Genomic DNA, 57,671 nt, shown 5'->3' on the forward strand with positions numbered 1-57,671 from the left:
CGCTAATGCCCGGGCGTGATATCGTCAACATCGGAGGGCCCAATGACCCAGCACCGACGCGCATCCATGGCCGATGTCGCAGAACTGGCAGGCGTGTCGACGCAGACCGTGTCACGGGTTGCCAACGGGAGCCCCCGCGTGGACCCAGCAACGCGTGCTCGTGTCGAGGCCGCGATGGCCCAGGCCGGCTATCGAGTCCACCGGGCGGCCCGGGCCCTGCGCACGGGTCGCACGGGCGTCGTTGGGGCTGTTGTTTCGACCCTTGCCACGGTCGGTAACTCGATGCTGCTCGAGGCCGTCGTCGACGAGGCATCCGCGCGCGGCTATGCCGTCGCGGTCGCCCGCATCGGCGAGGGCGGCCCGGCCGAGGCGTTCGAGCGGCTGCGCGATCAGGGCGTGGACGGTGCGATCGTTGTCAACGAGGCGTCAGCGCTACTGCGTCACACCGAGCTGCCCACCGACCTGCGTCTTGCTGTGGTCGACTCACCGCCCGACGACCGATACGCGGGTGTCGAGACCGCGCACGCCACCGGCTCGGCTGCCGCGACGGCACACCTCCGCGAACTCGGGCACCGCGTCATCGCCCACATCGCAGGTCCGGAATCGTCGTACGCCGCCGCCGAACGTGAGCGCGGATGGCGCGAGACTCTCGCGGAAGCGGGCTTCCGGTACGGTGTGCTGTTGCGTGGTGCATGGGATTCGGCGTCCGGCTATCGAGCGGGCCTGGAGCTTCTGACGAACATCGACGCCAGTGATCCCGTGACGGCTGTCGTCGTCGCGAACGATCAGATGGCGCTCGGCGTCCTGCGAGCAGCATCCGAGCTCGGCATCCTCGTCCCCGAACAGCTGAGTGTGGTCGGGTTCGACGACGTCGCGGATGCCGCGAACTTCACTCCCGCGCTCACGACGGTGCGTCAGCGATTCGATCTGCTCGGACAGCGCGCGGTAGCCGCCGTACTCGACGGCGCAGAGGCGGGATCGCGAGAGGTGATCGATGCGCCGCTGGTTGTTCGCGGCAGCAGCGCAGCGCCCTTCGTGCAGCCTGCCTGATCGTTTCGCGACCGCGACCGCGACCGCTCAGAGCGCGTTCTGGCGCGCTTCCCACCCGGTGCGCACCATCTCGTCGATCGAGTAGCGCATCTGCCAGTCGAGGTCGCGGGCAGCGAGTTCTCCCGTCGCGACGATTCGGTCGGGGTCGCCAGGGCGACGCGGCCCGACCTCGGGAGTGAACGCGATCCCGGTGACCCGAGCCATGGCATCCATGATCTCGCGCACCGACAGCCCGTTCTGCGACCCGAGGTTGTAGGCGGCCTCGATCGGTTCGCCCGCGATCAGGCGTTGCGCGGCGGCGACGTGAGCGGCGGCGATGTCACCGACGTGCACGTAATCGCGCACGTTGGTGCCGTCGGGGGTGTCGTAGTCGTCGCCGTTGATGCGTGGTGTCTCGCCCGCAATCAGCTTCTCGAAAACGATCGGGAAGAGGTTGTGCGGGCTCGTGTCGTAGACGCTCGGGTCAGCCGACCCGACGACGTTGAAGTAGCGCAGCGACGTGTGACGAAGGGGCGCCTCGGTGTCCGCGGTGGCCCGGGCCTGGTCGGCGATGAGCCACTCCCCGATGAGCTTGGACTCGCCATAGGGGGAGGCTGGGCGCTTGGGAAGGTCCTCGACCACGAGCGGCACATCCGGGGTCCCGTACACCGCGGCGCTGGACGAGAACACGATCTTGGTCACTCCCGCCGCCGCCATCGCCTCGAGCACGATCCGGGTGCCCTCGACGTTCTGGTGGTACGTGTGCAGGGGCCGGGTGACCGAGACGCCGGCGTACTTGTAGCCGGCGACATGGATGACGCCCTCGACCTCATGCTCGCGCAGCGTTTCTTCGACGAGCTCGCGGTTGAGGATGGAGCCGCGCACGAACGGCACTCCCGCCGGCACGAAGCCGTCGTGTCCGCTGGACAGGTCATCGATGACGACCGGGGCGATCCCCGCGGCGGACAGCGCGCGGACGACGTGGGCACCGATGTATCCGGCACCGCCGGTGACAAGCCAGCTCATGGCTTCCATCCTGTCAGGTCGGGGATCACTCTTCGGTCGGGCCGAGGAGTGCGGAGGGGACGAAGCGTGCGGTCGCCGAGCTCGCGGCATCCAGAGTCAGCACGACGATCTCATTGGTCCCGGCGCGCGTCACCGGCGCTGGGACGTAGAGCGTGCGCTGGGGGCCTGCGCTCCAGAAGCGGCCCAGGAGGAACCCGTTGATCAGGGCGAAGTTCGGAATCGAGCTTGTCGTCGCTCGCAACTATGCGCTCGCGCTCGTGCTGATCACGCCCCTGGTCCTCGTCCTGACAGGCGCGGCAGCCGGAGAGTTCGGCTCGGTGGCGATCGCCGGCGAGCGTGTCGTCGACACGATCGTCGGGTCAGCGCTGGCGGTTGCCGTCAGCTTCGTTCCGCTTCGGGCGTACCGCAGGCCGGCCTAGGAACCGAGAGCCGCGGAAACGACGGCGCGCGCCTGCTCCTGCACCTCGCGCAGGTGCTCTTCGCCCTTGAGTGATTCGGCGTAGAGCTTGTAGACGTCTTCCGTGCCCGACGGCCGTGCAGCAAACCACGCGCTCTCGGTCTGCACCTTGAGGCCGCCGATCGCTGCGCCGTTGCCGGGCGCGTGCGAGAGCTTCGCGGTGATCGGTTCGCCGGCAAGCTCGGTAGCTGTCACCGACTCGGGCGAGAGCTTCGAGAGCGTCGCCTTCTGCGCGGGAGTGGCCGGCGCATCAACCCGCTGGTAGGCGGATGACCCGAACTGTTCCTCGAGCTCGGCATAGCGCTGCGAGGGTGTTTTGCCGGTGACGGCGAGGATTTCAGCGGCGAGCAGGCACAGCAGGATGCCGTCCTTGTCGGTTGTCCACACCGACCCGTCCTTGCGGAGGAAGGACGCGCCGGCCGACTCTTCACCGCCGAACGCGACAGATCCATCGAGCAGACCTGGCACGAACCATTTGAATCCAACCGGCACCTCGTAGAGGTCCCTGCCCAGGGCCGCGACGACGCGGTCGATGATCATCGACGAGACCAGGGTCTTGCCGACCGCGGCATCCGATTCCCATCCGTCGCGGTGCGAGAAGAGGTAGTCGATCGCGACGGCGAGGTAGTGGTTGGGGTTCATGAGTCCGGCATCCGGGGTGACGATGCCGTGGCGGTCGGCGTCGGCGTCGTTGCCGGTGAGGATGTCGAACTCGTGGCGGCGGGCGACCAGCGATGCCATCGCGGAGGGGGAGGAGGGATCCATGCGGATCTTCTCGTCCCAGTCCAGCGTCATGAATCGCCAGGTCGGGTCGACGTCGGGGTTCACGACGGTAAGGTCCAAGCCGTAGACCTCGGCGATGTAGGCCCAGTACTCGACTGACGCACCGCCGAGCGGGTCGGCGCCGATCCGGATGCCGGCGCGGGCGATCGCGTTGACGTCGATGATGTTCTCGAGGTCGCGCACGTAGGCGTCACGGAAGTCGTAGGAACCGATGCGCTCGCCGTCCATATCGGCGAAGCGCACCCGCTTCACACCCTCGAGACCTGCCGCGATGAGCTCGTTGGCCCGGTTCGCAATCCAGCCCGTCGCGTCGGTGTCGGCGGGACCACCGTGGGGCGGGTTGTACTTGAAGCCGCCGTCCCGGGGCGGGTTGTGCGATGGGGTGACGACGATGCCGTCGGCACGCGTCGGGTCGTCGCCGGCCTTGCCGCGGTTGAAGGTCAGGATCGCGTGGCTGAGCGCCGGGGTCGGTACCCAGGAGTCACGCGAGTCGACGCGCACGCCGACGCCGTTGGCCACCAGCACTTCGATGGCGCTGCGCTCGGCCGGTCGGGAGAGCCCGTGGGTGTCGCGGCCCAGGAACAGGGGACCGGCGATGCCATTAGCCGTGCGGTAGTCGACGATCGCCTGCGTCGTGGCGAGGATGTGCACCTCGTTGAAGCTCGTCGACAGCGATGAACCGCGGTGACCGCTCGTTCCGAACGCGACGCGCTGCTCCGGCACCGCCGGATCGGGGACCCGTTCGTAATACGCGGCGATCAGTTCGTCGATGTCGATGAGGTCGGATTCTTCGGCTGGCAGACCTGCGCGGCTCATGAACACAGTCTGTCACCCGAGCGAGCGCACGCAATCCCGCGTGGCCTCTCGATGCCGATGCCCCCTGCTCTGGGGGCTGAACTGCGTGGGGTCGAGCCGCAGGTCTAGGCTGGGTTGCCGTGAGCGACGAGCCCGAAGCTACCCGCCGGACCTATAGCTATCTCGGACCCGCGGGGACCTTTACCGAAGCGGCTCTGGCGCAGGTGCCGGAGGCCCGCGGGCAGATCTGGCGCCCCGTCCGCAATGTCGGCGAGGCGCTCGCCGATGTCGTCGAGGGTCGATCGGATGCCGCGATGATCGCGATCGAGAACTCGGTCGACGGTGGGGTTTCGACCGCGCAAGACGCCCTCGCGACGATGCCCGGACTGCGCATCGTCGGCGAGTACCTCGTTCCGGTCGAGTTCGTCCTCGTCGGGCGGCCCGGCACACGGCTTGAGGACGTGTCGCTGGTGGCTGCGCATCCCGTCGCCTACGCCCAGTGCCTGCGGTGGCTTACCGGCACTCTTCCCGCCCACGCCCATATCCCGGCGGCGTCAAACGTCGCGAGCGCTGTCGGGCTGATCGACGGTACCTCGGATGCCGATGCCGCGATCGCTGCCCCCGGCATCCTGGAGCACCTCGATGTCGAGCTGCTGGCCGAGGGTATCGGTGACAACGCCGAGGCTGTCACGCGGTTCGTGCTGGTCAGTCGGACCGTCGCGCCACCTGAGCCGACCGGTGCCGACAAGACATCGCTCATCGCCGAGCTGCCCGATGATCACCCCGGGGCCCTTCTGGAGATGCTCGAGCAGTTCGCAACGCGCGGGATCAACCTGAGTCTGCTTGCATCGCGGCCGATCGGCGATGCGCTGGGTCGCTACCGATTCGTCATCGACGCCGACGGGCACATCAAGGACGAACGTATGGCCGATGCGCTCTTGGGGCTGCGGCGTTTCAGTCCCAAGGTCATCTTCCTCGGTTCCTATCCCCGCGCCGACCACGCGGTCGTCCGCTACCCCGACCGGTACTCCGACGATGTGTTCGTCGAGGCTCGAGACTGGTTGCGCGGCCTGCTCTCGGGTGAACCCGACCGCTGAGGCCTGCGATGGACACTCTTGCTCTGGTTGCGGCGTGGGTCGCGGTCGTCCTGCTCATCGTGCTCGTCGGATTCCAGATCGCGCTCGCAGCCGGAGTGTCGTGGGGGAAGGCGGCGTACGGCGGCGCATCCGCAACGCTCACACCCACGCAGCGGGTCTCAAGCGGCGTCGCGGCAGTGATCTGGGCGCTGGTGGCGTGGTTCTTCCTGTCCCTCGCCGTTCCCGCGCTCCCGGGTATCGTGCCCCCGTCGTGGCACATCGTCGTGCTGTGGGTTCTCGTCGCGCTCTTCGCGATCGCCACGGCAATGAACGGGATCTCGCGCAGCCGCATAGAGCGCGCCATCTGGACGCCGGTGTCCGCCGTACTCCTCCTGTGCGCGCTGGTGAACGTCTGGCAGGCCATCGCGCTCTCAGGCACCGCCGGCTGATCAGCGGGAGTTCTTGACCGCCTCGTAGGCGGCGAGGGCCGCGTCACGTGTGGCTTTGAGGTCGACGATCGGCTCCGGTGCGTCGTCGGCGGTGTGCTCGGGAGCCCACCGCCCGACGTAGGCGCCGTCGGGGTCGAATTTCGCCGCTTGCAGCTCCGGGTTGAAGATACGGAAGTAGGGCGCCGCGTCGGCGCCGGAGCCGGCCACCCACTGCCAGCTGAACGGGTTGGATGCGGCATCCGCATCGACGAGGGTGTCCCAGAACCACTGCTCGCCCTTGCGCCAGTCGATCATGAGGTTCTTCGTGAGGAAGGATGCCGTCACCATCCGCACGCGGTTGTGCATCGTTCCCGTGTGCCAGAGTTCTCGCATCCCGGCATCCACGAGCGCGACCCCGGTACGTCCGCGCTGCCAGGCCTCCAGTCGAGCCGGGTTCAGGCGCGGCCAGGGGAACGCATCGAACTCGGAGCGCCAGTTCTTGGCCGCAAGCTCGGGGAAGTGGAAGAGGATGTGCCACGCGAACTCGCGCCACCCGACCTCGGCGAGGAACTTCTGCGCCGCGTTCGCGTGGGGGCCCTGTGCGTGGCGGGCGTTGGTTTGATGCCAGATCTCGTGAGGGCTGATCTCGCCCCATCGCAGGTGAGGGGACAGGCGGGAAGTCACGGCGCGGTCGGGCCGGTCACGCTCTGCCGCGTAGTCGGGCAGATCTTCGGCCAGGAACGCTTCAAGGCGGGCGTGGGCTGAGGCCTCGCCGGGTTCCCAGGTCTCTCGAAAGCCCCCGGACCAGTCGGGGTCTGTGGGGAGCAGCTGCCAGTCCCGAAGGTCGTCGCTGTCGATACCGGGCCGGGCGCCGCGCGCTTGCGTGGGGGCGGGGAGTGGCTCGCGGGGTTCGGGTAGAGCCAGGCACGCCTTCCAGAACGGCGTGAAGACGCCGTACGGTGTTCCCGACCCGGTGCGGACGGTCCACGGTTCGAACAGCAGGTTCGCGCCGAAAGACTGGACCTCGATGCCTCGGTCGCGTAGCTCTGTCTTGAGGTCGGCGTCGATGTCGCGCTCGGGGAGGGCGTAACGCCGGTTCCAGTAGATCGCGTCAGCGTCGGTCTCGACCACGAGCCGACGGATCACATCACCGGCAGCGCCGCGCCGCAGGATGAGAGTGATGCCCAGCTCGTTGAGGTCACGCGTCAGAGCGGTCAGGCTGTGGTGGAGCCACCAGCGGCTGGCGGCGCCGAGCGGACGGATGCCGGGGGTGTGCTCGTCGAGGACGAAGACCGCGACGATCGGCTCTCCCCGGTTCACAGCTTCGTGAAGGGCGGGGTTGTCGCCGATCCGCAGGTCGTCTCGGAACCAGACGATCGTGCGAGAGGTCACGTTGGGATGCTAACGCCCGCTGACACACCCGAGGGCGGAAGCCGCGGATCTGGCAGGGTAGGTTCTCATACAGTGGCCGCCGGACCCCGAGGGATCTGCCGCGGAAGGAGCCCCGATGAGCCCTGCCCGACCCCGTTCTCTTCACAGTGCCGCACCGCCATCTACTCGCCCCTCCGCGCGGGTCCGCACCTCGCTGACTGCCTCGGTGGTCGCCGTGACCATGTTGTTGTCGGGATGCGGCGGGGTCGCCGACGACCGGACGACTGTCATCGCGGGTGAGGATGCCGGCCTCCTCCGTGTCGCCGTCGAGAACGCGATCGAACAGATCGGCGCGGAGGCAGCGATCGTACGGGTTACGCGCGGGGACGACGTGCTTCTCACCCAGGCGTGGGGGGAGTCGATGGCAGGGGTCCCCGCCACGGTCGACATGCATTTCCGAAACGGCGCAGTGGCGATCCCGCAGGTCGCGACGGTGCTGCTGCAGCTCGTCGACGAGGGCGTCGTGAGCCTCGACGATCGGCTCTCGACGTGGCTGCCGAACGTGGCGTACGCCGACGAGGTGGGGCTCGGCCAGCTCGCGCAGATGACGTCGGGGTACGCCGACTACCTGTGGAGTGATCAGTTCCGCGCGGCGTTCTCGGCTGACCCGTTCCGGCAGTGGACACCCGAGGAGCTCGTCGCGATGGCGACTGTGCGACCGCTCGTGTACCCGCCGGGGACCAACTGGAACTACTCGCACACGAACTACGTCATCCTCGGGCTTGCGCTCGAAGAGATCACCGGCAGGCCGTTGGACGAGCTGATCAGCGAGCGCATCCTGGATCCGCTCGGGATGACCCAGACTGCCGACCCCGGGACGCCAGCGCTGTTGCAGCCCGCCCTTCACGCCTACAGCCAGGAGCGCCGCGTCGACCTGGGGATCGCTCAGGGGGTCTCGTTCACCGAGGAGTCGACGTCGTGGAATCCGTCTTGGACGTTGGCGCGGGGCGCGATCCAGAACACCGACATCACCGACATGGCGACCGTCATCCGCGCGGTCGGGCGGGGCGATCTGCTGACCGCGCAAAGCCATGAGTTGCAGGTCGCCCCGACCCTTCGCGGACGCACGACGCCGGTCGAGGGGTGTCCGACCTGTTTCGTGCAGGGCGAGGGATACACGTTCGGCTACGGCATCGTGCTCACCGGCGACTGGCTCATGCAGAACCCTCTGTTCCACGGCTATGCCGGGGTGGCTGCATACCTGCCGGACGAGGATCTGGCGATCGCGATCGCGGCAACCTACGGACCCGACGCGTTCGACGAGGACGGCGAACCTCGCGGGAACATCGCGATGACGATCTTCCGTGACGTCGCTGCGGCCCTCGCGCCCGATCACCAGGTTCCGTCCCGCTCCTGATTCCGGGGCGGGGCAGTGCCGGACGAGCGCCCTCAGGCAGCTGTCGCGAGATTCTCGAGAGTCCGCAGTCGTGCGGGTGCAGCATCCATCGGATCGCTGTCGCGGGCCGCGGCGACCGGCGAGATCATGATCTCGTCCACCTCCCACCGCGTCGCGAACTCCCGCAGTCGTTCGGTCACGGCGTCGGCAGTACCGACGAACCAGCGCTCCGCCGCCCAGGAGGCGAGGGGTGTCGCGAGGCCGTCGGATGCCTCGGCGCTGTGCGCCTGCTCGACGGTCTCGAGCGCCGTCAGGGGCCGGCCACCGCGAAGCCGCGCCATCATCCGCAGCTGCGGGAGGGCGAGAGCGTGGGCTTCGGCATCCGTGTCGCCGACGACGACGTTCGCGGTGAGGAAAGTCCTCGGGGTGTCGCCGTCGGCGGCCGGCCTGAATTGTGACCGGTAGAGGTCGAGTGCGCGTTCGAGTCCCTCGCCGGAGAAGTGGTTTGCGAAGACGTAGGGGAGCCCCATCGATGCGGCGAGCTGCGCCGAGTAATCGCTGGAGCCGAGCAGCCACACGGCGGGGGGCGTGGCCGCCGCGGGCGTGGCCCGCACCGCGTATTCCTGTCCGGAGGTGAAGCGCAGGCTCGCGCCCTCGGGGGAAGAGAGGGCGAGGATGTCGCGGATGTTGTCGGGGAAGCGATCGACATCGCTGGTGGTCCCGGACTGCCGCAGGAGTTGCGTGATGACGGGATCGCTGCCCGGTGCTCGACCGATGCCGAGGTCGATGCGTCCCGGGGCGATCGCTTCGAGCGCGGCGAACTGTTCGGCGACGACGAGCGGCGAATGGTTGGGGAGCATGACGCCTCCCGAGCCGAGGCGGATGCGGGAGGTCCGCGCAGCGGCCGCAGCCACGAGGACTGGCGGTGTCGTCGAGGCGACCGCCGGCATGTTGTGGTGCTCAGCGAACCAGTAGCGCCGGTACCCGAGTCGGTCGGCCGCGTCAGCGGTGGCGAGGGAAGCGGCGATCGCCTGGGCGCTGGTCTGGCCCGTGCGTACCGGGACGAGATCGAGGACGGAGAGGGCGAGCGGTGCGGCAGACATCGTTTCACACAACGCCGAGTGGCTCGATCCCATTCCGGCGCATCAGATCCGGCGTATCAGAAAGGTGCGGGGTCGTCCGGACCGTCTGGGGTGAAGTGAACGGAGACTGGCGGTGGATGGTCTATGTAGATCCGGCCGGTCGGGGAGGTGAACTGGAGGATTCCGCCGTCGAGTTGCTGCACCTGCCAGGCGGTGAATTGCTTCATCGAGTGATGTCGCTGACAGAAGTGACACAGGTTCGAATGCTCGGTCTTCCCGCCCTTGGCGTAGTCGTCGTTGTGGTCGACCTCGCAGTTGATCGCGGGGGTGCGGCACCCGATCGTTCGGCAGTGTTGATCCCGGGCCCGAAGCCAGCGGTCCAGCGAAGCGGGCCTGGCATACCCGTCTGCTGCCAACACGGTGCCGGTGACCGGGTGGGTGACCAGTCGTTCCCACCAGGTCGCGCCGGCTGCGAGCTCACGTGCCGTTCCGGGATCGATGGGTGAGTGTCCGATCAGGTCCGCGGGTCCAGCGGTTTCGATGGTGTCGGTACCGGCCAGGGCGAGCGCGGGAATGACGACCTGCACCTTCGCGCGGATTGCGCCGAGAGGGCCAGGTCCGTCTCCGGCGGCGGGGTCGACGACGGGTGAACCAGCGAGCAGCAGCTGCGCGAACAGGTCAGCTCGGATCTGATCCATCGTGCGGGTATCGCCGGTGAAGACGTTTCCCTGAACGTCTGTCCCTTTTTCGGGGGCGCCCGGGCTCGGGCGGGAATCGATGACTGCGTGCGCCATCTGGGTCAGTCGGTCGTCGATGCCGACAGCGATCACCGTCGGCACCGGCGCGCAGACCTCGCTCATCCCGTCGGATAGCGGCCGGATCCGCACCGCGCGCCCTTCGCGTGCTTCCTGATGGCGCTCCTGCGGGGTGCGAGGGTGCATGCGCTCGGCGAGGATCATGACCGAGGCGCGAACCCGGTTTGCCGAGTCGGTCAGGCATCGCTCGGTGGCGAGCCGGTCGAACTCGGCGCGGACTTCGGGAGGCAAAGGGGCGCCGGCCTCCACGACGAGGGTGACGTGCTGACGGGTGATCGCGCCGGTCTCGCGCGCCTCCAGCAACGCGGGGTAGTCCTCGACAAGCTGGACAGCGTCATTGATCTGGCGCTGCATCGACCTGTCACTCACCCGCGAAGCAGCGCCGAGCTCGAGCGCTATCGACCGCAGCGCCATGTCGTGCGCACGAACCTTGGCCGTCTGGCCCGCGGCTTGCTTCCGCGCTAGCTGGCCCGCGCGAGCGAGGACCCGCACGCGCGCTACTTCTTCGCGCGCGGCCCGAACCTCGGCGTCTTCGAAATCGGCGAGGATCTGGCACAGGGCGCCGAGGTCGGCATCCGTGTACCCGATCACCGGTCCGATCGACCGGTCACCCTTCCCAACATTCGAAGACATGTTCTAATCATGACAGGGGCCTCCGACATTGAACCGGTTGCCCAGCTGCCCCCGGAACATCCACGCGAAACTTCAGGCTGGGGAGGAGGGCAGCGGGCACTCACTTCGAGTGAGCACGTCCGGGTGTGATCGCGACGCTCTGCGCCCTACGCGCCGGTGATGTCGTGGCCGGAGGGGATCGCGATGACGAGGCCCTTCTGCTCGACGCGGCATTCGATCCGCACAGCCTCGCCGAATTCGTCTCCGTCGAGCTGCACGGGTTGCGCTGCCTCGGGCATGATCTCCACGGTCGTGCCGCGGGAATAGACGATCGCGTTGTCCGCGGTCCGCAGCTTCAGGAATGCCTTACTGCGGTGTAGCCGCCGGCGCAGGAACCCGTTGATCCACGCAACCCGACGCCACACGAAGAACCAGCCGAAGAACCCCTTGGGTTGGATGACCGCGACATCCAGCTGCCCATCGGCGACCGACGCCTCGGGAATGAGCGTCAAGCCGGCCGGCAGCGACCCACAGTTGGCAAAAAGCACGCTCTGCACGCGGGAGGTCCGCATCCGCTGGCCTGACACCTCGTACAGGATGCGGAACGGCTTGGCGGTCCAGAGAGAGCGGGCTGCTCCGTCGACGTAAGCGATCCAGCCGAGGCGCTTCTTGAGGTCGCTGTTCGTGTTGGCGATCATCGCGGCATCCATGCCCATGCCGCCCATAACGACGAAAGCGTGCTCGTGACGCGAGCCGTCGGCACGCCGCAGCTCGGCCATGCCCACGTCGATGGTCTCGTGATCGCCCGAGAACGTCGCGGTCACCATCGCGTCGGGCGGTGACAGCGGCAGTTGGAGGTTGCGGGCAAGGAGGTTCCCGGTTCCCGAGGGAACGATCGTCAGGGGCACGCCGGTCCCTGTGAGCGCTTCGGCTACCGCGCGGACGGTACCGTCACCACCGGCGACGAGCACGGCATCCGCACCGGCGTCGAGCGCCTCCTGCGTCGCAAGCTGACCCAGGTCATCGACTGTCGTCTCGAAAAACAGCGGGGGTCCCCAGCCCGCGGCCGACGATTCGCGCTCGACCGAGGCGCGGATGGCATTCTGATCGACCTTGATCGGGTTGTAGACGAGGGCTGCGCGCTTGGCATCCCCCGGCTGAGCCTCGTGGCCGGTGACATCGACCGGCGAATCAGTGCCGGGGTCATTGGTCGACGCGGCTTCCTCGTCGGATGCGGAAGCGTGCGTCATGCACACACGATAACCCTCCCAGGCCGAGGAGCCGGTTCCGGGCGCTGTGACAGACTTATCGGGTGATCGATCCCGTGCTTCTTCGTGAGAACCCCGAGCTGGTCAAGCGCTCGCAGGAAGCTCGCGGGCACTCGTCCGAGACGGTGGATGCCGCCCTCGACGCAGACCGCGAGCGCCGCGCCGCAATCACGGCCTTCGAGGAGCTCCGTGCCGCGCAGAACGCCCACGGCAAGCGGGTCGCGCAGGCACCGAAGGATGAGAAGGCTGCACTCGTCGCCGAGGCCAAGGAGCTCAGCGCGCAGGTCAAGCAGGCCCAGCAGCGCGTGACGCTCGCCGAAGAAGCAGCAGAAGCCGCACTCTCACGCATCGAGAACATCGTCATCGACGGGGTTCCGGCTGGCGGCGAGGCCGACTTCGTGACGCTCCGCACACACGGCGAGCCCCGCACCTTCGATTTCGCACCGCGCGACCACCTCGAGATCGGTGAGATCCTCGGCGCCATCGACATGGAGCGCGGCACGAAGGTGTCGGGCAGCCGCTTCTACTTCCTCACCGGCATCGGTGCGCGCCTCGAACTGGCGATCATGCACCTCGCGCTCGACCGCGCCCTCCAGGCCGGGTTCACCCCCATCATCCCGCCGACCCTCGTTCGGCCCGAGGTCATGCGCGGCACCGGATTCCTCGGCGCGCACGCCGACGAGATATACCACCTCGAGGAGGACGACCTCTTCCTCGTCGGCACCAGCGAGGTGCCGCTCGCCGGCTACCACATGGACGAGATCATCGATTTCGCCAAGGGGCCCAAGCGCTACGCCGGCTGGTCGACGTGCTACCGGCGCGAGGCGGGTTCGTATGGCAAAGACACTCGCGGCATCATCCGAGTGCACCAGTTCAACAAGCTCGAGATGTTCGTCTACACGAGCCTCGAGGATGCCGAGACCGAGCACCTGCGCCTCGTCGAGATGCAGGAGCGGATGCTGCAAGACCTCGGCCTCGCATACCGCGTCATCGACGTCGCCGCCGGCGACCTCGGGTCGAGCGCAGCTCGCAAGTACGACGTCGAGGCGTGGGTCCCGACCCAGGATGCCTATCGCGAGCTCACCAGCACGAGTAACTGCACGACCTTCCAGGCGCGTCGGCTCGACATCCGTCACCGCCCCGACGGAGGGAAGACGCAGCACGTGGCAACGCTCAACGGGACGCTCGCGACCACGCGCTGGATCGTCGCGCTGCTCGAGACGCACCAGCGTGAGGATGGATCCGTGACGGTGCCTGAGGTACTGCGCCCGTACCTGGGTGGGACGGAGATCCTGGAGCCGGTCGCGTGACGGATGCCGTGGTGCCGCACACCGGTGAGGTCGAGGCGGTTCCCGAGGAGGATGCCGCCGAGATCGTCGAGGAACTCGCCGAAGAGACCGAACACCACCCCGGGAGCACGCCGCGGCTGCTCATCGCGCTAGATATCGATGGCACCGTGCTGCTCGAGGATGAGACCCTGAGTCCCGGCGTCGTCGAGGCTGTCGAGCATGCTCGCCGCGCGGGGCACGAGGTCATGCTCGCGACCGGTCGCTCGTGGGCGAGCACGCGTGGAGTCGTGCGCGTCCTCGAGATCGAACCCGACTACGTCGTGTGCTCGAACGGCACCGTCATCCTCAAGAAGATCGAGGGGGATGAGGTCCGCTACGAGCAGGTGCACACCGAGACTTTCGACGCGACAGAGGTCGTCACGCTGCTGCGTGAGCACCTGCCCGACGCGAAGTACATGGTCGAGCTCGAGGACGGCAGCCGCCTCTATACCGAGGAGCTCGATGACTGGAACCTGCTCGGTGCTCGCCGCGTCGCGTTCGATGAGCTCACCCGTGAGCCGGTGTGCCGCGTCGTTGTCGTCTCGCCCGATCACGCTGAGGGGGACTTCGTCGACCTCGTTGCGCAGGTCGGCCTGAACGAGGTCTCGTACGCGATCGGGTGGACCGCCTGGCTCGACATCGCCCCGCCCGGCATCGACAAGTCGACGGCGCTGGAGATGGTGCGCGAGTGGCTCGGCTTCGACCCGCATGAGGTGCTCGTCATCGGTGACGGCCGCAACGACCTGGGCATGTTCGCCTGGGCCCTGGAGAACGGCGGTCGCGCGATCGCGATGGCGCAGGGTCCGCAGGAAGTGCTCGACGCGGCCGGAGAGATCACGTCATCCGTTCACGAGGGCGGAGTCGCGGCGATTCTTCGCGCGCTCTGAACCTTCGCGGCGAGAACGTCGTCGGGGTGGTCGGATAGAGTGGACGCCGTTCGGTGGATGCCGCGTGCGGCGTCATCGGGAGGGTTGTCCGAGCGGCCGATGGACCTGGTCTTGAAAACCAGTGGGCAGCAATGTCCCGTGGGTTCGAATCCCACACCCTCCGCCATCGGAAGAGGCGTCGCCCGGAGGGCGGCGCCTCTTCCGATTCTCGGGCGCGGCGGGTTCGAGCCCTTGGGTGGGCCGCCGGCCGAGAAGTGGGCGCGTTCTGCCGCATCCTGCACCAATAGCGACCATGTGCGCCAATCTTCAGCATGGTTGCCGACGATATGCGCCCACCTTCGCCAGGGCGTGAGCGCGTGAGGCGCGGCGGGGTCAGCCGATCTTCGTCAGGGAGATATTCGTCGAGCCTTCGGGGCTGGCGAACAGGCTCGCGCAGTTCGCATCCACTGTGACCTGGGTGTCGTTCGCGCCCGGAGTGTGACGCAACTGCAGCGGACCGAGGGGTCCGTCGGGGAGCTGGACCTCGTACGACACCGTGCGCGACTTGCCCATCGGTAGGAGCAGGGTGCGACTCAGCCCCTCGTTTCCGTGGTCGACTCCCGAGCGATCGTGGAACGTGCCATCCTGCCGGTCGCCCCGCTTCGGGTCGGTCCAGAGGATCTCGCCGCCGGGCGGGGCGAAGAAAAGCACGTCGAGCATCATGGTGCGTCGGTCGAGACCGCGACCGATGTTGCGCAGGCCCAGCGTGTAGTTGCTTGAGATGTCCGGCGGAACGCTGCTGTGCAGGTTCATGGTGACTGTGATCGTGCGCTCGTCGACGTTGCACGTTGCGTGCTGGTCGTATGACAGGTGGTAGTTGAGCTTGCCGATCGAGTAGTCGTTGAAGTAGATGCCGAGCTGCGTGGCATCCGTGTTGTCTTCGCGGAGTGTCGCATCGAGGCCGTACTCCGTCGCGAACGCTTCGAGGCCGGGGTCGTCGAACCACATCTGAATGCGACCCTCGCTGGCGCTACGAACGAGCTGATCCCACATCGCGCCGAACTCCCAGTTGCCGCTGGTGAGGGCGCTGAACATCTTCGAGGTCACCTCGTTGAAGAACGCGTCCATCGCGGCGTTGTTGTCGCCGTATCGCTCGTACGGCTCGCTCATCAGGAGCGCACCCGTGTTCTCAGGGGTGACTTGCTCTCCCGAATCGAGGGTGAGGGGACCGGTCGCCTCCAGAAGGTGGGCAAGCACGATCGGGTCGATGGAGATCGCACCATCGAACGTCGGCAGGTCCTCCCACTCGCGGGTCGCCTGGAAGAGGTCAACGGCGCGCGGGAAATCCGGGGTCATCGTGAAGTTAGACGACCAGTTGTCGAGCTCCGGAGGGTAGAGCGATCGAACCGTCCGAGGGAAGGTGATGAGGGAGCCGTTCTCAGTGTCGAAACCCAGCGACGGAAGCCGCGAGTACATCAGATCGACGCCGTTGTCTTGGCCGACGAGTTCGGCCTGCCCGTTGTCCACTTTGAAAATCAGCCAGTGTGCGACCCCGCCGCCGGTCGCACGGATCTCGGCGGGGGTTTGGATCATGACTTGGTACAGCATCGGCCCATTGGCGCCGGCCGCCTGCAGCAGCGCAGGAAGGTTCTCTTGCGCGACCTTGAGGATCGGCACTGCCTGGTCGAGAAGCCCGACCATCTCGTCCATCGGCTCGTAGACGGCGGGTAGGACATCCGTGCGATCCATGCTCGCAGCGATCGCTGCGGCATCCTCGAACGACGAAATGATGGTCGGCAGCACCGTCTCGGCCTCGAGGAACGGTTGCAGGTTGATGCCGAGGCTTCCCTCGGCGCGCTGCTCATCGACGTTCGCGGCAGCGACCATGTTCACGACGGGTGGGATCGACTGGCTCGCGATCGTGTTGACCGCTTCGGCAACCGTGCGCACCGCAAGGACGTTGTTCCCGATGCGGGGGAGCGTGGATGCCAGATCCCAGAGTGGACCGTTCGCGGTCTCGGACGCGCGCTGGGTGCGAGCGACGATCTCATCGCCAGCATGCTGGAGGGTGTCGGTGTTGCCCGACACGGCGGCCTCTGCCAGTCCACCCAGCTGCGACTTGACGGTTTCGAGGTCATCGCGCACCTCGAGCACCTGGAGTGCGAAGACGCCGCCGACGATGACGGAGCCGACCAGGACCAGGCCGAGGGGGCTCAGGGCGATCCAGAACGTCCGCCATCCGCGGCGCCGGCGCGACGCCCCGGATTCGGGCGCGGCGTGACGGGCAAGCGGCCTCGCCGGAGTTCTCCGCGTCCGTGCGTCTCGCCGGGTCATCGGGGCCGAGGGGGCGACGGATGACGCACTCGACCGGGTTCGCGGTAGGACGCCCTGCGGGTCTGACGAACGGCGCGCACGCAGGGCAGGCGCGTTGCTTGAGGAGGGCTCGCCTTCCGGGACGGAATCGGCCTGCCGGTCGCCGTCAACGGTGGTCACGGCGCTGATGTTACCGGTGCAGCCTTGCGTAAAAGCCGAGCGCAGCCCGTGAAAGCCGGAAAGGATGCTGTGCATCGCATATGTGTCTCAGAATCGCCGCTGAGCATGCCCACAGTGCATGCTCAGCGGGCATGGCATAACCTACCTTTCTTAAGGCATCCGTTCTTCGGCTTCGCTAACACCCGACGTCCTCCAGGACAACAACCCGTGACCGGACGGCGTCGCGCAGAGCCGAGGCGCAGCCTTGCGCGGCCCACCCCGCCGACTGGGTGCGTTGCGATCGTCGTCGGAAGGGAACTCTGTGAGCAAGACAGCACCGCAGCGCGGCCGCCACACGGTGGCCCGTCATGGGGCGCTGAAGTCGCCGCATCCGTTCTCGGTCTTCATGAAGGCACTCGGCATTGTCGTTGCCGTCGTCCTCGTTTCGGGTACAGGGGTTGCCGCCTACACGGTCTACGACCTGGCCGCCAGCTACGCCACCGAGAACACGGTCGAGCTCGAAGAGCAGGTCGTCGTTCCGCCCGACATTGGCGCGATCGAGGGCGGCGTGAACCTCTTCGTTGCAGGCACTGACGCCTGTGAGCCGGAGTTCGCGGCGATCTTCGGCGACCGCTGCTCGGGTTCCGATTCCGAGGGCGAGCTCAACGACGTCAACATGCTCGTGCACATATCGGATGCTCCGCGCCGGGTCACCGTGATCTCTTTCCCTCGCGATCTCATGATCCCGATTCCCTCGTGCGATCGGGGCGACGGATCGACGTCCTCGGCAATGAGCAAGCAGCCCCTGAACTCGGCGTTCTACGCGGGCGGTGGCGCGGACGGCGGCGGCCTCTCGTGCGTCGTCAAGACCATTTCGCAATTGAGTGGTCAGAGCATCCCGTTCGCTGCGAAGGTCACCTGGGGTGGCGTGATCAACATCACCGACGCGATCGGTGGGGTCGACGTTTGCGTCCAAGGTGGCATCAGCGACCCGCTCGCCGGCCTCTACCTGCCCGACGGAATCTCGACAGTCTCGGGAACCCAGGCACTCGCTTTCCTCCGGACCCGCAAAGGCGTCGGTGACGGATCGGATCTCGGCCGGATCAGCAACCAGCAGCAGTACATGTCGAGCCTTGCCAAGAAGCTCGTCAGCGAGAACGTGCTCTCGGACCCGGCGACGCTTTACCGCCTCGCGACCGTGGCGATCGACAACATTACGAAGAGCTCGAGCCTCACCAACCCCCTGACGCTCGTGCAGATCGCGCTCGCGATCAAGGACGTTCCGTTCTCGGACATCGTCTTCGTTCAGTACCCCGTGAACGGCGACCCGGACGACCCGAACAAGGTCGTGCCGAACTACGCCGCGGCAGACCAGCTGTGGGCAGCACTCGAGGCCAACGCGCCGCTCGAGCTCACCGGCAAGGCTGGAGCGAACGGGAGCGTTGTCGATGTCACGCCGACCGAGGAGCCCGCGCCTGAGCCCACCGCGGATCCGAACGCCACGGCCGCGCCCACGGAAGCGCCGGCTCAAGACGCCGCGGTTCTTCCGAACTCGATCAGCGGCTCGACGGCTGCGCAGACCACCTGCTCGGTCGGAAACCTCGGCTGACGGCATCCATTCGTCGCGGCGGACCGCAGCGGTTAGTATTGACGAGGTCATCCGCCCGATTCGGGCACGGATGCCTGGAGACGTCGCATAGTCAGGCCTAGTGCACCACCCTGCTAAGGTGGAGTCCCCTCACGGGGACCGAGGGTTCAAATCCCTCCGTCTCCGCAGACAAATCCCAGATCAACGGCTTTTTATTTCGCATCTGCCACAAAATCCGCCATTTCTGCCACGTTTGCGAAGCGTTCCGTTCTGGGCGATCTGAGCTCGATCATGAGTTCCCGCTCATCAACCTGCTCGGTTGCGGCTGGACCGGGCGAAGGTTCAGTGCCGCTGCCCGCGAGACCGCGAGCGCATATCCCTCGGTCTCCAGGGGCGGGGCCATGCGAAGGCCGCCGTTCCTCCACAGCGGCGGATTCGGGCGCGTTCTCCCCACGGCGTCGGTTGCGGTGATCGTGGCTGCGCCTGCGTCGGGATGCTGGCCGCATGGGAATCCGCTACTACGCCTATGCCTTCGATGCCGACCTTGCTCAGCAGGCGGTCGATGACCCGCACAGCATCCTCTCCAGCGACCCGCTCGCTGACGCGTGGGGCCTGGAGCCGCACGCGAGCGTGAGTGTCGCGACGTTCGAGCAGGTCTCACCGAAGCGCGACATGCTCTATCTCGACAAGGCATGGTCCGCTTTGCAGTCCCTCACGCGCTCGGGGCCCGGAAGTTCCGCCGCCGGCTCGTGCTACCGGATGTTCGAGGGGAACGTGACGATGCACGACATGGGCTGGGACCCGTGGGTGAGGACGATCCTCCCCGAGGAGGTGCCAGCGATTCGGGACGACCTCTGTGCGATCGACGAGGACCAGGCGCGAACGTGGGCGCGCACTTGGCGAAGCCGGCACGGAGTCGACGATGACGACGAGCTCCGCTACGTCCTCGACTACCTCACGCGGGCACAGGAATTCGTCGAGGCGCTCGCGACAGACGGTCGCGGGATGGTCTACCTCATCGGGTGACTCAGTCCGAGCTATCCGCTGCCGCCGCGTCAACGGATGTCGGTGCGTTCCTTCAGAATGGACGCGTGCCCGCCGTCGCCCAGGTTCTCGAGCTCGCCCAGCTTGCGGAGCGCGATGCGGCGTGGAAGCTGCTTCGAGCCGACAGTGCACCCGTGGTCGCCGGTCTTCTCGGCACCCATCTGGGTGGAGACGAGCGCCGAGTCGACGCTGAGGAGCTGTACGAGCGGATCGATGCCGACCTCGAGCGGCTCCGTGCGCAGGGGCTGATCTTGCCGCTGACTGCGAAGGGGTACTGCGGGGAGTGGCGATCGGCCGGCTTCCTGGTGCGTCGGCCGTCATCGGAAGCGCGGGGTGAGACGCTCGAGCTTTCCCCGGATGCGATCGCCGGGATCCGCTTCTTGCAGGGGCGTGCCGCCCCGCGTTCGAGTGTGACCGAGTCTCGGCTTGCGAGCCTTGCGGCGCAAGTCCGTCGCCTCGCGATCGACACCGATCCTGATGCGTCAGCGCGCATCGCACTGCTCGAGGAAGAGATCGAGTCGATCGAGCGGCGGATCGAGAGCCTGCGTTCGGGTGACGAGACCGCGATCGACGAGGACCGGGCGCTCGAGCGCGTTCGCGATGTGTTGGCGCAGGCGGCGGACGTACCGGACGATTTCGCTCGGGTGCGTGCTGAGTTCGAGACGCTGAATGCGTCGCTGAGGGCGAAGATCGTCGAGTCCGATGTTTCTCAGGCGTCAGTCGTCGACGAAGTCTTTCGCGGAATCGACCACATCTCCGACTCGGATGCAGGCCGCAGTTTCGCTGCCTTCTCCCAGCTCGTGCTCGACCCTGCACTCGGTGCCGCGTTCGAGGCCGACATCCGCCGCATCCTCGACCGCGGATTCGCTCGTGATCTCACCTCGGATGAGCGCCGGGCACTGCGCGCCTTCCTCACAACGCTCAAGGGACGAAGCGCGGAGATTCACGACGTCATCACATTGTTCGCCCGGGCGCTCCGCCGCTACGTGCAGTCGCAGGACTACCAGCGCGACCGGGTATTGAGGACTCTTCTGCGGGAGGCTCAGCACGCGGGGGTGGAAGCCGCTGCGCATACGCGCCCGTGGTATCCGACGTCTCTCACGCTGGATCTCTCTGCTGTCGCGCTGTCGAGCGTTGGAGCGATCGATCTTCACGATCCTGCCGAATTCGCTGCCACCGAAGAGGTCGTCACGCAGCCGGCATCCCTCGCGAGTCTTGAGGAGTTGCGGGCGATCGCACGCGAGACCGAGATCGACTTCGACGAACTCACCCGGAATGTCAACGACCTGCTCGCCGAGGTGTCATCGTGCACCGTCGCAGATGTCCTTGCTCGATACCCCGCGACCCAAGGTGTGGGCAGCGTGATCGGACTTCTCTCGATCGCCGCCGAGCAGGGCACCGTCGACGATGAACCCGAGGTGCTCGCTTGGCAGGGCGCAGACGGAGTTCCGCGGGCGGCGATCGTCGCCGCGCACCGATTCACAGGAGCGGTGACATGACCGAACCGACCACAGCGGATGTCGCCCCCGACGAGCACACTGGCCTCTGGCGTGGCGACGCGGGCGAGCTTCCGGATCGTACGCGGCGGGTCTTGCTGCGTCTGGTGCGCGGCCCGTATCTTTCCGGAGCGCGCGAGGCGCAGCTGTGGGCGGTGCTGCTCACCGACGAGGCTGTCCTCCGCTCCCGGCTTGCCGACCTGTTCCTCGAACTGGTCATCGATCGGGACAACGAGTTCGCCTTCGTCCGCAACGCTCCGTCCGAAGATGCCCCGAAGGCGGTGCGGTCTGAGGCGTTGACGTTCCTCGACACCGCAATGCTGCTTGTCTTGCGCCAGACGCTGCTGAGTGAGGAGGGCCGCGGGCGCGTGATCGTGGGGCAGGCGGAGGTGTTCGAGCAGCTCGCCGTGTTCCGCACCCCGGACCGTGATGAGAAGGACTTCGCGAGCCGCGTCAACTCGTCGTGGAACAAGATGCAGAACAAGCTCCGCGTGCTGCACGCCGTTGGCGATGACCGTGCCGAGATCTCGCCGGTGCTACGACTGCTCGTCGATGCCGACCAGATCCGCGCGATCACATCTGAGTACCACCGGATCGCCCGAGAGGGCGGAGGAGAATCCGCTGCCCCGTCGACGGATGCCGAGGACGACACAGAATGACGATGCTGAGCTTCCCCACCGACGAGCCGCAAGTCGATCCGACCAGGCCCGGCCAGTGGCGACTCGCCCAGATCGAACTCGTCAACTGGGGTACGTTTGCGGGCCACGTCTCCGTGGACGTCGCGCGCGCCGGCCACCTGTTCACCGGCGCATCCGGATCGGGCAAGTCGTCGCTACTCGACGCGATCGCCGCCGTCCTCACCCCCGACAAGTGGCTGCGCCTCAACGCGGCGGCTCAGGACGGCGCATCCCGGCAGAGCGATCGCACGCTGATGAGCTATGTGCGTGGCGCCTGGAGCAAGGAAGCTGACGAGACTGCCGATCGGGCCACCACGACCTACCTGCGCTCGAAGGCAACCTGGAGCGGCATCCTGCTGCGCTACCAGAATCTCCGCGACGAACCAGTCGTCCTGCTGCGGGTATTCCACGCACCCGGCACGCGCACCGAACCGACCGCGTTGAAGGACGCACGGATCTTCGCCCGCGGTCACCTGGGGCTTCTCGAGGTGAAGCCCCACGTCGAGGGCGGAATCGACGCTCGCCGCATGTCGAAGGCCTTCCCCGACGCGCTGATCACCACCGGCGGGAGACACGGACGCTTTCATGAGCGCGTCGTCCGCCAGTTCGGCTTCCGCGGAGACGCGACACTTCAGCTTCTCCACAAGACACAATCAGCGAAGAACCTCGGCACCCTCGACGCCTTGTTCCGCGGGTTCATGCTCGACCAGCCGGGAACCTTCGCGCGAACCGCGACCGCAGTCGAGCAATTCACGGAGCTCGATGCTGCCCACAAGCACGTCGTCGACCTGCGGAAGCAGGCTGATGCGCTCCGAAAGGTCGATGAGGCGATCACCGCGTTCGATCTGGCCGGCGCCGAGGTGGCGGCGATCTCTGATCTACACGATGCAGTCGAACCCTTCACGGCGGGACTCAAGCTTCGGCTCGCGAAGGAGGCCGCGGGCCCCGCGCGCGCCAGGCTGGCACGCGCCGAGAGCGAGTTGAGCGACGCCGCGCGCGAGCAGCGGTTGGCATCCGAGGCGCTGGACAGCGCGAAGGCGCGTGTTCGGGACGAGGGCGGCGCGCGGGTCGAGCTTCTGCAGGAGCGGATCGAAAGTGCGCAGCGCGCCGAGGATATCGCCGGGCAGTATCGAGCCCAGCTGACCGCTGAGTTGGCGCGCATCGGTGCGCCGATGCCCGAGGATCCCGAGCAGTTCGCCGAGCTCCTTGCGGCGGCCGTCACCGAGGCTGCGCGCGATATCCCCGCGGTGTCGTATGAGGTGCGTGACGCCGCGAGCCAGGCGCGCAAGGCAGTGGACGAAGTCACGAAGCAGATTCAGGCGTTGAGAGATCACCGGAGCAACCTCGATGAGAGGCTTCTGAGCGCCCGGCGATTCCTCGCGGACGCTGTCGGCGTGCCGGCATCGACATTCCCCTTTGCGGGCGAGCTGATCTCGGTGGCCGAGCAGCACTCCGGCTGGCGCGGCGCGGCAGAGCGAGTGATGGCGCCGTTTGCGCCGACGCTCCTCGTGCGCGACGAACACCTTGTCGCCGCGCGGCGGGCAGCCGACTCGCGGACACTCGGCGTCCGGCTCGTCATCGAAGCGGTCCCGCACTCCGTCGACGAGCCGCGTCGCCCCAAGGATTCCCGCTCGCTCGTTCATCGCCTCGTGGTGAGCGACGGGCCCTTCGCGTCCTACGTCCGCAAGCGAATCGCCAACGAGTTCGACTACGCCTGCGTTTCACACCCCGACGAGCTCGACGGCGTCGACCGGGGCGTCACGATCGGGGGCCTCGTCAAGCGCAACTCACGCAGGTACGAGAAGGACGACCGTCACGATGTCGGCGATGCCACCCGGTGGATGCTCGGCGGCGACACTCAAGCGCGACTTGAAGCGCTGCTAAGCCGTCGCCGCGAAGCGGAACTCGCGAAGGACAAGACTGCTGCCCGCGAGTCGGATGCGGACTCGCTCCATCAGGACGCTGTCAGTCGGCGCGACGTCTTCAACCGCGTATCGATGTTCACGTGGAACCAAGTGGATCTCGCATCCGCGACGGCGGTCACCGCCGCCCGGCGCGACGAACTCCGGGTGCTCACCAGCGAGTCCGGGACTCTCCGTGAAGCACAGGAAGCCGCGGAGCGTGCAACCCAGCGGTTGAACGAAACGAACGAGGGTTACGAACGGGCGGTCGGAGATCACGCTGTCGCCGGCAAGAACGTAGAAAGCATCGCGGCGCATATCGCCGGACTCGAGGCAACACCGCATGCACCGGTCGACGAGCGGATCACCGACGCCCTCGAAGGCCGGTTCCGAGCCGAGCGACGCTCGGTGATCCTGGAAACGGTGGACGAAGTCGCGCGAAAGGTGCAGTCGGCACTCTCGAAGGAGAAGGACGCCGCGGCCGGCCGCGCGGCGGATGCTGAGGCCAGCTTCGCCGGGCGCGCCGCCGAGTTCCGGCTCGAGTGGTCCGCTGCATCCGCTGAGCTGACTGCTGACATCCGCGACCGCTACGGCTACCGGGAACTGCGGGAGGGCATCCTCGCGCGCGGCCTGCCCGAGAAGGAGACCGAGTTCCGCAAGCTGCTGCGGGAACGATCGCAGGACGTCGTCGCACACTTGCTCAGCGATCTCCGCGACGCCCCGGGTCTCATCCGCGAGCGAATCCTCCCCGTCAACGCATCCCTGGGGCGGTCCCCGTTCGAGGGAGCGGACCGCTTTCTCGAGATCGATGTGAAGACGACGCGGACCCCGGAGGTTGACGAGTTCCTCACCGACCTCCGCCGCATCGTCGAAGGCAACTGGGCCGACGAGTCGGCCGCCGGTGCCGAGCAACGATTCGCCGTGCTGCAGCGCGTAATCGGTCGGCTTGGATCCAAGGACCGCGTCGACATGGACTGGCGCAACCGAGTGCTCGACACGAGGCTGCATGTGAGCTTCCTCGCGCGGGAGAAGGACGTCACCGGCCGCGTTGTGCGGGTGTATGACTCGGCCGAGGGGCTGTCGGGCGGCCAGAGGCAGAAGCTTGTCATCTTCTGCCTCGCCGCAGCGCTGCGGTACCAGCTGACTGAAGAAGAGGACGACGTTCCGCGGTTCGGGTCGATCGTGCTCGATGAGGCGTTCGACAAGGCTGACAGCCGATACACGCGCAACGCGATGGAGGTGTTCCGCGAATTCGGATTCCACATGATCCTCGCGACACCGCAGAAGCTGCTGCAGACGCTCGAGCCGTACGTGGGCGCGATCACGTCGGTGTCGAACCCCGACCGCGACGCGTCACGGCTGGCGAACGTGGTGTTCTCGGTCGATGAGACTGAGGTCGCCGTCCCGCCGCACGCGGAGTCGCGCGCGTGAGCACGCTTGTCACACCGTCTGACCTGCGCGCGCGGGCGAAGAAACTCTTCGAGCGCGATGCACGCACTTGGGCCGCCGAGCAGCAGACCGATGTCGCGCTCGACGTTCCGCTACGCCCGCCAACGGAGCGGGAGGCGCTGGACGATCTCGATCGGGTTCGACAGTGGGTCGACGCATGGCGCGGTGTGAGCGAGGATTCGGGTATTGAGCTCGAGTGGGTCGTCCGTCATTGGTCACGCATTGGGTCGCAGGAAGTCCCCATTCGCGCGGTGCTGCGCGGTTCGGATTCGATCGCTCGAGCGGCGGGCGAGGCGGATGGTTGGCGACGTCTGGTGGCGCGACTCGACGAGTTGAGGGGCCTGGCCGGGTCCGACGCCGGCGGCGTGCTTCGCGCCCATGCCCGCGCGATCGGCGATCTCGATGGCGCCGACTTCGACAGGCTCGTCCATGTGCTGGCCTGGTTGCGCGAGAACCCGGAATCGGGCCGCCTGGTGCGGGAACTGCCGATCCGCGGCATCCACACCAAGTGGATCGAATCTCGCCGCGGACTCGTGGAGGCGTTGCATCGGGCGGGAACCGGTGCGCCCGGACTGGGCCTTCGCGAGCCGTCACCGCTCATACGGATCCGTGCTCTCGATCCGTCGCTCTCATTCCAGGGGCTCTCCGATGTGTCGGCGCCCGTCGACGACCTTGCGGCAAGCACGATCCGACCCGAGCGTGTGTTCGTGTTCGAGAACCTCGCCACCCTGCTCGCGATGCCGGATGTGCCCCGAGCTATAGCAGTGCACGGTGGCGGTCACCGCGTCGATCTCGTCGCCCGCCTCCCGTGGGCGCAGACGGTCACCTACTGGGGTGATCTCGATTCGCACGGATTCGCCATTCTCAACCGACTTCGAGCCAGGGGAGTGGACGCAACGTCGGCATTGATGGATATGGATACTCTGTTCGACCACCGTGATCTGTGGGGGATCGATCCGGATCCGAATGTCGGCGTGTTCGAGCTGCTCACGCCTGATGAGCGCGCGGCTCTCCAGTCGCTGAGCGCGGAGGGCAACATACGCCTCGAGCAGGAGCGCATTCCGTGGAGCTACGCGCTCGCACGGCTCGGGGTGTCCTGACGAGGCATCTGATCGTTGCTCCAGCGCGCTCCTATTGACTTGTCGGTGACGCGTGGTACCTTAATCGCAACAAACGCAACCACCTGCGTTTACGTGTATTGAGGTGATTTCCGTGTCTCGCGCTGCAGTTGTTGAAGAGACGTACCTTCCCAGCAGGGGAGTCGAGCTTGCCCCTGTGCTGGACTTCCTCACCGCCCATGAGGCCGCCGGTCGGGCTCTTCCCGAGCCGAGGTACTTTCTTGCGGGGGCGCGTCCAGGTGACCAGGTGGAGCTTCCGGAAGAGGTCTACCTCGCTCTCCGCAAGATCGTGGACGCGATGCAGAGCGGGCTTGCCGTGTCAGTTGTACCCCAGACAACACGGCTCACCACCCAGCAGGCAGCGGATCTCCTGAACGTGAGCCGCCCGACCATTGTGAAGCTCCTCGACGAGGGCGAGATCCCGTTCGAGAAGGCGGGAACGCACCGCCGCGTTCTCCTCGCGGATCTCCTCGAATACCGAGAGCGCCGCCGTGAGCGTCAGTACGACATGCTCGCCGCCACGCGCGACTCCGTCGGCGAAGACAACATCGAGCAGACGCTCGAGGACCTGAAAGCGGCGAGGAAGGCAGTGGCAGCGAGGCGGGCTGCCCGACTCTGACTTCGCAGGCTGAGAGGATGGGGTCGTGTTCACGGCGACCCTCGACACCAGCGTGCTGTGGCCGAGCCTGCAGCGTGACTTCCTCCTTTCCCTCGCGGTCGAGGGCGCGTATCGACCGACCTGGAGTTCGGCGATCCTCGACGAGCTCGAGTTCCACGAGGAGGCCAAGCTCGTGAAGCGGGGGATACCCATAGCGGAGGCGGCCAGCCGCGCAGCGACCCTCATCGCTGCGATGCGGCGAGAGTTCGCCGACGCGGAGGTCGAAGGCTGGGAGCCGCTGGAAGGTACGTTCGGGCTTCCCGATCCGGATGACGAGCATGTGGTCGCTGCGGCCGTCATCGCGGGAGCCGGAGCGATCGTCACCGAGAACCTGAAGGACTTCCCTGCAGGCAAGATTCCGCCGGGCATTCAGGTGCTCAGCGCCAGGGAGTTCGCGAAGAACACTGTCGCGCTCAACCCAAGGCATGCACTCGCTGCGGTGCAGGAGATCGCGAGTCGTTCTGGCCGCTACAGTACAGCGCTCACCGTCGAGGAGATTCTCGACATCTTGCGAGATCGATACGGCATGATCGAAGCCGTCGAGATGATGGTCGAAGCCACGTCCGCGTAGTCTCCAGATCGCGTGACTGAAGGGCGAGTGCAGCCACCTGATTTCGCGCCGAACACTCGCCACGTTTCTGCCACGAATCGAACCCGGCCGACCTGATCCAGGAGTACGTCGGCGACGTCAGAATCCGCGGAATCATGCGGTTTGAGTTGGGCTCGATTGTCATTGGCGTGATTTCAAATCCCTCCGTCTCCGCCACTTTTCCTGAACGTAGCTGAGCTGATCTCTTCTCGAAGCGGCATGCGGGCACGATGGAGCATGTGACACATCATCCTCGAGCCGACGAGTGGATTGAGCGGCTGGGACTGCGCGTGCTCGAGGGTGAATCGGGGTGGTGGGCTCCCGCCTTCCGTTCGGATGTGGAAGTCCGAACTGCCGACGGCGCGGCGTCTCCAGCCGCGAACGCAATCTATTACCTGCTCGACCCTCGTCGCCCCATCAACGCGTGGCATTGGCTTGCTGTCGATGACACCCACGTCATCGTCGACGGTGGTCCGGTCGAGTACGTGGTTGTGGATAGCGACGGTGCGGTGACCAGGTCGGTGGTGTCTCGGGAGACGCGGCCGATGATCACTGTCCCGGCCGGATCCTACAAAGCACTTCGACTCGTCGACTCCGCGGGCTTTGCGTTGATCTGTTCAGTTGTCACGCCGGCCTGGACTCCCGAAAGGGTCCGAATCGAACCGCCGGCGCAAATCATGCGGCCCTCATGGCTCGACGACCTCACGATGTCTGAGCTGACGACCGGGAACGTGAGTGCTCCGGGGCGTCCTGACCGGCCGCTGACCTGATCAGGGGTACAAGCCTTCGGCCCGGCGAACTTCAGTCACGTCGCGACATCATCGGCTGTCCGACTCATCAATGCCTCCTCGAGCCGATCGACGAGCAGGATGAAGGCGTCAGCGCCACGCTGCTCTTCGGTGCGTTTGTTGCGTGTTCCTCCGGGGAGGAAGCTGCGCATGTCCTCGGCGTGCAGCTCGGCCGTTATCCGTCCGAGCGCGTGCACGAGCGCCGCGCCGCTATCGCCTGCCAGTTTGCCTCCAAAGCTGGTCATGCCGGCGGACTCTTCGGAGTTCTCCATCAGGGCCGTGATCGCTTCGAGAAGCAGTTCGGCGGGTTCGTCTTCCACAAGGACATCAGTGATCGTCATGACGGCACGCTATGTCGTGCATCCGACAGCGATAGAGTTCTTCAGTTTCTGAACACGTTCAGAAAAGCGCTATCGTCGATGTATGGACACCGAGAGGCGGCAGGTCGCCGTGATCGCCGGCGGCAGCGGCTTCGTCGGACGAGCCGTTGTTCAGGCGCTCGCCGAAGACGGCTACGCGGTCCGTCAGATCGGGCGAACTGCGCCGGTCCAGTGGCACGATGCCGCGGCCCTGGCGCGCGCGGTCGACGGTGCAGACGTGGTCATCAACCTCGCGGGTAAGTCCGTGAACTGTCGCTACACGGACCGCAATCGCGCCGGCATCCTGAACTCGCGGGTCGAGACGACGCGAGCGCTGCGCGAGGCCATTGCGACGGCGGAGCGACCGCCGCGGGTCTGGATGAATGCCTCCACGGCGACGATCTACCGTCACTCCACCGATCGACCAAACGCCGAGTCGGACGGTGAGATCGGCTCGGGGTTCTCGGTAGATGTCGCAACGTCGTGGGAGCGCGAGCTCTTCGCCGGCTCGCTTCCCGACACACGCCGGGTTGCGCTGCGGATGGCGATCGTCATCGGCGACGGTCCGGCGACCCGGATGCTGCTGAACCTCGCCCGGTGGGGGCTGGGCGGCACGCAGTTCGACGGATGGTGCCCCCCGCACCACCGCTACCGCGGCATCGGTGACCAACCGACCGGCCCGGCGCGGGCGCCCTGGTACCGCACTCGCGGACGCCAGAGATTCAGTTGGGTGCACATCGACGATGTCGTTGCGGCCGTGCGCTTCATCCGTGACGACCCGCGCATGTCGGGTCCCGTGAACGTCGCCTCGCCCCATCCGAGCGACAATCGCACCCTCATGCGAACGCTGCGCAGCGTGGTCGGTGCGCCGGTCGGGCTGCCCGCCCAGCGCTGGATGCTGGAAGCCGCGATGTGGGTGCTGCGCACCGAGCCCGAGCTGGTCCTGAAGAGTCGGTGGGTCGTGCCGCAGGCCCTGAGCGATGCCGGCTTCACATTCGGGCACACCGACCTGCGAGCAGCGCTCGTCGACGCGAAGGAGGCGATCGATGCCAGCTGAGGTTCGACACACGAAGGGTGAGCGCACCCGTGAGCGCATCCGCTCCGCGGCGCTGCGATCATTTCGCGAGAACGGGTACGACGCGACGACGATCCGGGGGCTGGCCGACGAGCTGGGGATGTCGGTGGGGGCGACGAACTACCACTTCGCGTCGAAGAATCACCTCATCCAGGAGCTGTACCTCGACGTGCAGGAGCGGCACTGGGCCGCGGCTCAGCCGCTCCTCGCCGGCGCAACCGAGCTGATCGAGCGGCTGCGGATCGTCTTCGAGACCGGACTCGACCAGCTCGAGCCGTATCATGCCCACGCGGGAGAGTTCCTCTCGGCTGCGGTGTCGCCCCGGTCGCCGATCAACCCCCTGTCCGCTGAATCGGCAGAGGCTTTCGCGATCGTCGAAGGGCTGTTCGCGGAGGCGATCGACGGCGCGGCACCGACGCGGCTAACCGACGACGTGCGGGAGCGGATGCCGGATGCGCTCGTTCTCGCGCACCTTCTGCTCGCGCTGTTCTGGGTCTACGACACCTCAGAGGGCCGCCAGCGCACGCGGCTCCTGCTCGACAGGTCGCTGCGCCTGCTTTCGGCGGTGCTGCCGCTTGCTCGCCTTCCACTCGTTCGCGGGGCGGTAGCGGAGGTGCTCGCCCTGGTCGGCAGCGTCCGCGCCTGAGGGCCCGCGTCGGTGGCGCGAGCTATCGTGGGAGCGGCCACGAGCAGGAAGAGCGCGCAATGACTGACTTCGCCCGGCGCATGAACGCCATCACGATCGATCAGCTTCGTGCCACCGGCGCGACGAAGTGGTCGGCAAGGGATGGCTCGATCGGGGCCTTCGTTGCCGAGATGGATTTCGGTGTCGACCCGGCCATTACCGCCGCCCTTCATGCGGCTGTCGATGATGGCGCCTTCGGGTACATGCCGCAGCGCATCGCCGCTGATCTGTCGGATGCGACGGCGGGGTTCCTCGAGCGCCGGTACGGCTGGAGTGTGCCGGCGAGCGACGTATGGGGCATCCCGGATGTCATCATGGGGCTCGAGCTTGCGATGGAACACTGCTCGGAGCCGGGGTCGAAGATCATCGTCCCCACCCCGTCATACATGCCGTTCCTCATGGTGCCTCCGATGCGCGGTCGCGAGGTCATCGAGATGCCTCTCGCGATTCGCGACGGACGCTACGAATTCGACCTCGACGCGCTGCAGCGGGCGTTCGACGAGGGAGGCAACCTGCTGCTCCTGTGCAACCCGTACAACCCGGTGGGTCGCGTGTTCGCGAGAGACGAACTGATCGGGATCGCCGAGGTTGTCGACCGAAACGGCGGGCGCGTCTTCTCGGACGAGATCTGGGTGCCGCTCGTCTTCTCAGGCGCCACCCATATCCCGTACGCGACGGTGACACCGGCTGCTGCCGAGCACACCATCACTGCCATGAGCGCCTCGAAAGCCTGGAATCTCCCCGGTCTGAAGTGCGCGGAACTCGTGCTCACGAGCGACCGTGACCGCGAGACGTGGGAGCGCATCGGGCGGTTCTCGGGGCACGGCACGAGCAACCTCGGCGCGATCGCCAACGCCGTCGCTTTCCGCAGCGGGGATGCGTGGCTTGCCGACCTCGTGCCCTACCTCGAGGGCAATCGTGATCGGCTGCTCTCGCTCCTTGCCGAGCATCTTCCGGGGGCATGGATGCCGAAACCGGAAGGCACGTACGTCGGGTGGATCGACTTCCGCGGCGCCGGAATCGACGACCTGCCCGCGGAGTACTTCGCGCGGGAAGCCTCCGTCACTCTCACTGAGGGGACGATGTGCGGCCAAGCCGGGGCAGGGTTCGCGCGCCTCATCTTCGCGACCCCCACGCCCGTGCTCGATGAGATCGTTCGCAGGCTCGCCGCAGCGACGCCAGCGCGCTAGACCGGCTCGGGAGTGACCGCTCCGAGACCCCGATGCTGATCCCGGAGGTACGCCGCATAGCCGCCGGGAGTACGTCCGACGAACCGCCCAGAGGTGATGACCTCGGCCCCGTCGCTGGCGACGACGTGCGCTCCCGCCGCGCGGCAGCGATCGACCAGCATCACGTCTTCGTGCTCCGAGGCATCGCTGAAGCCTCCGGCCGCACGATAGACATCGGCCCGCACACCGAGGTTCGCCCCGTGCACGTGCCCGTTCGGACGGCCCGGCTCATGTGTGTCGAGCCACAGCTGCCGGTGCTGCGGGGTGAGGTCGGCGAAGTCCGGCCGCACGGTGCCGATGACCAGGTCGGCACCCTCGCGGGCAAGGTCAAGCTGAAGGGTGAGCCAGTTCGGTGGCACGACCGAGTCCGCGTCGGTGTTGGCGATCCAGGTGTGCCGGTCGATGGCTGGCGCCAGGCTTGTGAGCGCGGCGGTGACCCCGACCGAGCGGGCGGCGCCAACGGAGCCCGCTCCGATCTCGATGACGGCGAACGGATGCCGCCGCGCGACCGCTACCGACCCGTCGGTGCTGGCATCGATCACGACGACGACCGCGCACGGCACGCGGACCCGCGCGACGGCGGCTTCCAGCGCGTGCAGACACCGGGACAGAAGCTGTTCTTCGTTGTGGACCGGGATTACGACGGCAAGTGCGCGGATGCTGGAGCCGATCACGCCAGACCCTCCCGCGCGGCCACCGACTCGACATCCGCGCCGCCGAAGACCTCGAGTACGAAGTCGTCCTCTTCGTGGAGCACGATCCTGCGCCATCCGGGCACCCGTCGCAGCGTGTGGTGCACACGATCGCCGGTGGACGGGTATTCCGCGACCGGATGCCGCCAGTGGCACGCGACGACGATGCCGTCCGCGGTGAGCGCAGCGTCGATTCGACGGATGAGCGTATCCAGATCGGCCGCGTCGAAGTAGTAGCCGACTTCGGAGAGCACGACGGTGTCGAACTCTCCCTCCGGCCACTCTGTCGGCACATGCGCGCGCGAGATCGTCACGTGATCCGCGCCGGCCAACCGGCGGCTCGCGCGATCGACCGCGCGGGCTGACGCGTCAACGGCGATGACCCGGTCGGAGCGAGCCGCAAGCGACGCGGTCAACAGACCCGTGGCGCATCCGATCTCAAGAACACTGCCGAGGTTCGGGGCCGGCAGCGCTGCAAGCAGGACTGCGCGCTTTCGCTCCTCGTACCACCGTGCCTCGAAACCCCACGGGTCGTCGTGACGCGCGTAGAAGTCCTCGAAGAACCCCGACCGGAGAGTTGCCCGGTCACCGGGGTCCTCGGCGAGGAAGACCTCTCGGTCGCGGGTGAAGTGAGCGTGGAATCTCGGCGGCACGATTGCCTCGTCGCCCGGCTCGTTCGAGAGGGCCTTCACCTGAGACGTGTGAGCTCGCAGGGCAGCACCCTTACGTGTCAGTTCGTCCTCGGTCAGCTGCACCGCGAGCGCCAGAGACCAGGGAACATCCTCGGGAGTGCCCCAGTGCCACATCCAGATCGGATACCCGAGCTGACGCACACCGCGAACTGACGCGACGTTGCGCACGGCACCGGCAGCTTCCCGGTGATCGCGGTGTCCGTCTCCCGACCAGGGGGCGACGACCAGCGTCTGGGCCGGCGCGGCATCCGTCGCATCCAGCGCCGCCGCGACGGCATCCTCGACGACGCTCGCGTGCGTGCCCACCTCGCCATCGGGGATCGACAGGAACTGCACGCGTGCTCCAGGAGCCAGAAGCGATAGCGCTTCGATGACCTCGAGGCGCCGCTTTGCGCGGAGGGAATCGGGGGAGTGCGTTCTCGATCCCGGGTGAGAGCCCTCACCGTCGGTGGCGACGATGACACTCACCCGGCCTCCCTGGCTTGCAACGCGGGATATCAGTCCCCCGGCACCGAGCGTCTCGTCGTCGGGGTGGGCGGCGATAACGACGAGCTCGTCGGGGAGGGACTCCAGCGGCGGCGCGGAGATCAGGCGAGTATCGGCGAGCCACCGTTCCTCGGCGGTGCCATCGTCGAGGTGACTGAAGGTCACCACGCGGCACGCTGCCGAGCTGCTTCGCGACCGATCCGCGCCACATCGCGGAGCCCGTGATGCTGCTGGATGTAGAGGTGAAGGTCGGCGCTTGACCGGGCGAACTGCTCGTCACGGGTGAGGGGGCTCGGACCGAGAGCCTCGGCGGATTCGGTGAGGGTGAGAGCGGCGGCATCGACCACGACGGCGCGCACGCGTTCACTCAACAGTCGCTCGCCCACTCGGGTCGAGCGGCCATCGTCCAGGAGCTCGGCTGCTTCGGCGAGCACGGCGCGGGCCGTCCAGAGGGACGCATCGACGCGGCCGAGATGGACGAGTGCGAGCTGGTCGGCATCCGCCGATTGTGCGGGAGTCAGGAGCCGTCGGGCGATGCCGGACGCCGCCCCCCACCAGCACGCCGCTACGGACATCCCGCCCCAGGCGAAGCCCGGGCGCTCCAGATACCAGCCCGGTGGTCCGATGGGGACAGCCGGAGCATCGTCGAAGTCGACGGGTGCGCTCACGACCTGAGTCAGCCCGCGCGCCACCCACGGCCCGTCGTGGGCTCGAACACCATCCGCGCGAAGGTCGACCGCGAACAGTGCGCGTCGCCCGTCGTCGAGGGATGCCGTCACGAGCGCGCGGGACAGGTGTGACGCGAGCGAGCACCACGGCTTAGAGCCCCGCAGGGTCCACCGTGCCCCTGACTCCTCGGCGCGGAGGCGATGATCGGGGCTCTCGGCCGCGAACACTCCCCACGTGTCCTCGGGTCGGACCAGATCTGACCTGTCGGCCTGATTCAGGATGGTCAGTGCGTCCAGGTGCGGCTCCAGAATGCGCGCCGCGCCCACGTCTATCGCAGCGGTGGCGGCAAGAAGCTCCCACAGCTCTGCCGTACGCCCCTCGCCGACGCGCGGCGCCCACTCCCCGACGTCCACGCACCAGTCGAGAGTCTCGTCGAGGTCCATGCCGAACCCACTGATCTCGGCCGCCGACGCGAGAGCACGACCAACCTGCGCGGTCGTTGCGCTCGGGTGCGGACTGAGAGTCACGTGCCGGACGTCACCCGAGCGCGCGACCGGGTGAGTCGCGATGTCCGAATCGATGATGATGGTCAACCTCCAGCGGGGAGCCTAGACGGGATGCCTGCCCGGCGAACGAGGCTTGACATCGGATGACGCGAACGGAATGTGTTCCGACGAATGCGGTCGGCGACTTCGCGAAGCTCGCGAATGCGACACAGCGACGGGGCCCGTCCGTCTGGACAGGCCCCGTCGGATGTTGGCGCAGAGCGTCAGGACAGCGCATCCTTTGTCTTCTCGCCAGCCTGCTTGACGTCGGCCTTGGCCTGGTCGGCCTTGCCTTCGGCCTCGAGGCTCTCGTTGTCAGTCGCGTCGCCGACGGTCTCCTTGACCTTGCCCTTGGCTTCTTCCGCAGCGTTCTTGATCTTGTCGTCCATACCCATGATGGCTCTCCTCACATAGATTGCTGGGTGGTTGTGCGCAAGGCTAGGTCCGTTCGGCGATTCCGGGAGGGGGGTTGCTCTTCCGCTGGGATCTCGCTAGCGAGCGGCTCCGGGTGCCTGGGCCGGCGCTTCGGCAGCCAGCCGCATCCAGGTCTCAACGACCGTGTCGGGGTTCAGGGAGATCGATTCGACACCCTGCGCGAGCAGCCACTCGGCAAGGTCGGGATGATCGCTCGGCCCCTGACCGCAGATGCCGACGTACTTGCCCTGCGCGCGGCACGCCTGAATGGCCATCGACATGAGCTGCAGCACGGCGGGATCGCGCTCGTCGAAGGTGTTGGCGACAAGGCCGCTGTCGCGATCGAGTCCCAGGGTCAGCTGGGTCATGTCGTTCGAGCCGATCGAGAAGCCGTCGAAGAATTCCAGGTACTGATCGGCCAGCAGTGCGTTGGTCGGCAGCTCGCACATCATGATGATCTTCAGGTCGTTGACGCCGCGGCGCAGGCCGTTCTCGGCGAGCATCTCGACCACGGCATGACCCTCGCCGACGGTGCGGACAAAGGGGATCATCACCTGGACGTTCGTGAATCCCATCTCGTCGCGCACGTACCGCAGCGCCTCGCTCTCCATATCGAAGCAGGCCCGGAAGTCGGGGGAGATGTAGCGGGACGCCCCGCGGTAGCCGAGCATCGGGTTCTCTTCGTGCGGCTCGTAGCGTTCGCCGCCGATGAGGTTTGCGTATTCGTTCGATTTGAAGTCGCTCATCCGGACGATGACCGGTTCGGGTGCGAACGCGGCGGCGATCATCGAGATACCCTCCGCGACGCGCTGCACGAAGAAGTCACGCGGTGACGGGTAGGCGGCGACCCGCTCGTCGATCTGGGCCTGCAGCTCGGCGGGTAGGTCGCCCTCGAGGAGCGCACGGGGATGGATGCCGATCTGCCGGTTGATGATGAACTCGAGCCGCGCCAGCCCGACCCCCCGGTGGGGAAGGCGCGAGAACGAGAACACCTGGTCGGGCGTGCCGACGTTCATCATGATCTTGACGGGCAGTTCCGGCATCCGATCGAGGTGCGTCTCCTCCTCGGCGAATTCCAGCAGGCCCTCGTAGACGAACCCGGTGTCGCCCTCGGCGCACGAGACTGTGACGTCTTGTCCATCGCTCAGGATGCGGGTGGCATCGCCTGCACCGACGACGGCCGGGATGCCGAGCTCGCGCGCGATGATCGCCGCGTGACAGGTGCGTCCACCGCGGTTGGTGACGATCGCTGCGGCCCTCTTCATGATCGGCTCCCAGTCGGGGTCGGTCATGTCGGCCACCAGAACATCGCCCGCGCGGAACGAGTCCATCTGAGCCAGATCGCTCAGCACCCGCACGGAACCCGAGCCGATGCGCTGGCCGATGGCGCGACCTGCCGCCAGGACCGTCCCCGATTCATGCAGGCGGAAGCGACGGATGACCTTCGCCGACGCGCGAGAGACGACAGTCTCGGGCCGGGCCTGCAGGATGTAGAGCCGCCCGTCGACGCCGTCCTTACCCCATTCGATATCCATCGCCCGGCCGTAGTGCTCTTCGATGACGAGAGCCTGCCTGGCCAGTTCCTCGAGTTCGGCATCCGTCAGCGAGAACCTGGCGCGATCGGCGAGTGGAACATCGACGAAGGCCGTGCTCGCGCCCGCGGCACGACTGTCGGTGTAGCGCATCGCCACCGCTTTCTCGCCGACCGAGCGCTTCAAGACGGCCGGGCGCCCCGCGCGCAAAGCCGGCTTCGAGACGTAGAACTCGTCGGGGTTGACGGCTCCCTGCACGACAGCTTCGCCGAGCCCGTACGAACTCGTGAGGAACACCGCCTGATCGAACCCCGACTCCGTGTCGACGGTGAACATGACGCCGGCTGCACCCACATCCGAGCGCACCATGCGCTGCACCCCGGCCGACAGAGCAACCTCGGTGTGATCGAATCCCTGATGCACGCGGTACGCGATCGCGCGGTCGTTGTAGAGCGAGGCGAAGACCCGACGGATCGCGGTCAGGATGTTCTCGATTCCCCCGATGTTGAGGAACGTCTCCTGCTGCCCCGCGAAGGAGGCGTCGGGCAGGTCCTCGGCCGTCGCCGACGACCGGACCGCCCAGGTCACGGCATCCGGATCGGCGTCGTCGTGCAGCAGCCGGTCGTAGGCGGTGCGGATGTCGATCTCGAGGTCCTCGGGCAGCGGGTGCCGCTCGATGCTGGCGCGGATCTCGCCGCCGACGCGCGTGAGGGCTGCGACGTCGTCGGTGTCGAGATCGCGCAAGAGGGCTGCGATCTGGTCGCCGAGACCGTCGTGGGCCAAGAAGCGGCGGTAGGCGTCGGCTGTGGTGGCAAACCCGCCGGGAACCCGCACGCCGAGCGCTGACAGATGAGAGACCATCTCGCCGAGCGAGGCGTTCTTGCCGCCGACGGCTGGCAGATCGGTCATGCCGATCTCGTCGAACCAGAGGACGTTCTTCATGGGTGCTCCTTTGTGAGGGCCGGGAAGGGCTGGGGTGTCAGGCGCGAAGCTTCAAGGTCTGCAGGATGATTGCCGACATCTCCTCGACGCTCTTGGTCGAGGAGTTCAGGAACGGCACGCGCGTGCGGCGATACAGCTCTTCGGCGCGTCGCAGCTCGAGGGTGCATTGCGCGAGGCTCGCGTAGCGCGAATCCGGGCGTCGCTCGTGGCGCACCTGGCGCAGGCGCAGGGGCGTCGTGGTGAGGCCGAAGCAGCGCTCGGCGTGCGGGGCGACGAGCCGCGGGAGTCCATCGGTGGGAAAGTCCTCGTCGGTGAGCGGGTAATTCGCGACCAGGAGGCCGTACTGCAGCGCGAGGTACATGGTCGTCGGGGTCTTGCCGCAGCGCGAGGGGGCAATGATGATGACGTCGGCGAACTCGAGCGCCCGCGAGCTCTGCCCGTCGTCATGCTCGATGGCGTACTCCACAGCGCGCATCCGCGCGAAGTAGGCCTCGGTGTCACCGAGGGTATGGAATTGCCCGAGCTGTTCGGATGCCGTCGTGCCGAGCGTTCGCTCCAGATCAGTGAGGTGGCCACCGAGAAGGTCGATGCGCGGCGCCGGCGCGGTATCGAGCACGCGTCCGACAGTCGCGTTCTTCATCGTCGAGAAGACAATGGGCGCCAGGCCCGCGGCATCCGCACCGGTGATCGTCTGCACCACCGCCGCTGCCGCTTCGGCGGTGTCGACGAACGGAATCGTGTGGCGATCGAACCGGAATCCGGGAAAGTTCGCCAGGAGCGCGTTGCCCAGGGTTTCGGCAGTGATGCCGGTGCTGTCTGAGACGAAGAACACGGCGCGGCTCGGGAGCGCGTGGTCGCTCAGGGCAGGATGCATGCCTCGAGGCTAGGGAGATTTACCCCTGCTTTTCGCCGAAGAGTGCGTCAAGATTCAGGCTTCTTTACGCATGGGCAAGCATCGTGATGCCGGCCTCGCTCACCCGGCGAGCTGGTCGAGGTCGCGGAGGTGACGGTAGGAACCCTTGAAATAGAGCAGCGGTTCCTCGCGGTGCCACTCGGCCGGACTCATCCCCACAACCGACCCGATGACGATCAGGTGGTCACCGGCCTCGTGCTCGGCCCACGCTTCGCAATCGACCCACATCAGAGTGTTTGCGATGATCGGGTTTCCCGAGGGGGCGGGACTCCAGGAAACCCCGGCCCACTTGTCGGTGCCCCGCCGGGCGAACTGGTTGGCGATCTCGTGCTGGTCGTGCGCGAGGACGTTCACGGCGAACCTGCCGGCGGCGGCGATCCGGGGGTAGGTCGTCGAGGTCTTCATCACGCTGAATGAGATCAGCGGGGGGTCGATCGACACGGAGAAGAACGACTGGCAGGTGAAGCCGATCGGTTCGCCATCGTCGATGCCCGACACGATCGTGATCCCGGACGCGTAGTGGCCGAGGGTGTCACGGAACTGGCGGGGGGAGAACGGCAGATCGGGTGCCGAATGTTGCGACATGGGTGTGCTTTCTCTTCGCCGTCGGTTCAGGATGCCGGGATGCCGGCGCGAAGCGCGCCCGCCAGGGATGCGACCCGCCGGATGTTGCCGGCATACTCCCCGACTGCTGCGTCCAGGAGCTCGTCCACGCGCTCCAGTTGGCTGAGGGCAAGATAGAAGCCGCGTCCTGGCACTGTCGCCCCGAGTTCCACCAGGAGGGGAGACAGCGTGAAGGTCGGTCCCATCGAGTGGGTGAAGTCGGCGCCCGTGTGAACCGGGATCGCGGTGACACCGGCGAGCCCGTTGGCCGGATACCTGTCGAGGAAGGCTTTCAGCAGCCCCGTGTAGGTGGCCTTGTAGGTCGGTGACGCGAAGATCGCGAGGTCGCTGTCGGCGACCACGGCGTTCAGCGACCCCATGACCTCCGACGGCCAGGCGAAGATCTCGTTCGTGTAGTCGGCCAGGTCGATCACCTGGGCCTCGTAGGTTCCCTGGTCGAGAAGCTTCTCGACCAGGAGCTCGGCGATCTTGCGGGTGCGCGATGCCGGCTTCGGGTTGCCGACGACAACCGCGACTTTGAGTGACATGACTCTCTCACTTCCATACCGATGAACAGGAAGGGATGAGTCGCCGCACCACACCGCGAGAGGGACGTGGAGCGAACGACATCTCCACACGCCCCGGGGTCTTGTGGCCCAGTGCGCCCGCAACGGCTTACGCTGCACACCCATTGTGCACACGCTCGTGTTTCGGTCGCGTAAACCGCGCCTCAGAGCGCTCGGGTGAGCCGATCCTGGGGCGCCATGAACCACGTCACGGCGTCCGGGAGAACCGGCCCCCCGTCGGAGTGAGCGTGATCACCTCAGAAGGTTGCGGCAGCTTCCTCGACCTTCGCGAACGCGGCGGCCATGATCTCATCCGAGCGGGCCGGGTCGTGGTCCATGCCCTCGGCGGCGATCTCCGTGTAGTCGTCGATGCCGATGAATCCGAGCATCGTGCGCAGGTACTGGCTCGCGGGATCCTGGGAGTTGAACACTCCGCCGGCGGCCTGGATGTGCAGCGCCTTCTTGCCGTGCACGAGGCCGACCGCCTCGCCCTGCTCGTTGTAGCGGAAGGTCTTGCCCGCCACGCGGATAACCAGCAGCTTGGACACGAGGTCCTCTTCTTCATCGTGTCGGAATGTCCGACCCCTCAACTGTGCGCCGGATCCGACCGTCGGCGGCAGGGACCAAAGACCCTCACTGTGGCGGCCGATGGGGCTGACCGCCCGCTGCATCCCGTGCAAGACTGGCCAGTCATGGGCATCCTGGCAACTGTCGTGAACGTCTTCGTCGATGAAACCGGCGAGCACGGCAATCCGCTCGGAATCGTGTGGGCGTCGACCGCCACTCGCGGGCATGAGCAAGACATCGCCGCTGACCTCGGGTTCAGCGAGACGGTGTTCATCGACGAGGTGGACGGGCGCACTGTTCGGGCGCGGATCTTCACCCCGAAGCAGGAGCTGCGCTTTGCCGGGCATCCCACGGTGGGACTGGCAGCCTGGCTGCGCGCGGCAGGCGACGACATCCGGCATGTCGTCGTGCCGGCGGGCTCGGCCCGGGTCCGTGCCGACGGCGACCTCACGTGGATCAGTGCCGACGTCGATTGGGCCCCGGAGTTCGAACTCGAACGACTCGACTCCCCTGGTGAGGTCGATGCCGTCGATCCGGATGCCTACACCGAGGGCATGCACTACGTCTGGGCGTGGCTCGACGAGGAAGCCGGGCGCGCGCGCACGCGGATGTTCGCGCCGGGCCTCGGGATCCGCACCGACGAGGCGACCGGGTCAGCAGCAATCCGGCTGACCGCCGCACTTGGCCGAGATCTGCAGATCGAGCAGGGAGCAGGGTCGAGGCTGGTCACGCACCGCCGGAACCTCGGCCGGGAGGTCGAGATCGGCGGCCGTACGACGCCGGGGCGCGACGTCGAGCTGGCGTGAGCTTTCAGTACAACTGGAACAGTTGAGACGCGATCGCGCCCAGATCGGTGTTGGCCTGGATGACCGCTTGCACCTCGGTGATCGGTACGTCATTGACGAACACCGCGAAGGCGAGACGCCGGCCGGATGCGGCATCCAGAAATCCGGCGAGCGCCTTCGTCTCGAGCACGTAGGGGGTGTCGGTTCCCGGACCGACGAGCGTGCCGGTCTTCGCGTGGGCAGAACCGATCGCGGGGTCACCGTCGGGCAGCACGGTTGCCAGGGACCCGTCCACCCCGAGGATCGGTGTGGATTCGAGGAAGGTCTCGAAGTACGGGGCGTCCGTCAGCGACACCAGGTAGGAGGTCATCGCTGCCGGAGTGATGCGGTTCCCCGGCAGCCCTTGACCATCGGTGATCACGACGTCGTCGGGCCCGAGTCCCGCCGCTTCGAGCACGCTCATCTGTCTCGCCAGCCCGGCGTCGAGGGTTCGCTCACCCGCCTGCGCCGCCAGCAGCAGCGGCAGTTGATTGGCGCCGAGGTTGTGGCTGACCTTGTTGATCAGCCGGGCGGTCTCCGAGAACGGCGGGGAGGTGAACGTGGCGACCGGGATCGCGCCGTCGAGGTCCGCCACCGGCGGCAGCTCGCTCGAGCTCGGCGTCCGCGGGTCCGCCGTGACGGTGACGCCCGCGCGCTCGAGCGCCTCGATGAACAGGATGCGGGCCCACGCTGCCGGATCAGGGACCTGATAGGTCTGCACCACCGGTTCGGCGCCCAGAGGGATCGTTCCGGTGACGGTGAGGATGCCGCCTTGCTCGGTGATCGTGACGTCGAACCCGCTGTCGGCATCCGCTGTGCTAACCAGATTCTCGACGGTGTACGCCGAGCTCTGCGGCCGCCAGCTCGCGGTCGTGGGGTCGCCGACCGCCGCGCCGGGGGTGATGACGATGTCCACCAGGTTGTCGTTGACCACGATCGGTGAAATCGGTACGCCGTCCAGGACGACGGGATCCCAGAGCCTGTCGTCGACGAGGACGTCCCCGCCCACCGTGTGGATTCCGGATGCGGCGACCTGCTGAGCGAGATCATCGAGGCCGGTCAGCGGATCCTCGGGAGTGAGCGTCGCCAGGCCCGGGAGGACGTTCGCGTCGTAGTGGTCGAAGATCGGCACATCGAGGGTGCCATCGGGCATCGTTCGACCGCCGAGGGTGAGGTCTCCCGAGCCGCGCAGAATGAGATCTCCCTCGAGGGTGCCGTTCGAGACCTCGCCGACGGCGACGACCGGGGTCGTGAACGTCGCATCCGCGCCGAGCAGGTCGAGGGCTGCGGTGACAGAGAGGATCTTCGCCGTGGACCCGGTGAGGAACTGCTCGTCGGGGTTGACGGCGATGAGGGTCTCGCCGCTGTCGATGTCGATCACCGACATCCCCCAGCGGCCGCCCTCGTAGGTGGGCTGGTCCATGATGGCCGCGATCGTGGGTGGCACATCAGTGGGCGGGGCGGCGGTGCACGAGATCAATCCCGCTGACGCAGCGATGATCGCTGCAATGGTCACCGGTCGTCGGGTGCGGCGGAGCATGGGACGGAGTCTAGCGAGGCGCCCTCTGTGCCTCGGCCCGCAGGCCGTGCGGGGAAGGTACGATTTACATGTACTAAGACATGGAAAACGTCGGACGGGAGAGCGCGGATGAGCATGGTGCGCGGAGGCTTCGGCGGGGGGCTCACTCGAGGGGCCGACGAACGGACGCAGCGTGAGCGGAACGCGGAGGCGCCCCACATCCCTCACCTCGGGCGCCGCATCGTCGCGCTGTTCTCGCCGTACCGTGGGCGGCTCGCGGTCACCGCGGTTCTCGTCGTCCTGAGCGCGGCGCTCGGCGTCGTGCCCGCGCTGTTGGTCGAGCAGGTCTTCGACCTCGCCCTGTTCCCGGCATCCGGGTCGCCCGACATCCCGCTCCTGATCGAACTCGTCGCGCTCATGATCGGACTGTTCGTGGCATCCGCGGGACTGAACGTGCTCCAGACGTGGCTGACCTCGTCAGTGGGCAACCGTGTCACCGGTGATCTGCGGGTTCGGCTCTTTCGGCACCTCCAGTCGATGGAGCTCGGGTTCTTCACACGCACGAAGACGGGAGTGATCCAGTCCCGCCTCCAGAACGACGTCGGAGGAGTCGCGAGCGTGCTGACCAACACGTTCACCTCGATCCTCGGCAACAGTGTCACCGTCATCGCGTCGCTCGTGGCGATGGTCATCATCGACTGGCGGCTGACCCTCGTGGCGATCGTCATGCTTCCGGTGCTCGTGGTGATCCAGCGCCGCGTCGGGCAAGTGCGTGCCCGGATCGCCGCGCAGGCCCAGGAGTCCCTGTCGACCCTCACCGCCATGACCCAGGAGTCGCTCTCGGTGTCGGGCATCATGCTCACGAGTTCGTTCAACCGCTCGGATTACGAGACAGGTCGCTACGCCGAAGAGACCAGCCGTCAGGTGTCGCTGCAGATCCGGCAGGCCATGAGTGGCCAGGGCTTCTTCGCGGTCGTGGGCGTCATCATGTCTGCGGTACCGGCCATCATCTACCTGCTTGCCGGGTTCTTCATCACGGGCGGTGTCGACATCACGGCGGGCGCGATCGTGGCCTTCACCGCCGTGCAGGGACGCCTGCTCTTTCCGCTCATGGCGCTCATGCGCGTCGCCCTCGATGTGCAGACCTCGATGGCCCTGTTCGCCCGCATCTTCGAGTACCTGGATCTGACACCCGCGATCGTCGACTCGCCGGATGCGGTCGACGTCGCCGATGCCCCCGGGCCGGTCGGTCGAGTCGAGTTCCGTGATGTGTCGTTCCGCTACCCCGGGGCGGGAGAGGATGCTGCGACCCTCCGGGGCGTCTCGTTCGTCGCCGAGCCCGGTCAGCACATCGCGTTCGTCGGTTCCAGCGGAGCCGGCAAGACGACGATCCTCTATCTCGCCCCACGGATGTACGAGGCCTCGTCGGGCGCCGTGCTCTTCGCCGGTGCCGACGTCCGCGATCTCCGCCGCGCGTCCCTCCTCGAGGGTGTCGGGATCGTTTCGCAAGAGACCTACCTCTTCCACGCGTCGATTCGAGAGAACCTGCTGTACGCGAAGCCGGGTGCCTCGCCGGAAGAGATCGAGCACGCGTGCCGCGGCGCGCACATCCACCACGTCATCGAGTCCTTTCCCGATGGATACGACACCGTCGTCGGTGAGCGTGGCTACCGCCTCTCAGGCGGGGAGAAGCAACGGATCGCTATCGCGCGGGTGCTGCTGAAGAACCCGCCGGTCCTGCTGTTGGACGAGGCGACCAGCGCGCTCGACACGGTCTCGGAGAGAACCGTGCAGCAGGCACTTGATACGGCAGCCCAGGGGCGGACGACGCTGACGATCGCGCACCGTATCTCCACGATCGTCGGAGCCGACGTCATCCACGTCGTGGAGGCGGGACGGATTGTCGAAAGCGGCACGCACGCCGACCTGCTCGCCTCGGGAGGCGCATATGCGCGACTGGTCGCGCACCAGCAGGAAAGCGCCCTCTCCTCGATCTGACCTTCCACGGTGAGCACGCGCGAGGGTGCTGACTGTTGCCGACGAGAGCACGCGCTGGGATGCTGAGAGCGCGCGCATCCGGATGCGCATCTCGCCGATGGAGGAACAACGATGGCCGGCAGGTTCGATCTGAACACCACCACGCTCGGGCAGTTGCTCGACGACCCGGAGGCGCGGGCGATCATCGACGAACTCGTTCCCGAGCTGCCTACCCATCCGATGCTCGGAATGGCGAAAGGCATGCCCGTGAGCACGGTGCTGACCTTTGCCGGCGGTCAGGTCGACCCCGAGGTCGTGGCGCAACTGAAGGCCCGCATCGCCGCGCTCTGATCCCCTGACCTGCGTCCTCGACGCGTCCGGTGCGGCAGTACGCTGAGGCCCCATGAGCGATGCCACCCGCCCGACGCGCCCCGCCGGGGTACGCGAGGTCGCTCGGCTTGCGGGGGTGTCGACCCAGACGGTGTCGCGGGTCATCAACGACTACCCCAACATCCGCCCCGAGACACGGGCGCGCGTCGTCGAGGCCATGCGCACCCTCGACTACCGTGTCAACAACGCCGCGCGGGCGCTCGGTACGGCATCCACCCGCACCATCGGTGTCATCGCCACGGATGCCACCCTCTACGGTCCCACGGTGGGAATCGCCGCGCTCGCCGAAGCCGCCCGCGAGGCCGGGTTGTGGATAGCCACTGCCTATGCCGATGCCGGTGACCCGGAAGCGATCGACAGAGCGATCGCCCATGTCCTCGCTCAGGGCATCGACGGGCTCGTGCTCGTCGCCCCGCACGAGCGCATGGTCTCGGCGCTGCGCGAGCGGGGACTGGGTGTCCCGATCGCCGCGCTGCACGCCGACGCCGGCGCGAGGGCGCAACGCGAGGGTGCGGCTCTGGCCGCGGCGCATCTCACCGAGCTGGGCCACCGACGTATAGGGCGGCTGGGAGGACCGGTCGACTGGCTCGAAGAGACAGCCCGTGCGCAAGGCGCCTCTGACGCGCTCGATGCGGCGGGCCTCTCCGTTGCCCGTCAATGGCGCGGTGACTGGTCGGCTCGATCCGGCGCGGTCCGAGCGCCGGAGGTCGCCGCGGCGGCGCGGGCGGGCGAGGTGACCGCGGTCCTTGCCGCGAACGATCAGATGGCGTTGGGACTCATGGCGGGCCTCGCCGCGAGGGGCGTGCGGGTTCCCGAAGATCTCGCGGTCGTCGGCTTCGATGACAACCCGGATGCGGAGTTCTATGCGCCGGCACTCACGACAGTTCGCGTCGATGTCCTCGGAGATGCGCGTCGCTGCGTCGCCGCTGTCGTGGGCGGTGTTTCGCTGCCGTCGGCGCCCGCTCAGCTCATCGTCCGCTCCTCGAGCGCAGCCTCGACTGCCTGATATCACCGCCCAGAAGGGCTTCGAGGGGTGAGCGCTGGCGGAAGCGAAGTGTTACCGGTAACATTCCAAGGGTGGCTGGTCGGCGCAGACATGCGCGACGACGAGGGTGTCTCGGAAGGATTCATTGATGACCGAATTCGACAGTGCTGTCAGTGAGGCGATCGCCCGCCTGCGCGCCGATGTCGCGGCATTGCACTCCGAGCTTGTGCGGTACGGCCTGATCGTCTGGACCGGAGGCAACGTCTCGGGTCGCGTTCCTGGCGCTGACCTCTTCGTGATCAAGCCCTCGGGTGTGTCGTACGACGATCTGGCCCCCGAGAACATGATCCTCTGCGACCTCGACGGCAACGTCATCCCCGGCAGCGAGGGAAGTGAGCGCTCGCCGTCGAGCGACACGGCTGCTCACGCCTACGTTTACCGACACATGCCCGAGGTCGGCGGCGTCGTCCACACCCACTCGACCTACGCCGTCGCGTGGGCTGCGCGCGGCGAAGAGATCCCGTGCGTGATCACGGCGATGGCAGACGAGTTCGGTGGCCCCATCCCGGTCGGTCCGTTCGCGATCATCGGTGACGACTCGATCGGCCGCGGCATCGTCGAGACGCTGCGCGGTCACCGCTCGCGCGGGGTCCTCATGCAGAACCACGGTCCCTTCACCATCGGGTCGAGCGCGAAGGATGCCGTGAAGGCAGCCGTCATGCTCGAAGACGTCGCCCGCACCGTGCACATCGCGAAGCAGGCGGGGCCGGTCATCCCGATTCCGCAGGAAGCGATCGACAGCCTCTACAACCGCTACCAGAACGTGTACGGCCAGTCGACGGACGACCGCCGATGAACGCCCTGAGCACTGACGAAGCCCGTGCTGCGATCGCTGGCGGGCAGGCGAGCCTGGGCATCGAGCTGGGTTCGACCCGCATCAAGGCCTGCCTGATCGCCGAGACCGGACAGGTGCTCGCGGTCGGGAGCCACGAGTGGGAGAACAGCTACGTCGACCGGGTGTGGACCTACTCGCTCGAGGAGGTGTGGACGGGCATCCAGGCGGCATATGCCGCTCTCGGCATCCGGGTGCAGCAGGACTACGGGATGGCGATCGAGTCCCTCGCGAGCATCGGGATCTCGGCCATGATGCACGGATACCTGGCCTTCGACGCGCACGACCAGTTGCTCGTGCCCTTCCGAACGTGGCGCAACACCAGCACGGGTGCTGCGGCGGGTGAGCTCAGCGACCTGTTCGGTGTGAACATTCCGCTGCGTTGGTCGATCGCCCACTACCGGCAGGCGATGTTGGATGCCGAACCTCACGTCGGCGCCATCGACCATCTCACGACGCTCGCGGGCTACGTGCATACCGCCCTGACCGGCAGCCGCGTGCTCGGTGTCGGCGACGCGTCGGGCATGTTCCCGATCGATCCTGCCACCGGTGGCTATGACGCCGAGCTCGCGGTGCGCTTCGATGAGCTGGCGGCCGATGCCGCGCCCCGGCCCCTGCTCGAGGTGCTTCCCACAGTCCTGTCGGCGGGCGCCGACGCAGGCGAGCTCAGCGCCGAGGGGGCCGCGCTACTCGACCCGACCGGTGCGCTCAGGCCCGGCGCGCTGTTCTGCCCTCCCGAGGGTGATGCCGGCACGGGGATGGTCGCCACCAACGCCGTCGCTCCGCGCACCGGAAACGTCAGCGCCGGCACAAGCATCTTCGCGATGATCGTGCTCGAGCGCGCTTTGTCGGCAGCGCATGACGAGCTCGACATCGTCACGACCCCCGCCGGTGACCCGGTCGCGATGGTGCACTGCAACAACGGCGCCTCGGAGCTTGCCGCGTGGGTCGGTGTCTTCCAGCGTTTCGCGGACCTCATCGGGTCCCCGCTTCCACCGGACTCGGTGTACGAAGCCCTGTTCACGGAGGCGCTCACCGCCGCACCGGATGCCGGCGGCATCCTCTCGTACAACCACCTGTCCGGAGAGCCCATCGCGGGCCTCGACGAGGGGCGACCCCTGGTCATCCGCACCCCCGACAGTCAGCTGACCCTCGCAAACTTCGTGCGCTCGCAGCTGGCCGGCGTCTTTGCGACGTTGAGTCTCGGAATGCGAGTGCTCGATGACGAGGGTGTGGCAGTCGACCGGATGCTGGCCCACGGCGGGATCTTCCGCACTGCCGGCGTCGCGCAGCGGGTGCTGGCCGCAGCTCTCGACACCGCTGTCTCGGTCGAACGTCATGCCTCGGAGGGCGGAGCGTGGGGCATCGCGGTTCTTGCCGCCTACGCCGCAGCCCGCCACACGGGTGCCACAGACGCCTCGCTCGCCGCATACCTCGACGCCGTCGCGTTCGCGGACGCCGAGTTCGCCACCGTTGTTCCCGACCCCGCCGACGTCGCGGGCTACGCCTCCTACCTCGACAGCTACCGCGCCGGTCTTGCCGCTGAGCGCGCTGCAGTCACCGCACTCTAGATCCCCACCTCATCGAAGAAAGACCCTCATGACTTCTCTCAACACCTTCGCGACCCGCGAGGTCTGGTTCGTCACCGGCAGTCAGAACCTCTACGGCGAAGAGACTCTCCGCCAGGTCGCCGAGCAGTCCCAGGCTGTTGCTGCAGGGCTCTCGGAGCTGCCCATCCGCGTCGTCTGGAAGCCCGTACTGAAGGATGCCGACAGCATCCGTCGCCTGGCACTCGAGGTGAACGCCCGTGACGAGGTCATCGGGATCATCGCGTGGATGCACACCTTCAGCCCCGCCAAGATGTGGATCGGCGGGCTCGATGCGCTGCAGAAGCCACTCTTGCACCTGCACACGCAGGCCAACGTCGAGCTGCCGTGGAGCGAGATCGACTTCGATTTCATGAACCTCAACCAGGCTGCCCACGGCGACCGGGAGTTCGGGTACATCCAGACTCGCCTGGGCGTTCCTCGCAAGACCGTCGTCGGGCACGTGTCGAACCCGGCAGTTCGCGGTCAGATCGAGACGTGGCAGCGCGCAGCCGCCGGCCTTGCCGCCGCGCGTTCGCTGAAGCTCGCGCGCTTCGGAGACAACATGCGCTACGTCGCCGTCACCGAGGGTGACAAGACCGAGGCTGAGATCCGCTTCGGCGTGCAGGTCAACACGTGGGGCGTCAATGAACTCGCGGATGCCGTGGCTGCCGCATCCGACGCGCAGATCGACGCCCTCATCGACGAGTACGAAGAGCTCTATGAGATCGTCCCTGAACTGCGCCGCGACGGGGAGCGCCACCAGTCGCTGCGTGACGGGGCGGCGATCGAGGTCGGGCTGCGCTCGTTCCTGGAGGCCGGCGGTTTCGGCGCCTTCACGACGAGCTTCGAAGATCTCGGTGCGCTCAAGCAGCTGCCCGGTCTTGCCGTCCAGCGCCTCATGGCCGAGGGATACGGATTCGGCGCCGAGGGCGACTGGAAGACCGCGATCCTCGTGCACGTCGCGAACGTGATGGGCGAGGGGCTTCCCGGCGGCGCAAGCCTCATGGAGGACTACACCTACGACCTCGTCCCCGGCGACGAGAAAATCCTGGGTGCGCACATGCTCGAGGTCGCTCCGACCCTGTCGAGCCAGAAGGCCAGCCTGGAGATCCACCCGCTGGGCATCGGCGGCAAGGACGACCCGGTGCGCCTGGTCTTCACTGCCGACCCCGGCCCCGCCGTCGTCGTCGCGATGAGCGACATGCGCGACAGGTTCCGCCTGGTCGCCAATGTCGTCCAGAACGTCGCAGCGCCCGATCTTCCCAAGCTCCCCGTCGGGCGGGCCATCTGGAAGCCGGCGCCCGACTTCGCCACTTCGGCGGCGTGCTGGCTGACGGCGGGAGCCGCCCACCACACCGTGATGTCCACAGCTGTCGGCATCGAGGTGTTCCGCGACTTCGCCGAACTTGCCGAGACAGAGCTGCTCGTCATCGACGAAGACACCACGGTGCGTGGCTTCCAGAAGGAAGTTCGTTGGAACCAGGCTTACTACCGCCTCGCCCAGGGTCTGTGAGCGCGGTCGATGTGCCCGAGGCGGTAGCTGCCGGCGTCAGGCAGACTGGCGATATGAACGATGAGTCTTCGGCCGTGATCCCGGCATCCGGAACGCAGTACATGATCACCGCTGGCGACTACGAGGCAACGATCGCAAGCGTCGGTGCAACCCTTCGGAGCCTCACGTACCGTGGCCGGGACCTTGTCGTCCCTTTCGAGCCCGACATTGTGCGGCCCTTCTTCCGTGGAGCGACGCTTGCGCCCTGGCCCAATCGCATCGTGGATGGCCGCTACGCGTTCCGCGGGCGCTCCTACGAGGTCGCGCTGACCGAACCGGGGCGCGGCCAGGCCCTGCACGGCCTCGCATCGTGGCTGGATTTCACGCCGGTCGAGACCGCCGAGAGCTGGGTGACCCTCGGAGCCACGATCGAACCGCAGCAGGGGTATCCGTGGCGTATTCGTGTCGAGACGACCTTCGCTCTCGGTGCTGACGGCCTCACCCAGCGGGTGAAGGCGACCAACCTGAGTCATGACTTCGCGCCCTGGGGGACGGGCCCGCATCCGTACCTCGTCGCCCCGGGCGACCTGGATGACTGGACTCTCACGCTTCCGGCAGCTCAGGTACTCACGGTCACCCCCGACCGGCTCTCGCCAGTCGGGCTCCAGCCGGTGACAGCGGATGCCGAACGCTTTGACTTCCGTGAGCCGAGAACCCTCGGCGCTGTGATGATCGACCACGCCTACACGGATCTCGTGCGGGACCGCGACGGACTCGTGACGGCGCGGGTGACCGATGCGCAGGGTGTGGGTGCAGCGATCACATGGGACTCGCGGTGCCCGTGGGTTCAGGTCCACACGGCCGACCAGCCCGGCGGGCCGGAAGCGCCGGGTCACCGAGCGGGCCTCGCTGTCGAACCGATGACCTGCGCCCCGGATGCCTTCAACGATGACCGCTACCCGTTCGACACGGGGCTCGGTGTGATCGCACCGGGTGACGCGCACAAGGCGTCGTGGCGGATCGCCGCGGTTTCCTGAGAGTTAGCTGGAAGAGCGGGTCGCTTTCGCCCTAGGCTGTGGCCATGCTCGCAACCTCCATCACCGACCAGGCCAGTGTGTCGTCCCTGTGGACGACGTCGATCTTCGGGCTGGTGATCTACGTCATCGTCGTCGTTGCCCTGTGGCGGGTCTTCGCAAAGGCGGGGTGGCCCGGCATCCTGGCGATCATCCCGATCGTGAACATGTTCATCCTCGTGAAGATCGCCGGATACTCAGCTTGGCTCGGGCTGCTCTACTTCATCCCCATCGCCAACGTGGTGCTGGCCATCATCGTGGCGATCAAGGTCGGTGAGAACTTCGGCAAGGGGGGCGCGTTCTCCTTCTTCCTGCTGTTCCTCTTCCCCTTCATCGGATACCTCATCCTCGGCTTCGGTGACGCCAGGTACGCCAAGCGCGCCTGAATCTGATCCCATCACCCTCGCGGGCGCCGGCCATGGGTCGGCGCCCGCTCTCATGCCCCGATACCCTCTACCCAGGAGGTTGCGGATGGGCAGGACGGCCGATGCGATCGCTGAGGGCGTCATCATCGCCATCGCGGCGGCGCGTCTGAGCATCCGAAACCGGATTCTGGTCGACGCGATTCGCAACGACAGCGCCTTCTCGGTTGACGCCGTGAAGCCGTTCGCCCGGCAGACTCTCGAAGCGCTCGCCGATGAGCAGTCGGCAGCTGCAGATCGCGCCCGGGCCGACTGGCGCCGCGCGTGGGGGAGGCAATCCGACCCGAGCGGGACGCACGACTACCGAGGGCGTGACTCCCGGAATCTGCGGCGGCGCGCCCGACAGTACACGGGGGTTGCCAAGGAGCTCCGTGAGAGGGCAACCGACGACGCGGCACTCGAGCAGCTGATCGAGCAAGCGCGCGATGCCGCGTGGGGCGATGTCGAATCGAACCTCGAGCGGCGCCTGATCGTTGAGGCGATGCGACCGGATCTGGATCCCGACTACGCGTCGATGCGCGCAGCGCGGATGCAGTCGATCAGGCTCATCGACCTGCCGCGCCTCGCATCGCACCAGCGCAGACTGAGCAGCCCGGCGGCGGCGGCGCCGATCGTTGATACCGACGACTCCGGTCCGGTTCCCGACGGTGAGAGACCCGAGGGAGGGTGAGTCTCGGTGCGGTCTCCCGCGATTCGCTGTCTGAGGCATTCGTGGGGTAATCTGGACGCTGGTTTGCTCGCGGAAATGAGCGGACCATGCGCCCGTAGCTCAATGGATAGAGCATCTGACTACGGATCAGAAGGTTAGGGGTTCGAGTCCCTTCGGGCGCGCACTGTGTTGAGACAGTGATGAGGTCCCTGAGCCCTACGGCTCGGGGACCTTCTTCGTTTCCCGACGTCCAGGGAACTCCCTCGGTAGGGTTGTCTCACTCTCACCGGGAAGAGCGAGGAAGCGGATGCCTGGTCCGATGCCCCTGGACGGCGTCGTCGTCGCCGACTTCAGTCGCGTGCTCGCAGGACCGTTGGCGGCATCCACTCTCGCCGACCTCGGTGCCGACGTGATCAAGGTGGAGCGCGCCGGATCCGGAGACGATACTCGGCGGTGGGGCCCGCCGTGGACCGCTAACTCCTCCTCCTACTTCGAGTCGGCCAACCGCGGGAAGCGCTCCATCGCGCTCGACTTCGGCGACCCCGCGGATCTCGACCTGGCGTGCCGACTGGTCTCACGCGCAGACGTCGTCGTCGAGAATTTCTTGCCCGGCACCCTCGAGCGGTTCGGGCTCGACTACGAGAGTGCGCGTGCGCGCAATCCCGCCATCGTCTATGCGTCGATCACGGGGTTCGGTAGCAAGGCCGGCGCCCACGCGGCTGGCTACGACTTTCTCGTGCAAGCGGTGGGCGGTCTCATGGACATCACCGGGCCGCCCGGATCCCCATCCAAGGTCGGCGTTGCGATCGTCGATGTGCTGACGGCTAAGGATGCCACGGTCGCCATCCTCGCTGCCCTGCACGAGCGTTCCCGGAGCGGGCTCGGGCAGCACGTCGAGGTCGCTCTTCTCTCGAGCCTGCTCGCGGCGCTGGTGAACCAGGCCTCGGGGTTCCTCGCGACGGGCCACTCTCCGCGCTCGCTCGGTAATCGGCATCCGTCGATCGCGCCCTACGAAGCTCTCGACACCGGCGACGGCGTTCTCGCGCTCGCCGTAGGAAACGACCGGCAGTTCGCGCGGCTGTGCGAGGTTGTGGGAGCCCCCGACCTGGCGACCGATCCGCGCTTCGTCACCAACGCGCAGCGCGTTGCCCACCGGGATGAACTGGCGGCAGCACTCGAGGCGCGCCTGCAAGCCGACGCCGCGGCATCGTGGACGACGCGGCTGATGGATGCCGGGGTGCCGGCCGGCACGATCGGCAGCGTCGCCGACGGCTTCGCTCTGGCAGAGCGGCTCGGCCTTGAGCCTCGGGTGCCGGTCGAAGGCGGTACCGACCAGATTCGATCTCCGTTGCGGTTCACGCGGACACCGATCCGCGGGTACGAACGCCCGCCGCGGCTCGATGAGCACGGTGACGAGATCCGCCGGTGGCTTGCCGGCCCCGATCCGACCGGTCGCGCGAGTGACCTGCCCCAAGGAGAAGCCCGTGGCATCCAGTGATGACGTGATCGACGTCGCCGACATCGACGCGCTGCTCAGCGACGACGAGCGCGCCACGCGTGATGCGGTCCGCGCCTTCGTCGAGCGGCGCGTGATTCCGCACGTCGGTGACTGGTTCGAGCGGGGCGAGATCGATGATCTGCGGGGCCTCGCGAAAGACCTCGGTCAGCTCGGGGTGCTCGGCATGCACCTCGAGGGATACGGGTGCGCGGCTATGTCGGCCACCGAGTACGGCCTGGCATGCCTCGAGCTCGAGGCTGCGGACTCTGGCATCCGTTCGCTCGTCTCGGTGCAGGGGTCGCTCGCGATGTACGCGATCTGGCGGTGGGGGAGCGAAGAGCAGAAGAATCAGTGGCTGCCCGGGATGGCGGCGGGGGAGATCGTCGGATGCTTCGGTCTGACCGAACCGGATGCCGGGTCCGACCCCGCGAGCATGCGAACGCGAGCCCGACGCGATGGTGACGATTGGGTGCTCGAGGGTCGCAAGATGTGGATCACAAATGGGTCGGTCGCGGATGTCGCTGTCGTTTGGGCGCAGACCGAGGGTGGCATCCGGGGGTTTCTGGTTCCGACTGACTCCGCGGGGTTCTCAGCGCCGCAGATCCAGCACAAGCTGTCGCTGCGCGCATCCGTGACTTCCGAACTGGTGCTGGATGCGGTGCGCCTGCCCGCGGATGCCGTGCTCCCGGAGGTCCAGGGACTTCGGGGTCCGCTCAGCTGTCTGAACGAGGCGCGATACGGTATCGCCTGGGGCGCGCTGGGTGCAGCGCGATCGGCACTGACCGCCGCCCTGACCTACGCCGCGGAACGGACGCAGTTCGGCAAACCGATCGCCGCCTTTCAGCTGACGCAGCAGAAGCTCGTCGACAGCGTGGTGGAGTACTCGAAAGGTCTGCTTCTCGCGCTCCACCTTGGTCGCCGCAAGGATGCCGGCGCGCTGACTCCGCAGCAGGTGAGCCTGGGCAAGCTCAACAATGTACGGGAGGCGCTGGAGATCTGCCGCACCGCCCGCACGATCCTCGGCGCAAACGGAATCTCCCTCGAGTACCCCGTCATCCGTCACGCCGCGAACCTCGAATCAGTGCTGACATATGAGGGCACCGTCGAGATGCACACCCTCGTGCTCGGGCAGGCGATCACGGGCATTCCCGCGTTCCGCTGAGACGTTCTTCGTGTTCGCCGAGAGCGAGCCTCTCGTGCGCTCGGATATCTGGCACTCGAATGGTGAGAGTGCTAATCTGAGATCAGTTGAGTCGAGGTGACTCAACTTCTAGAACTCGGTCGGATGCCGCATCCGGCCCCGCTCATGAAGGAGACGAGATGGCAAACTATGACCCGCTCCGCGAGATGGAGCGATTCGCGAACGCACTCTTCGACGGCAACCGGCGCGGACCGCGCCAGATGCCGATGGACCTCTACCGTGACGGCGACCACTACGTCCTCTCGGCCGACCTTCCGGGCATCGACCCGGGCTCGGTCGACGTGGATGTCGACGGTCAGCTGCTGACGATCCGCGCCGAGCGCACACTGACGTCGCAGGAAGGCGTCAAGTGGATCACGCGCGAGCGTGAGGCCGGCAGCTTCCTGCGTCAGCTGAGCCTCGGTCAGGGGATCGACACCGAAGGCATCGCCGCCAGCTACGCGCACGGCGTGCTGACGGTCACGATTCCGGTGAGCCCCAAGGCCAAGCCGCGCAAGATTGACATCGCGACCGACGCGCCCTCGACGATCACGGTCGACGAGTCCCACAGTGAGATCCAGGAGGCCGGCGCCAGCGCCTGACCTGCTCTCCAGAAGCCCCCGGCCCGAGAACGGACCGGGGGCTTCTGCGTGCTCGCTCGGGCGCGAGGATGAATAGTCCCGCATCTAGGCTGGAGCGCGTGTCGACGACGACTCGTTTCCCCAAACAAGACTCTCGCAGTGAGATCACGGCTCCGGTCGAGCTCACCCTTCCCGACGGTCGCCTGAACCCCGCGGCTCTCGGCTGGGCGCGCTCCCCACTGATCCGGACCGGCGGGATTGGGCCGCGCCGGTTCTGGGGGCGCAATAAGCGCTGGGAGTACTGGAACATCATGACGCCGCGATACATCGTGGGTCTCACCGTGTCAGCCATCGACTACGCCGCGGTGCACGAGGTGTGGATCTTCAATCGCGACACCCGCGAGGCTGTCCATCGCGCGGCCACCGTGCTTCCCGCTCGCGGGGTCAGCCTGCCGCCAACGCTGGGTCAGGGTCCCGCTTCTGCCCGGGCCAAGGATCTTCGGATCGAGGTCACGGAGGAGCCAGACGGCGTTCGGATGCGAGTCGAGGTCCCACGCGCATCCGTCGATGTTCTCGCCGAGAAGCCTGCGGGGCACGAAAGTCTGGCCGTCGTCGTGCCCTGGACTAAGCGGCGCTTCCAATACACGGTCAAGGATGTCGCGCGTCCCGCACGTGGCACGGTGACGGTCGACGGCACGGTGTACGACCTGCCGGCTGGCGAGTCGTGGGCGGTGCTGGACCACGGTCGCGGGCGATGGCCGTACGACATCACCTGGAACTGGGGCGCGGGATCGGGCCGCTACCAGGGCAGCGTGATCGGGATCCAGGTCGGCGGAAAGTGGACCGACGGCACCGGCGCCACCGAGAACGCGTTTTTCATTGATGGACGGATGCACAAGATTCACGAGGACCTGACCTGGGAGTACGACCAGGCAGACTTCCTGCGTCCGTGGTCAGTGCGCGGCGGCGGTCTTGACGCCCGATTCGTCCCGTTCTATGACCGTGTCGCGCGAACGAACCTCGGCATCATTGCGGCGGCGACGGATCAGTGCTTCGGCGTGTGGTCAGGGGCTTTCACGACGGCTGGCGGCGAAGTCATCCCGTTCGACGGTGTCGAGGGGTGGGCAGAACACGTCCACAACCGTTGGTAGCGGATCACGCCCGGGATCGCCTGCCGCGCCGTTTGCAGGATGAACTGGCGCCGAGGTCTAGAAGAGAGTCGAGACTCCGGGTCTCGTCCTGCGTTCGGCCCGGATGCAGGCTTCAGCAGTCTGACGCGCGGGGGCCGCGGAGCTTCGAGGTGAGCGTGCGGAGCTGTTCGAGTTCGGTGTCGCTCAGGGTTGACATCCGTTCGGCGATGGACCTGCCGTGAGCTGAGGCGACCTTGCGAAAGAGACCGGCACCCCGATCGGTCGCGGTGACCACCGCGCCGCGGCCGTCGTCCGGATCCGAGCACTTGGTCAGCAACCCCGAGGCGACCATCCTGTCGACCAGGCGCGAGACACTCGGCTGGCTGATCAGCATGTTGGATGTCACATCGCGCAGGCGCGCCGACATCCCCGGCGCGCGGGTGACGGTGAGCAGGACGTCGTACTCGCCCTGCGTCAGTTCGCCGACGATGAAGTCGCCACTGATCTCGGCTAGCACTTCGTGTTGCGCGCGGAACAGACTCTCCCAGGCGTCGATCGCCAGTCGCCGGTCCGTCATGCACACCAGAGTACGACCATGCCGGCGCCCGTAGGCTGATCACATGTCAGCTCGGATCCTGACGCGGCGGGCCGTCGGCGCCGCCGCGGCCGCCGCCCTTGCTCTCGTCGCCCTGGTCGCGTGTTCGGTGAGCGTGTCGTTCGGCGACGAGGCTGCCGCTGTGTCGACAGACGTCAACGACTTCGTCTTCGAGAGCATGGCTGCCGACTACACCCTGGGCCGTGCGGACGATGGAACCAGCACGATGACCGTCGTCGAGACATTCGTCGCGGTCTTCCCGGAGTACGACCAGAACCGCGGGATGCGCCGCATCCTGCCCGACTCGTACCTTGGTGCCCCGCTGCACCCTCAGCTCGTGTCGATCACCGACGCCGAGGGAGCCCCGCGGCCCGCCGAGGTCGAGAGCGAGGACGGGGTCTACGTCATGACCTCGCGCGCCGACGACTACGTGCGTGGCGCGCAGACCTACGTCTTCACCTACACGCTCGAGAACGTCGCCCGCTTCTTCGACGACACCGGGGTGGACGAGCTCTACTGGAACGTCAATGGTGTCGACTGGGCCCAGCCCTTCGGGTCGGTCTCGGCGACGCTGCATGTGCCGGCAGAACTCGCATCCGCACTCACGGGGGCGGAGTCCTGTTACGTCGGTGCGGCAGGCGCTACCGACCAGTGCCCGATCGCCTCGACGACGGATGCCGACGGCGGCGTGACAGTCACGGCATCCGCCGCCGACGTGCTGGCCTACGAGACCGTTACGATCGCCGTGGCCTTCGACGCCGACACCTTTGCGTCCTTCGACAGCTCGTACGTCG

53 protein-coding genes, 3 tRNA genes and 1 pseudogene (1 of these 57 running past the window's edge) are annotated in these 57,671 nt (G+C 67.0%); 37 read left to right on the forward strand and 20 right to left on the reverse strand.

What is annotated here, in order from left to right; all coding sequences use genetic code 11:
• The first annotated feature begins 42 nt into the window (after positions 1-42).
• Complete coding sequence (locus tag LL236_RS08955) at positions 43-1,050, forward strand: LacI family DNA-binding transcriptional regulator (protein ID WP_228178402.1); 1,008 nt, start codon at positions 43-45, stop codon at positions 1,048-1,050.
• 27 nt (positions 1,051-1,077) lie between these two features.
• Here the strand turns inward: LL236_RS08955 and galE are convergent, their stop codons facing one another.
• A complete protein-coding gene (gene galE / locus LL236_RS08960; RefSeq protein ID WP_228178403.1) occupies positions 1,078-2,055 on the reverse strand; it encodes a UDP-glucose 4-epimerase GalE in 978 nt (325 codons plus the stop codon).
• Between the two features lie 157 nt (positions 2,056-2,212).
• Positions 2,213-2,275, reverse strand: a pseudogene (locus LL236_RS15140) (hypothetical protein); the annotation flags it as partial.
• Here LL236_RS15140 and LL236_RS08970 point away from each other — a divergent pair.
• A complete protein-coding gene (locus LL236_RS08970) occupies positions 2,253-2,474 on the forward strand; it encodes an FUSC family protein (protein ID WP_267189684.1) in 222 nt (73 codons plus the stop codon). The pseudogene LL236_RS15140 and the gene LL236_RS08970 overlap by 23 nt on opposite strands.
• Here the strand turns inward: LL236_RS08970 and pgm are convergent.
• Complete coding sequence (gene pgm / locus LL236_RS08975) at positions 2,471-4,111, reverse strand: phosphoglucomutase (alpha-D-glucose-1,6-bisphosphate-dependent) (RefSeq protein ID WP_228178405.1); 1,641 nt, start codon at positions 4,109-4,111, stop codon at positions 2,471-2,473. The two genes, LL236_RS08970 and pgm, sit on opposite strands and share 4 nt — an antisense overlap.
• A 119-nt stretch (positions 4,112-4,230) precedes the next feature.
• On the opposite strand from pgm, the gene pheA reads away from it, so the two are divergent.
• Both pheA and LL236_RS08985 read left to right on the forward strand, forming a co-directional pair.
• Positions 4,231-5,187, forward strand: coding sequence for a prephenate dehydratase (pheA, locus tag LL236_RS08980; RefSeq protein ID WP_228178406.1), 957 nt, complete (start codon positions 4,231-4,233; stop codon positions 5,185-5,187).
• Positions 5,188-5,195: 8 nt separating this feature from the next.
• Positions 5,196-5,615, forward strand: a complete 420-nt coding sequence (locus LL236_RS08985; protein ID WP_228178407.1) for a hypothetical protein — start codon at positions 5,196-5,198, stop codon at positions 5,613-5,615.
• Here the strand turns inward: LL236_RS08985 and LL236_RS08990 are convergent, their stop codons facing one another.
• A complete protein-coding gene (locus LL236_RS08990; protein ID WP_228178408.1) occupies positions 5,616-6,986 on the reverse strand; it encodes a cryptochrome/photolyase family protein in 1,371 nt (456 codons plus the stop codon).
• A 220-nt stretch (positions 6,987-7,206) separates the two neighbouring features.
• Between LL236_RS08990 and LL236_RS08995 the strand changes: the two genes are divergently transcribed.
• Positions 7,207-8,382, forward strand: coding sequence for a serine hydrolase domain-containing protein (locus LL236_RS08995; protein WP_228178464.1), 1,176 nt, complete (start codon positions 7,207-7,209; stop codon positions 8,380-8,382).
• 32 nt (positions 8,383-8,414) lie between these two features.
• On the opposite strand, the gene LL236_RS09000 is transcribed toward LL236_RS08995, so the two are convergent.
• From LL236_RS09000 to LL236_RS09010, 3 genes are all read right to left on the reverse strand, one after another.
• Complete coding sequence (locus LL236_RS09000; RefSeq protein WP_228178409.1) at positions 8,415-9,464, reverse strand: LLM class flavin-dependent oxidoreductase; 1,050 nt, start codon at positions 9,462-9,464, stop codon at positions 8,415-8,417.
• Between the two features lie 56 nt (positions 9,465-9,520).
• Positions 9,521-10,891 carry an HNH endonuclease gene (locus tag LL236_RS09005; RefSeq protein ID WP_228178410.1) on the reverse strand — a complete coding sequence of 457 codons (1,371 nt, stop codon included), beginning with the start codon at positions 10,889-10,891 and terminating at the stop codon, positions 9,521-9,523.
• A 146-nt stretch (positions 10,892-11,037) separates the two neighbouring features.
• A complete protein-coding gene (locus LL236_RS09010; RefSeq protein ID WP_228178411.1) occupies positions 11,038-12,120 on the reverse strand; it encodes a diacylglycerol/lipid kinase family protein in 1,083 nt (360 codons plus the stop codon).
• Positions 12,121-12,182: 62 nt separating this feature from the next.
• Between LL236_RS09010 and serS the strand changes: the two genes are divergently transcribed.
• From serS to LL236_RS09025, 3 genes are all read left to right on the forward strand, one after another.
• Positions 12,183-13,448: a serine--tRNA ligase gene (gene serS, locus LL236_RS09015; protein WP_228178412.1), complete on the forward strand. Its 1,266-nt coding sequence runs from the start codon at positions 12,183-12,185 to the stop codon at positions 13,446-13,448.
• A complete protein-coding gene (locus LL236_RS09020) occupies positions 13,445-14,353 on the forward strand; it encodes an HAD family hydrolase (protein WP_228178413.1) in 909 nt (302 codons plus the stop codon). Before serS ends, LL236_RS09020 begins: the two co-directional genes overlap by 4 nt.
• A 78-nt stretch (positions 14,354-14,431) precedes the next feature.
• Positions 14,432-14,519 (forward strand) — tRNA-Ser (locus LL236_RS09025).
• Positions 14,520-14,725: 206 nt separating this feature from the next.
• On the opposite strand, the gene LL236_RS15005 is transcribed toward LL236_RS09025, so the two are convergent.
• Positions 14,726-16,825: a DUF4012 domain-containing protein gene (locus LL236_RS15005; protein ID WP_228178414.1), complete on the reverse strand. Its 2,100-nt coding sequence runs from the start codon at positions 16,823-16,825 to the stop codon at positions 14,726-14,728.
• A 301-nt stretch (positions 16,826-17,126) separates the two neighbouring features.
• Here LL236_RS15005 and LL236_RS09035 point away from each other — a divergent pair, with 301 nt between their 5' ends.
• From LL236_RS09035 to LL236_RS09080, 10 genes are all read left to right on the forward strand, one after another.
• Positions 17,127-18,413: an LCP family protein gene (locus LL236_RS09035; protein WP_228178415.1), complete on the forward strand. Its 1,287-nt coding sequence runs from the start codon at positions 17,127-17,129 to the stop codon at positions 18,411-18,413.
• Between the two features lie 76 nt (positions 18,414-18,489).
• Positions 18,490-18,578, forward strand: a tRNA-Ser gene (locus tag LL236_RS09040).
• Between the two features lie 318 nt (positions 18,579-18,896).
• Positions 18,897-19,418, forward strand: a complete 522-nt coding sequence (locus LL236_RS09045) for a DUF1877 family protein (RefSeq protein WP_228178416.1) — start codon at positions 18,897-18,899, stop codon at positions 19,416-19,418.
• Between the two features lie 65 nt (positions 19,419-19,483).
• The gene (locus LL236_RS09050) at positions 19,484-20,935 is read left to right on the forward strand and encodes a DUF3375 domain-containing protein (RefSeq protein ID WP_228178417.1); all 1,452 of its coding nucleotides are present in this window, start codon (positions 19,484-19,486) and stop codon (positions 20,933-20,935) included.
• A complete protein-coding gene (locus LL236_RS09055) occupies positions 20,932-21,591 on the forward strand; it encodes a DUF4194 domain-containing protein (RefSeq protein ID WP_228178418.1) in 660 nt (219 codons plus the stop codon). Before LL236_RS09050 ends, LL236_RS09055 begins: the two co-directional genes overlap by 4 nt.
• The gene (locus tag LL236_RS09060; RefSeq protein ID WP_228178419.1) at positions 21,588-24,941 is read left to right on the forward strand and encodes an ATP-binding protein; all 3,354 of its coding nucleotides are present in this window, start codon (positions 21,588-21,590) and stop codon (positions 24,939-24,941) included. The genes LL236_RS09055 and LL236_RS09060 overlap by 4 nt, the downstream gene beginning before the upstream one ends.
• Positions 24,938-26,059 (forward strand): DUF3322 domain-containing protein, encoded by a 1,122-nt coding sequence (locus LL236_RS09065; RefSeq protein ID WP_228178420.1) that lies wholly within the window; start codon positions 24,938-24,940, stop codon positions 26,057-26,059. The genes LL236_RS09060 and LL236_RS09065 overlap by 4 nt, the downstream gene beginning before the upstream one ends.
• Before the next feature lie 112 nt (positions 26,060-26,171).
• Positions 26,172-26,696, forward strand: a complete 525-nt coding sequence (locus LL236_RS15010) for a helix-turn-helix domain-containing protein (RefSeq protein WP_228178421.1) — start codon at positions 26,172-26,174, stop codon at positions 26,694-26,696.
• 25 nt (positions 26,697-26,721) lie between these two features.
• Complete coding sequence (locus tag LL236_RS09075) at positions 26,722-27,306, forward strand: PIN domain-containing protein (RefSeq protein WP_228178422.1); 585 nt, start codon at positions 26,722-26,724, stop codon at positions 27,304-27,306.
• A 257-nt stretch (positions 27,307-27,563) separates the two neighbouring features.
• Positions 27,564-28,094, forward strand: a complete 531-nt coding sequence (locus LL236_RS09080) for a cupin domain-containing protein (RefSeq protein WP_228178423.1) — start codon at positions 27,564-27,566, stop codon at positions 28,092-28,094.
• A 35-nt stretch (positions 28,095-28,129) separates the two neighbouring features.
• Here LL236_RS09080 and LL236_RS09085 read toward each other — a convergent pair whose 3' ends face one another.
• Positions 28,130-28,453 (reverse strand): DUF222 domain-containing protein, encoded by a 324-nt coding sequence (locus LL236_RS09085; protein WP_228178424.1) that lies wholly within the window; start codon positions 28,451-28,453, stop codon positions 28,130-28,132.
• 82 nt (positions 28,454-28,535) lie between these two features.
• Between LL236_RS09085 and LL236_RS09090 the strand changes: the two genes are divergently transcribed.
• From LL236_RS09090 to LL236_RS09100, 3 genes are read left to right on the forward strand one after another with little or no spacing between them, the layout of a single operon-like run.
• Complete coding sequence (locus tag LL236_RS09090; RefSeq protein WP_228178425.1) at positions 28,536-29,528, forward strand: epimerase; 993 nt, start codon at positions 28,536-28,538, stop codon at positions 29,526-29,528.
• Positions 29,518-30,192, forward strand: a complete 675-nt coding sequence (locus tag LL236_RS09095) for a TetR/AcrR family transcriptional regulator (RefSeq protein WP_228178426.1) — start codon at positions 29,518-29,520, stop codon at positions 30,190-30,192. Before LL236_RS09090 ends, LL236_RS09095 begins: the two co-directional genes overlap by 11 nt.
• A 59-nt stretch (positions 30,193-30,251) precedes the next feature.
• Positions 30,252-31,421, forward strand: a complete 1,170-nt coding sequence (locus LL236_RS09100; RefSeq protein WP_228178427.1) for a MalY/PatB family protein — start codon at positions 30,252-30,254, stop codon at positions 31,419-31,421.
• Here LL236_RS09100 and LL236_RS09105 read toward each other — a convergent pair.
• From LL236_RS09105 to LL236_RS09145, 9 genes are all read right to left on the reverse strand, one after another.
• A complete protein-coding gene (locus LL236_RS09105; protein WP_228178428.1) occupies positions 31,418-32,134 on the reverse strand; it encodes a glycosyltransferase in 717 nt (238 codons plus the stop codon). The genes LL236_RS09100 and LL236_RS09105 overlap by 4 nt on opposite strands.
• Positions 32,131-33,495: a bifunctional PIG-L family deacetylase/class I SAM-dependent methyltransferase gene (locus LL236_RS09110; RefSeq protein WP_228178429.1), complete on the reverse strand. Its 1,365-nt coding sequence runs from the start codon at positions 33,493-33,495 to the stop codon at positions 32,131-32,133. The genes LL236_RS09105 and LL236_RS09110 overlap by 4 nt, the downstream gene beginning before the upstream one ends.
• On the reverse strand, positions 33,492-34,592 hold the full coding sequence (locus LL236_RS09115; RefSeq protein WP_228178430.1) for an acyl-CoA dehydrogenase: 1,101 nt from the start codon (positions 34,590-34,592) through the stop codon (positions 33,492-33,494). Before LL236_RS09115 ends, LL236_RS09110 begins: the two co-directional genes overlap by 4 nt.
• A gap of 176 nt (positions 34,593-34,768) precedes the next feature.
• A complete protein-coding gene (locus LL236_RS09120) occupies positions 34,769-34,939 on the reverse strand; it encodes a CsbD family protein (RefSeq protein ID WP_228178431.1) in 171 nt (56 codons plus the stop codon).
• Between the two features lie 96 nt (positions 34,940-35,035).
• Positions 35,036-37,432: a phosphoenolpyruvate synthase gene (ppsA, locus tag LL236_RS09125; protein WP_228178432.1), complete on the reverse strand. Its 2,397-nt coding sequence runs from the start codon at positions 37,430-37,432 to the stop codon at positions 35,036-35,038.
• Between the two features lie 37 nt (positions 37,433-37,469).
• A complete protein-coding gene (locus tag LL236_RS09130) occupies positions 37,470-38,306 on the reverse strand; it encodes a pyruvate, water dikinase regulatory protein (protein ID WP_228178433.1) in 837 nt (278 codons plus the stop codon).
• Positions 38,307-38,405: 99 nt separating this feature from the next.
• On the reverse strand, positions 38,406-38,930 hold the full coding sequence (locus LL236_RS09135) for a flavin reductase family protein (protein WP_228178434.1): 525 nt from the start codon (positions 38,928-38,930) through the stop codon (positions 38,406-38,408).
• A gap of 26 nt (positions 38,931-38,956) precedes the next feature.
• A complete protein-coding gene (locus tag LL236_RS09140; protein WP_228178435.1) occupies positions 38,957-39,496 on the reverse strand; it encodes an NADPH-dependent FMN reductase in 540 nt (179 codons plus the stop codon).
• A 275-nt stretch (positions 39,497-39,771) separates the two neighbouring features.
• A complete protein-coding gene (locus LL236_RS09145) occupies positions 39,772-40,062 on the reverse strand; it encodes an NAD(P)H-dependent oxidoreductase (protein ID WP_228178436.1) in 291 nt (96 codons plus the stop codon).
• Between the two features lie 90 nt (positions 40,063-40,152).
• On the opposite strand from LL236_RS09145, the gene LL236_RS09150 reads away from it, so the two are divergent.
• A complete protein-coding gene (locus LL236_RS09150) occupies positions 40,153-40,887 on the forward strand; it encodes a PhzF family phenazine biosynthesis protein (protein WP_228178437.1) in 735 nt (244 codons plus the stop codon).
• 4 nt (positions 40,888-40,891) lie between these two features.
• Here the strand turns inward: LL236_RS09150 and dacB are convergent, their stop codons facing one another.
• Positions 40,892-42,445 (reverse strand): D-alanyl-D-alanine carboxypeptidase/D-alanyl-D-alanine endopeptidase, encoded by a 1,554-nt coding sequence (dacB, locus tag LL236_RS09155; protein WP_228178438.1) that lies wholly within the window; start codon positions 42,443-42,445, stop codon positions 40,892-40,894.
• A gap of 108 nt (positions 42,446-42,553) precedes the next feature.
• Between dacB and LL236_RS09160 the strand changes: the two genes are divergently transcribed.
• The 14 genes from LL236_RS09160 to LL236_RS09225 all read left to right on the forward strand — a co-directional run bounded on the left by LL236_RS09160 (position 42,554) and on the right by LL236_RS09225 (position 56,303).
• Positions 42,554-44,422 (forward strand): ABC transporter ATP-binding protein, encoded by a 1,869-nt coding sequence (locus LL236_RS09160; RefSeq protein ID WP_228178439.1) that lies wholly within the window; start codon positions 42,554-42,556, stop codon positions 44,420-44,422.
• A gap of 111 nt (positions 44,423-44,533) precedes the next feature.
• A complete protein-coding gene (locus LL236_RS09165) occupies positions 44,534-44,752 on the forward strand; it encodes a hypothetical protein (protein WP_228178440.1) in 219 nt (72 codons plus the stop codon).
• Between the two features lie 52 nt (positions 44,753-44,804).
• Positions 44,805-45,797: a LacI family DNA-binding transcriptional regulator gene (locus tag LL236_RS09170; protein WP_228178441.1), complete on the forward strand. Its 993-nt coding sequence runs from the start codon at positions 44,805-44,807 to the stop codon at positions 45,795-45,797.
• A 127-nt stretch (positions 45,798-45,924) separates the two neighbouring features.
• The gene (locus tag LL236_RS09175; RefSeq protein WP_228178442.1) at positions 45,925-46,632 is read left to right on the forward strand and encodes an L-ribulose-5-phosphate 4-epimerase; all 708 of its coding nucleotides are present in this window, start codon (positions 45,925-45,927) and stop codon (positions 46,630-46,632) included.
• Positions 46,629-48,239, forward strand: a complete 1,611-nt coding sequence (locus LL236_RS09180) for a xylulokinase (RefSeq protein ID WP_228178443.1) — start codon at positions 46,629-46,631, stop codon at positions 48,237-48,239. Before LL236_RS09175 ends, LL236_RS09180 begins: the two co-directional genes overlap by 4 nt.
• 28 nt (positions 48,240-48,267) lie before the next feature.
• Positions 48,268-49,770: an L-arabinose isomerase gene (gene araA / locus LL236_RS09185; RefSeq protein WP_228178444.1), complete on the forward strand. Its 1,503-nt coding sequence runs from the start codon at positions 48,268-48,270 to the stop codon at positions 49,768-49,770.
• A 53-nt stretch (positions 49,771-49,823) separates the two neighbouring features.
• Positions 49,824-50,786, forward strand: coding sequence for an aldose 1-epimerase family protein (locus LL236_RS09190; RefSeq protein ID WP_228178445.1), 963 nt, complete (start codon positions 49,824-49,826; stop codon positions 50,784-50,786).
• 44 nt (positions 50,787-50,830) lie between these two features.
• Positions 50,831-51,208 (forward strand): DUF5684 domain-containing protein, encoded by a 378-nt coding sequence (locus LL236_RS09195; RefSeq protein WP_228178446.1) that lies wholly within the window; start codon positions 50,831-50,833, stop codon positions 51,206-51,208.
• Positions 51,209-51,293: 85 nt separating this feature from the next.
• A complete protein-coding gene (locus tag LL236_RS09200) occupies positions 51,294-51,914 on the forward strand; it encodes an asparagine synthase (RefSeq protein ID WP_228178447.1) in 621 nt (206 codons plus the stop codon).
• Positions 51,915-52,002: 88 nt separating this feature from the next.
• Positions 52,003-52,075 (forward strand) — tRNA-Arg (locus LL236_RS09205).
• 125 nt (positions 52,076-52,200) lie between these two features.
• Entirely contained in the window at positions 52,201-53,391 is a 1,191-nt protein-coding gene (locus LL236_RS09210) for a CaiB/BaiF CoA transferase family protein (protein ID WP_228178448.1), read from the forward strand.
• Positions 53,378-54,553, forward strand: coding sequence for an acyl-CoA dehydrogenase family protein (locus LL236_RS09215; RefSeq protein ID WP_228178449.1), 1,176 nt, complete (start codon positions 53,378-53,380; stop codon positions 54,551-54,553). The genes LL236_RS09210 and LL236_RS09215 overlap by 14 nt, the downstream gene beginning before the upstream one ends.
• Positions 54,554-54,711: 158 nt before the next feature.
• Positions 54,712-55,173 (forward strand): Hsp20/alpha crystallin family protein, encoded by a 462-nt coding sequence (locus LL236_RS09220; RefSeq protein WP_228178450.1) that lies wholly within the window; start codon positions 54,712-54,714, stop codon positions 55,171-55,173.
• 98 nt (positions 55,174-55,271) lie between these two features.
• Positions 55,272-56,303: a DUF2804 domain-containing protein gene (locus LL236_RS09225; protein WP_228178451.1), complete on the forward strand. Its 1,032-nt coding sequence runs from the start codon at positions 55,272-55,274 to the stop codon at positions 56,301-56,303.
• Positions 56,304-56,415: 112 nt separating this feature from the next.
• Here LL236_RS09225 and LL236_RS09230 read toward each other — a convergent pair whose 3' ends face one another.
• Positions 56,416-56,859, reverse strand: coding sequence for a MarR family winged helix-turn-helix transcriptional regulator (locus LL236_RS09230; RefSeq protein ID WP_228178452.1), 444 nt, complete (start codon positions 56,857-56,859; stop codon positions 56,416-56,418).
• Between the two features lie 43 nt (positions 56,860-56,902).
• On the opposite strand from LL236_RS09230, the gene LL236_RS09235 reads away from it, so the two are divergent.
• A protein-coding gene (locus tag LL236_RS09235) for a DUF2207 domain-containing protein (RefSeq protein ID WP_228178453.1) crosses the window boundary here: on the forward strand, positions 56,903-57,671 show its beginning. The gene runs 1,070 nt beyond the window's last position; the window shows 769 of its 1,839 coding nt (coding positions 1-769); it begins with the start codon at positions 56,903-56,905; its stop codon lies off the right edge, out of view.

Source organism: Microbacterium schleiferi (genome assembly GCF_020781975.1).
Lineage (GTDB): Bacteria > Actinomycetota > Actinomycetes > Actinomycetales > Microbacteriaceae > Microbacterium.

What these genes read in the sequence shown, in the direction of transcription:
- LL236_RS08995 (WP_228178464.1), top strand. Translation starts at nt 7,207, where the DNA reads ATGTTGTTGTCGGGATGCGGCGGGGTCGCCGACGACCGGACGACTGTC.
- LL236_RS09005 (WP_228178410.1), bottom strand. Translation starts at nt 10,891, where the DNA reads ATGTCTTCGAATGTTGGGAAGGGTGACCGGTCGATCGGACCGGTGATC.
- dacB (WP_228178438.1), bottom strand. Translation starts at nt 42,445, where the DNA reads ATGCTCCGCCGCACCCGACGACCGGTGACCATTGCAGCGATCATCGCT.
- LL236_RS09060 (WP_228178419.1), top strand. Translation starts at nt 21,588, where the DNA reads ATGACGATGCTGAGCTTCCCCACCGACGAGCCGCAAGTCGATCCGACC.
- LL236_RS09130 (WP_228178433.1), bottom strand. Translation starts at nt 38,306, where the DNA reads ATGCATCCTGCCCTGAGCGACCACGCGCTCCCGAGCCGCGCCGTGTTC.
- LL236_RS09160 (WP_228178439.1), top strand. Translation starts at nt 42,554, where the DNA reads ATGAGCATGGTGCGCGGAGGCTTCGGCGGGGGGCTCACTCGAGGGGCC.
- LL236_RS09200 (WP_228178447.1), top strand. Translation starts at nt 51,294, where the DNA reads ATGGGCAGGACGGCCGATGCGATCGCTGAGGGCGTCATCATCGCCATC.
- LL236_RS09055 (WP_228178418.1), top strand. Translation starts at nt 20,932, where the DNA reads ATGACCGAACCGACCACAGCGGATGTCGCCCCCGACGAGCACACTGGC.
- LL236_RS09010 (WP_228178411.1), bottom strand. Translation starts at nt 12,120, where the DNA reads ATGACGCACGCTTCCGCATCCGACGAGGAAGCCGCGTCGACCAATGAC.
- LL236_RS09000 (WP_228178409.1), bottom strand. Translation starts at nt 9,464, where the DNA reads ATGTCTGCCGCACCGCTCGCCCTCTCCGTCCTCGATCTCGTCCCGGTA.
- LL236_RS09045 (WP_228178416.1), top strand. Translation starts at nt 18,897, where the DNA reads ATGGGAATCCGCTACTACGCCTATGCCTTCGATGCCGACCTTGCTCAG.
- LL236_RS09165 (WP_228178440.1), top strand. Translation starts at nt 44,534, where the DNA reads ATGGCCGGCAGGTTCGATCTGAACACCACCACGCTCGGGCAGTTGCTC.
- LL236_RS09230 (WP_228178452.1), bottom strand. Translation starts at nt 56,859, where the DNA reads ATGACGGACCGGCGACTGGCGATCGACGCCTGGGAGAGTCTGTTCCGC.
- araA (WP_228178444.1), top strand. Translation starts at nt 48,268, where the DNA reads ATGACTTCTCTCAACACCTTCGCGACCCGCGAGGTCTGGTTCGTCACC.
- LL236_RS08985 (WP_228178407.1), top strand. Translation starts at nt 5,196, where the DNA reads ATGGACACTCTTGCTCTGGTTGCGGCGTGGGTCGCGGTCGTCCTGCTC.
- pgm (WP_228178405.1), bottom strand. Translation starts at nt 4,111, where the DNA reads ATGAGCCGCGCAGGTCTGCCAGCCGAAGAATCCGACCTCATCGACATC.
- LL236_RS08955 (WP_228178402.1), top strand. Translation starts at nt 43, where the DNA reads ATGACCCAGCACCGACGCGCATCCATGGCCGATGTCGCAGAACTGGCA.
- LL236_RS09170 (WP_228178441.1), top strand. Translation starts at nt 44,805, where the DNA reads ATGAGCGATGCCACCCGCCCGACGCGCCCCGCCGGGGTACGCGAGGTC.
- galE (WP_228178403.1), bottom strand. Translation starts at nt 2,055, where the DNA reads ATGAGCTGGCTTGTCACCGGCGGTGCCGGATACATCGGTGCCCACGTC.
- LL236_RS09220 (WP_228178450.1), top strand. Translation starts at nt 54,712, where the DNA reads ATGGCAAACTATGACCCGCTCCGCGAGATGGAGCGATTCGCGAACGCA.
- LL236_RS09100 (WP_228178427.1), top strand. Translation starts at nt 30,252, where the DNA reads ATGACTGACTTCGCCCGGCGCATGAACGCCATCACGATCGATCAGCTT.
- LL236_RS09095 (WP_228178426.1), top strand. Translation starts at nt 29,518, where the DNA reads ATGCCAGCTGAGGTTCGACACACGAAGGGTGAGCGCACCCGTGAGCGC.
- LL236_RS09175 (WP_228178442.1), top strand. Translation starts at nt 45,925, where the DNA reads ATGACCGAATTCGACAGTGCTGTCAGTGAGGCGATCGCCCGCCTGCGC.
- ppsA (WP_228178432.1), bottom strand. Translation starts at nt 37,432, where the DNA reads ATGAAGAACGTCCTCTGGTTCGACGAGATCGGCATGACCGATCTGCCA.
- LL236_RS09190 (WP_228178445.1), top strand. Translation starts at nt 49,824, where the DNA reads ATGAACGATGAGTCTTCGGCCGTGATCCCGGCATCCGGAACGCAGTAC.
- LL236_RS09120 (WP_228178431.1), bottom strand. Translation starts at nt 34,939, where the DNA reads ATGGGTATGGACGACAAGATCAAGAACGCTGCGGAAGAAGCCAAGGGC.
- LL236_RS09085 (WP_228178424.1), bottom strand. Translation starts at nt 28,453, where the DNA reads ATGACGATCACTGATGTCCTTGTGGAAGACGAACCCGCCGAACTGCTT.
- LL236_RS09140 (WP_228178435.1), bottom strand. Translation starts at nt 39,496, where the DNA reads ATGTCACTCAAAGTCGCGGTTGTCGTCGGCAACCCGAAGCCGGCATCG.
- LL236_RS09135 (WP_228178434.1), bottom strand. Translation starts at nt 38,930, where the DNA reads ATGTCGCAACATTCGGCACCCGATCTGCCGTTCTCCCCCCGCCAGTTC.
- LL236_RS09195 (WP_228178446.1), top strand. Translation starts at nt 50,831, where the DNA reads ATGCTCGCAACCTCCATCACCGACCAGGCCAGTGTGTCGTCCCTGTGG.
- LL236_RS09090 (WP_228178425.1), top strand. Translation starts at nt 28,536, where the DNA reads ATGGACACCGAGAGGCGGCAGGTCGCCGTGATCGCCGGCGGCAGCGGC.
- LL236_RS09210 (WP_228178448.1), top strand. Translation starts at nt 52,201, where the DNA reads ATGCCTGGTCCGATGCCCCTGGACGGCGTCGTCGTCGCCGACTTCAGT.
- LL236_RS09180 (WP_228178443.1), top strand. Translation starts at nt 46,629, where the DNA reads ATGAACGCCCTGAGCACTGACGAAGCCCGTGCTGCGATCGCTGGCGGG.